At 47.2% G+C, this 57,671-nt stretch carries 57 protein-coding genes and 1 pseudogene (2 of these 58 only partly in view); 40 read left to right on the top strand and 18 right to left on the bottom strand.

Going from position 1 to position 57,671, the window contains the following annotated elements; genetic code table 11:
* Positions 1-1,046 carry the 3' portion of a TonB-dependent receptor gene (locus MK185_10465; protein MCH2041044.1) on the top strand. Its footprint begins 988 nt before the window's first position, so 1,046 of the gene's 2,034 nt are visible here — the last part of the coding sequence; its start codon lies off the left edge, out of view; its stop codon occupies positions 1,044-1,046.
* A 229-nt stretch (positions 1,047-1,275) separates the two neighbouring features.
* Positions 1,276-3,561, top strand: coding sequence for a TonB-dependent receptor (locus MK185_10460; GenBank protein ID MCH2041043.1), 2,286 nt, complete (start codon positions 1,276-1,278; stop codon positions 3,559-3,561).
* Positions 3,562-4,092: 531 nt separating this feature from the next.
* On the opposite strand, the gene MK185_10455 is transcribed toward MK185_10460, so the two are convergent.
* The 5 genes from MK185_10455 to MK185_10435 all read right to left on the bottom strand — a co-directional run bounded on the left by MK185_10455 (position 4,093) and on the right by MK185_10435 (position 10,394).
* Entirely contained in the window at positions 4,093-5,349 is a 1,257-nt protein-coding gene (locus tag MK185_10455) for a PepSY domain-containing protein (GenBank protein MCH2041042.1), read from the bottom strand.
* A 10-nt stretch (positions 5,350-5,359) separates the two neighbouring features.
* Positions 5,360-5,899, bottom strand: coding sequence for a hypothetical protein (locus MK185_10450; protein ID MCH2041041.1), 540 nt, complete (start codon positions 5,897-5,899; stop codon positions 5,360-5,362).
* A gap of 76 nt (positions 5,900-5,975) precedes the next feature.
* Complete coding sequence (locus MK185_10445; GenBank protein ID MCH2041040.1) at positions 5,976-7,253, bottom strand: DUF4374 domain-containing protein; 1,278 nt, start codon at positions 7,251-7,253, stop codon at positions 5,976-5,978.
* A 19-nt stretch (positions 7,254-7,272) separates the two neighbouring features.
* Entirely contained in the window at positions 7,273-9,390 is a 2,118-nt protein-coding gene (locus MK185_10440; protein ID MCH2041039.1) for a TonB-dependent receptor plug domain-containing protein, read from the bottom strand.
* Between the two features lie 149 nt (positions 9,391-9,539).
* Positions 9,540-10,394: an AraC family transcriptional regulator gene (locus tag MK185_10435; protein ID MCH2041038.1), complete on the bottom strand. Its 855-nt coding sequence runs from the start codon at positions 10,392-10,394 to the stop codon at positions 9,540-9,542.
* A 247-nt stretch (positions 10,395-10,641) separates the two neighbouring features.
* Here MK185_10435 and rpsF point away from each other — a divergent pair, with 247 nt between their 5' ends.
* The 10 genes from rpsF (at position 10,642) to MK185_10385 (ending at position 18,075) form a co-directional block, all read left to right on the top strand.
* Entirely contained in the window at positions 10,642-11,076 is a 435-nt protein-coding gene (gene rpsF / locus MK185_10430) for a 30S ribosomal protein S6 (protein ID MCH2041037.1), read from the top strand.
* A 14-nt stretch (positions 11,077-11,090) separates the two neighbouring features.
* Entirely contained in the window at positions 11,091-11,321 is a 231-nt protein-coding gene (gene rpsR, locus MK185_10425; protein MCH2041036.1) for a 30S ribosomal protein S18, read from the top strand.
* Positions 11,322-11,396: 75 nt separating this feature from the next.
* Complete coding sequence (locus MK185_10420) at positions 11,397-12,254, top strand: hypothetical protein (GenBank protein ID MCH2041035.1); 858 nt, start codon at positions 11,397-11,399, stop codon at positions 12,252-12,254.
* Positions 12,255-12,294: 40 nt separating this feature from the next.
* A complete protein-coding gene (gene rplI / locus MK185_10415; GenBank protein MCH2041034.1) occupies positions 12,295-12,741 on the top strand; it encodes a 50S ribosomal protein L9 in 447 nt (148 codons plus the stop codon).
* A gap of 189 nt (positions 12,742-12,930) precedes the next feature.
* Positions 12,931-14,343, top strand: coding sequence for a replicative DNA helicase (dnaB, locus tag MK185_10410; GenBank protein ID MCH2041033.1), 1,413 nt, complete (start codon positions 12,931-12,933; stop codon positions 14,341-14,343).
* A gap of 330 nt (positions 14,344-14,673) precedes the next feature.
* Complete coding sequence (locus MK185_10405) at positions 14,674-15,270, top strand: hypothetical protein (GenBank protein ID MCH2041032.1); 597 nt, start codon at positions 14,674-14,676, stop codon at positions 15,268-15,270.
* A complete protein-coding gene (locus tag MK185_10400; protein ID MCH2041031.1) occupies positions 15,267-15,803 on the top strand; it encodes a GNAT family N-acetyltransferase in 537 nt (178 codons plus the stop codon). The genes MK185_10405 and MK185_10400 overlap by 4 nt, the downstream gene beginning before the upstream one ends.
* Positions 15,804-15,844: 41 nt before the next feature.
* Positions 15,845-16,612, top strand: coding sequence for a hypothetical protein (locus tag MK185_10395; GenBank protein ID MCH2041030.1), 768 nt, complete (start codon positions 15,845-15,847; stop codon positions 16,610-16,612).
* A gap of 51 nt (positions 16,613-16,663) precedes the next feature.
* Complete coding sequence (locus MK185_10390; protein ID MCH2041029.1) at positions 16,664-17,605, top strand: paraslipin; 942 nt, start codon at positions 16,664-16,666, stop codon at positions 17,603-17,605.
* A gap of 14 nt (positions 17,606-17,619) precedes the next feature.
* Positions 17,620-18,075, top strand: coding sequence for an NfeD family protein (locus tag MK185_10385; protein ID MCH2041028.1), 456 nt, complete (start codon positions 17,620-17,622; stop codon positions 18,073-18,075).
* A gap of 164 nt (positions 18,076-18,239) precedes the next feature.
* Here the strand turns inward: MK185_10385 and MK185_10380 are convergent, their stop codons facing one another.
* On the bottom strand, positions 18,240-18,707 hold the full coding sequence (locus tag MK185_10380) for a nuclear transport factor 2 family protein (protein ID MCH2041027.1): 468 nt from the start codon (positions 18,705-18,707) through the stop codon (positions 18,240-18,242).
* A 137-nt stretch (positions 18,708-18,844) separates the two neighbouring features.
* Between MK185_10380 and MK185_10375 the strand changes: the two genes are divergently transcribed.
* Positions 18,845-19,807: a helix-turn-helix domain-containing protein gene (locus tag MK185_10375; protein ID MCH2041026.1), complete on the top strand. Its 963-nt coding sequence runs from the start codon at positions 18,845-18,847 to the stop codon at positions 19,805-19,807.
* A gap of 5 nt (positions 19,808-19,812) precedes the next feature.
* Here the strand turns inward: MK185_10375 and MK185_10370 are convergent, their stop codons facing one another.
* From MK185_10370 to MK185_10360, 3 genes are all read right to left on the bottom strand, one after another.
* The gene (locus MK185_10370; GenBank protein ID MCH2041025.1) at positions 19,813-20,118 is read right to left on the bottom strand and encodes a type II toxin-antitoxin system RelE/ParE family toxin; all 306 of its coding nucleotides are present in this window, start codon (positions 20,116-20,118) and stop codon (positions 19,813-19,815) included.
* A 20-nt stretch (positions 20,119-20,138) separates the two neighbouring features.
* Positions 20,139-20,396 (bottom strand): type II toxin-antitoxin system ParD family antitoxin, encoded by a 258-nt coding sequence (locus tag MK185_10365; GenBank protein ID MCH2041024.1) that lies wholly within the window; start codon positions 20,394-20,396, stop codon positions 20,139-20,141.
* A gap of 112 nt (positions 20,397-20,508) precedes the next feature.
* The gene (locus MK185_10360; protein ID MCH2041023.1) at positions 20,509-20,814 is read right to left on the bottom strand and encodes a helix-turn-helix transcriptional regulator; all 306 of its coding nucleotides are present in this window, start codon (positions 20,812-20,814) and stop codon (positions 20,509-20,511) included.
* Between MK185_10360 and MK185_10355 the strand changes: the two genes are divergently transcribed.
* From MK185_10355 to MK185_10345, 3 genes are all read left to right on the top strand, one after another.
* Positions 20,770-21,684, top strand: coding sequence for a hypothetical protein (locus MK185_10355; protein MCH2041022.1), 915 nt, complete (start codon positions 20,770-20,772; stop codon positions 21,682-21,684). The genes MK185_10360 and MK185_10355 overlap by 45 nt on opposite strands.
* On the top strand, positions 21,588-22,760 hold the full coding sequence (locus MK185_10350) for an HNH/endonuclease VII fold putative polymorphic toxin (protein ID MCH2041021.1): 1,173 nt from the start codon (positions 21,588-21,590) through the stop codon (positions 22,758-22,760). Before MK185_10355 ends, MK185_10350 begins: the two co-directional genes overlap by 97 nt.
* Before the next feature lie 775 nt (positions 22,761-23,535).
* Positions 23,536-24,444: an SDR family oxidoreductase gene (locus tag MK185_10345; protein MCH2041020.1), complete on the top strand. Its 909-nt coding sequence runs from the start codon at positions 23,536-23,538 to the stop codon at positions 24,442-24,444.
* Positions 24,445-24,487: 43 nt separating this feature from the next.
* On the opposite strand, the gene MK185_10340 is transcribed toward MK185_10345, so the two are convergent.
* From MK185_10340 to MK185_10330, 3 genes are all read right to left on the bottom strand, one after another.
* A complete protein-coding gene (locus MK185_10340) occupies positions 24,488-25,420 on the bottom strand; it encodes a patatin family protein (protein MCH2041019.1) in 933 nt (310 codons plus the stop codon).
* 76 nt (positions 25,421-25,496) lie between these two features.
* Entirely contained in the window at positions 25,497-26,702 is a 1,206-nt protein-coding gene (locus MK185_10335; GenBank protein ID MCH2041018.1) for a PatB family C-S lyase, read from the bottom strand.
* A gap of 321 nt (positions 26,703-27,023) precedes the next feature.
* Positions 27,024-27,494 carry a GNAT family N-acetyltransferase gene (locus tag MK185_10330; protein ID MCH2041017.1) on the bottom strand — a complete coding sequence of 157 codons (471 nt, stop codon included), beginning with the start codon at positions 27,492-27,494 and terminating at the stop codon, positions 27,024-27,026.
* A 210-nt stretch (positions 27,495-27,704) separates the two neighbouring features.
* Between MK185_10330 and MK185_10325 the strand changes: the two genes are divergently transcribed.
* Positions 27,705-28,793 (top strand): VCBS repeat-containing protein, encoded by a 1,089-nt coding sequence (locus MK185_10325; protein ID MCH2041016.1) that lies wholly within the window; start codon positions 27,705-27,707, stop codon positions 28,791-28,793.
* A gap of 120 nt (positions 28,794-28,913) precedes the next feature.
* Here the strand turns inward: MK185_10325 and MK185_10320 are convergent, their stop codons facing one another.
* Positions 28,914-29,573 carry a replication protein P gene (locus MK185_10320; GenBank protein ID MCH2041015.1) on the bottom strand — a complete coding sequence of 220 codons (660 nt, stop codon included), beginning with the start codon at positions 29,571-29,573 and terminating at the stop codon, positions 28,914-28,916.
* Positions 29,485-30,732 (bottom strand): DnaT-like ssDNA-binding domain-containing protein, encoded by a 1,248-nt coding sequence (locus MK185_10315; GenBank protein ID MCH2041014.1) that lies wholly within the window; start codon positions 30,730-30,732, stop codon positions 29,485-29,487. The genes MK185_10320 and MK185_10315 overlap by 89 nt, the downstream gene beginning before the upstream one ends.
* 141 nt (positions 30,733-30,873) lie before the next feature.
* On the opposite strand from MK185_10315, the gene alr reads away from it, so the two are divergent.
* The 10 genes from alr (at position 30,874) to MK185_10265 (ending at position 42,724) form a co-directional block, all read left to right on the top strand.
* Positions 30,874-31,956, top strand: a complete 1,083-nt coding sequence (gene alr / locus MK185_10310; protein ID MCH2041013.1) for an alanine racemase — start codon at positions 30,874-30,876, stop codon at positions 31,954-31,956.
* 156 nt (positions 31,957-32,112) lie between these two features.
* On the top strand, positions 32,113-32,523 hold the full coding sequence (locus MK185_10305) for an MmcQ/YjbR family DNA-binding protein (GenBank protein ID MCH2041012.1): 411 nt from the start codon (positions 32,113-32,115) through the stop codon (positions 32,521-32,523).
* Between the two features lie 102 nt (positions 32,524-32,625).
* A complete protein-coding gene (locus tag MK185_10300) occupies positions 32,626-40,176 on the top strand; it encodes a hypothetical protein (GenBank protein MCH2041011.1) in 7,551 nt (2,516 codons plus the stop codon).
* Positions 40,177-40,190: 14 nt separating this feature from the next.
* Positions 40,191-40,475, top strand: coding sequence for a hypothetical protein (locus MK185_10295; protein ID MCH2041010.1), 285 nt, complete (start codon positions 40,191-40,193; stop codon positions 40,473-40,475).
* A 72-nt stretch (positions 40,476-40,547) separates the two neighbouring features.
* The gene (locus MK185_10290) at positions 40,548-40,727 is read left to right on the top strand and encodes a hypothetical protein (protein ID MCH2041009.1); all 180 of its coding nucleotides are present in this window, start codon (positions 40,548-40,550) and stop codon (positions 40,725-40,727) included.
* 71 nt (positions 40,728-40,798) lie between these two features.
* Entirely contained in the window at positions 40,799-41,110 is a 312-nt protein-coding gene (locus MK185_10285) for a hypothetical protein (GenBank protein MCH2041008.1), read from the top strand.
* A 1-nt stretch (position 41,111) separates the two neighbouring features.
* Positions 41,112-41,651: a hypothetical protein gene (locus MK185_10280; GenBank protein MCH2041007.1), complete on the top strand. Its 540-nt coding sequence runs from the start codon at positions 41,112-41,114 to the stop codon at positions 41,649-41,651.
* Positions 41,651-41,992 (top strand): hypothetical protein, encoded by a 342-nt coding sequence (locus MK185_10275; GenBank protein ID MCH2041006.1) that lies wholly within the window; start codon positions 41,651-41,653, stop codon positions 41,990-41,992. Before MK185_10280 ends, MK185_10275 begins: the two co-directional genes overlap by 1 nt.
* 10 nt (positions 41,993-42,002) lie before the next feature.
* Positions 42,003-42,356, top strand: a complete 354-nt coding sequence (locus MK185_10270) for a hypothetical protein (GenBank protein ID MCH2041005.1) — start codon at positions 42,003-42,005, stop codon at positions 42,354-42,356.
* 32 nt (positions 42,357-42,388) lie between these two features.
* Positions 42,389-42,724: a hypothetical protein gene (locus tag MK185_10265; protein MCH2041004.1), complete on the top strand. Its 336-nt coding sequence runs from the start codon at positions 42,389-42,391 to the stop codon at positions 42,722-42,724.
* Between the two features lie 71 nt (positions 42,725-42,795).
* Here MK185_10265 and MK185_10260 read toward each other — a convergent pair whose 3' ends face one another.
* The 3 genes from MK185_10260 to MK185_10250 form a co-directional block, all read right to left on the bottom strand.
* Positions 42,796-43,359 carry a hypothetical protein gene (locus tag MK185_10260; protein MCH2041003.1) on the bottom strand — a complete coding sequence of 188 codons (564 nt, stop codon included), beginning with the start codon at positions 43,357-43,359 and terminating at the stop codon, positions 42,796-42,798.
* 28 nt (positions 43,360-43,387) lie between these two features.
* Complete coding sequence (locus MK185_10255) at positions 43,388-43,531, bottom strand: hypothetical protein (protein ID MCH2041002.1); 144 nt, start codon at positions 43,529-43,531, stop codon at positions 43,388-43,390.
* A 272-nt stretch (positions 43,532-43,803) separates the two neighbouring features.
* Positions 43,804-44,979, bottom strand: a complete 1,176-nt coding sequence (locus MK185_10250) for a hypothetical protein (protein MCH2041001.1) — start codon at positions 44,977-44,979, stop codon at positions 43,804-43,806.
* A gap of 177 nt (positions 44,980-45,156) precedes the next feature.
* Between MK185_10250 and MK185_10245 the strand changes: the two are divergent.
* Positions 45,157-45,399 (top strand): annotated as a pseudogene (locus MK185_10245) (VF530 family protein).
* Positions 45,400-45,531: 132 nt separating this feature from the next.
* On the opposite strand, the gene MK185_10240 reads toward MK185_10245, so the two are convergent.
* The gene (locus tag MK185_10240; GenBank protein ID MCH2041000.1) at positions 45,532-46,335 is read right to left on the bottom strand and encodes a transporter substrate-binding domain-containing protein; all 804 of its coding nucleotides are present in this window, start codon (positions 46,333-46,335) and stop codon (positions 45,532-45,534) included.
* A gap of 229 nt (positions 46,336-46,564) precedes the next feature.
* Between MK185_10240 and MK185_10235 the strand changes: the two genes are divergently transcribed.
* From MK185_10235 to rpoS, 12 genes are all read left to right on the top strand, one after another.
* Complete coding sequence (locus MK185_10235; protein MCH2040999.1) at positions 46,565-47,566, top strand: NAD(P)-dependent alcohol dehydrogenase; 1,002 nt, start codon at positions 46,565-46,567, stop codon at positions 47,564-47,566.
* Between the two features lie 226 nt (positions 47,567-47,792).
* Positions 47,793-49,415 carry a CTP synthase gene (locus tag MK185_10230; protein ID MCH2040998.1) on the top strand — a complete coding sequence of 541 codons (1,623 nt, stop codon included), beginning with the start codon at positions 47,793-47,795 and terminating at the stop codon, positions 49,413-49,415.
* Positions 49,416-49,602: 187 nt separating this feature from the next.
* Complete coding sequence (eno, locus tag MK185_10225) at positions 49,603-50,895, top strand: phosphopyruvate hydratase (protein ID MCH2040997.1); 1,293 nt, start codon at positions 49,603-49,605, stop codon at positions 50,893-50,895.
* 217 nt (positions 50,896-51,112) lie between these two features.
* Positions 51,113-51,400: a septum formation initiator family protein gene (locus MK185_10220; GenBank protein MCH2040996.1), complete on the top strand. Its 288-nt coding sequence runs from the start codon at positions 51,113-51,115 to the stop codon at positions 51,398-51,400.
* The gene (gene ispD, locus MK185_10215; protein MCH2040995.1) at positions 51,397-52,149 is read left to right on the top strand and encodes a 2-C-methyl-D-erythritol 4-phosphate cytidylyltransferase; all 753 of its coding nucleotides are present in this window, start codon (positions 51,397-51,399) and stop codon (positions 52,147-52,149) included. The genes MK185_10220 and ispD overlap by 4 nt, the downstream gene beginning before the upstream one ends.
* An 86-nt stretch (positions 52,150-52,235) precedes the next feature.
* Complete coding sequence (ispF, locus tag MK185_10210) at positions 52,236-52,715, top strand: 2-C-methyl-D-erythritol 2,4-cyclodiphosphate synthase (protein ID MCH2040994.1); 480 nt, start codon at positions 52,236-52,238, stop codon at positions 52,713-52,715.
* 16 nt (positions 52,716-52,731) lie between these two features.
* The gene (locus MK185_10205; protein ID MCH2040993.1) at positions 52,732-53,853 is read left to right on the top strand and encodes a tRNA pseudouridine(13) synthase TruD; all 1,122 of its coding nucleotides are present in this window, start codon (positions 52,732-52,734) and stop codon (positions 53,851-53,853) included.
* A 14-nt stretch (positions 53,854-53,867) separates the two neighbouring features.
* A complete protein-coding gene (gene surE, locus MK185_10200; GenBank protein ID MCH2040992.1) occupies positions 53,868-54,620 on the top strand; it encodes a 5'/3'-nucleotidase SurE in 753 nt (250 codons plus the stop codon).
* A 38-nt stretch (positions 54,621-54,658) separates the two neighbouring features.
* Positions 54,659-55,291 (top strand): protein-L-isoaspartate(D-aspartate) O-methyltransferase, encoded by a 633-nt coding sequence (locus MK185_10195; protein MCH2040991.1) that lies wholly within the window; start codon positions 54,659-54,661, stop codon positions 55,289-55,291.
* A gap of 50 nt (positions 55,292-55,341) precedes the next feature.
* Positions 55,342-56,244, top strand: a complete 903-nt coding sequence (locus MK185_10190) for a DUF368 domain-containing protein (GenBank protein MCH2040990.1) — start codon at positions 55,342-55,344, stop codon at positions 56,242-56,244.
* A gap of 371 nt (positions 56,245-56,615) precedes the next feature.
* Entirely contained in the window at positions 56,616-57,278 is a 663-nt protein-coding gene (locus MK185_10185; protein ID MCH2040989.1) for a peptidoglycan DD-metalloendopeptidase family protein, read from the top strand.
* 106 nt (positions 57,279-57,384) lie between these two features.
* Positions 57,385-57,671 carry the 5' portion of an RNA polymerase sigma factor RpoS gene (gene rpoS, locus MK185_10180; protein ID MCH2040988.1) on the top strand. The gene runs 685 nt beyond the window's last position, so the window shows 287 of its 972 coding nt (coding positions 1-287); its start codon is at positions 57,385-57,387; its stop codon lies beyond the right edge, outside the window.

Genomic DNA, 57,671 nt, shown 5'->3' with positions numbered 1-57,671 from the left:
AGATACTGGGTGGCTCCGCGTTACTGGATTTATACAACGGTGATCAGAGCCAATGGCAGGCAGGATTTGATGTGCGTCATGACCGCATTTCCGACGTGGGCCTGTCAGGTACCCAAAACCGTGTAATTTATGAGCGTCGTGTCCGTCACCGTGCGGAAGAGACCGGCCTGGGTCTATTCGTACAAAATAATTACCAGTGGAATGACGCATTACGTACTCAGATTGGTGCACGTTTTGACTACTTGTCGGCCATTGTTGATAACCGTTTAACAGGTAACAGCAGCGGTGAAAGTGATACCCGCGTCAGTCCGAAATTCAATTTAATCTATCAGCTGGCCGAGAACACCCATGTGTTTGCCAACTATGGTCAGGGCTTCCACTCGAACGATGCCCGTGGCTTTGCCGAAAAAGACGCAACACCGATGGTACAGAGTGAGGGCGCAGACTTAGGTTTGCAGACTCAGCTTAATAATGATCTGCAGCTGGCTGTGTCTCTGTGGTGGTTAACACTGGATTCTGAACTGATCTTTGTCGGTGACGATGGAACCACGGAAGCATCGGATAAATCGGAACGCCGTGGCCTGGAAGCCAGTGTGTTCTGGCAGGCTAATAACTGGCTGATTATCGATTCGGACTTAGCCTTCAGCCGCGCTCGCCTTAAGCCTGAAGGTGAAAAAGAACAGTACATTCCGGGGGCGGTCGAGCAGGTATTCAGCCTGGGCATGACCATTGACGGCCTTGGGCCATGGGATGCGGGTCTGCGCCTGCGTCATTTCGGGAAATTTGCCCTGAACGAAGACAACAGCAAAAAAGCCGACGCCGTAACCTTGCTGAATGCCCAGGCGAACTACCAGGTTAACCGGGCGCTGGAGCTGGGTCTGGAGCTGATTAATATCACGGATGAAGAAGGTAACGACATTACCTATCTGTATGAATCCCGTCTGCCGGGCGAAACCGTACCAGCGGGTGCAGAGGGTATCGAAGACGTGCATTTCCATCCGGTTGAACCACGTATGGTGCGCGCAAACCTGACGTATAAGTTCTGATACGCATGGGATAAACACCCCGATTAACTCCCGCCTTGAGTAAAGGCCTTTGCCGCAGTTGGGTCAGTAACCACTGCGGCTTTTTTGTATCCGTTACTAACGTCAGAGTGCTGCCAACCTATGAATCGGAATGCCAATGAAAATCGCTTGCAACTAATACTTTTGACTATATAGTGTGCGACTTATACACAATAGCCATTACTCTCATTAAAGATAAGGAGCACGTATCATGAAAAGAATGACGCTTTGTGCTTTAGCATTAGGTGTTATTGCCGCGAATGCTGCACACGCAGAAACAACGGATAGTCCGCGCAATAACCCGTCTGCCGGAGATGACGTTTTATTGAATCAGGTTATCGTTGTGGGTGATAACTTCGAAGGTCGTACTGCAAGTGTCGGCCGAATGGATGCTGAGATCTCTGAAACTCCGTACTCAGTTTCTGTTATTACAGAAGACTTTTTCACCGCAACCGGTGTAAAAACGCTTCAGGATGCGCTGCAATACTCCGCTGGTGTAAACGGTGCATCATTTGGTATCGATACTCGTACAGATTCCTCTACCATTCGCGGTGTTGCACCAATTTTGTATCTCGATGGTATGCGTAAATCTGTTGGTAGCTTCAACAACACCCGACAGAATCCATTCACACTGGAGCGTATTGAAGTTCTGAAAGGCCCGGCATCCGTTGGTTACGGACAATCAGGCACCGGCGGGATTGTTAATATGGTGAGCAAGCGCCCCCAGTCCGACTTTGGCGGCGAAGTTTGGGCGCAGTTAGGTACCTTTGATCGCAAACAGCTGGCTGTGGATGTCACCGGTTCAATCGATGATGATGGTGAATGGTTATACCGTGTTGTTGCTTTGGGTCGTGATGCTGAGTCGCAGACAGATATGGTGGACGACGACAGCACCATCTTTATGCCATCTCTGACCTGGAATCCATCTGCTCAGACTTCTTTGACATTTATGGTCAATCGTCAGGAAGACAAAACCGGTTCCTCTACTCAGTTTCTGCCTCATACGGGCACTATCCTGCCGAACCCCAACGGACGCATTGATCAAACCGTGTTTCTGAGTGAACCTGAGTTTGACCGTTTTGATACTGAGCAGACGGCTTACACGATGAGCTTCGATCACATCTTCAACGAAGTGTTCTCCTTATCTGCTAACTACCGCGACTCGCAAAGCGAAAGCGAGTACCGGACAATGTATCCTCTGCTGTTCCCTGCGCAGTTCCAGCCGCTTATCTATCCCGGGAGCCAAGTTGTTGGTTTCTCTAACGATGGCCGCACTTTGAACCGTTCTGCTCTGGCAAGTGATCGCTCTGCTGACGCCAAGACTCTGGACATTCGTTTGAACGCTGACTTCCGTACAGGTGCTGTTGAGCATCGGGTGGTATTCGGTTTGGATGCGCAGGACATCACAACCGATAACGATTCTGCAGATCTGAATAACACGACGACTCTGTATCGAACTGCATTTATACCTGCTCTTATTCAAGCTGGCGGTAACCCTCTTGATCCGTTTAATAGCCCGGTTGCGGCGCAGCAAGCCGGTGTTATTGCCTTGCAACAAGCATTGCTACCACTGACGATTGACGTTTATAACCCGCAATATGGCAAGTTATCTGCCGATGCGAGCAACGCGCTGAAAGCTCTGAAACCTGTCAACGGACCATCATCGACTCTGAAGCAACAAGGCATCTACCTGATGGATCAGATTCGTTATAAGGACCTGATCGTATCGACTGGCGTGCGCCACGATAGCGTTAAGAACAGTACCCAGGGTGGCGATTCAGATAAGGACAGCGAGACAACTTATCAGCTCGGTGCTTTGTATCAGCTGAGCAATGGTGTATCGCCATACGTGAGTTACGCTGAATCGTTTGAAGCAATTCCTGGTACCGATACAGTCACGAATAAGCGTTACAAGCCTGCATACGGTGAGCAAACTGAGGTTGGTGTTAAATATCAGCCAGAGGGTACTAAGTTATTAGTGACCGCGGCTTACTATCAGATTGAAGAACAGAATCGTCTGGTCACCAATCCTGCTAATCCATTGGGTCAGGTTCAGGCTGAATCTGAAATTAATGGTTATGAATTAGAAGCGCAGGGCAGTCTGGGTCAGTTTGACTTTATTGCCAGCTACACAAATCTCGATGCAACCCGTAAGCCTAAAGCAGGTGGCTCTAAGACCAAGCTAGAAGCGGTTCCGGAAGAACAGGCATCGGCGTGGGTGACCTATCGTTTAGCCAATGAACTTGCGGGCCTTCGTATTGGTTTAGGATCGCGTTATGTGGGTAAAACCTATGACGGTACTGACAACCCTAAGCTGGAAACGGAAGCTTATACTTTGTTTGATGCCATGATCGGGTATGAAATGAAGAACTGGTTCCTCAGCTTGAACGGTCGCAACATTACTGACAAGCGTCACCTAAACTCATGTCTATCCCGTGGCGATTGTTTTGCCGGTGAGGAGCGCACTGTATCTGCTGATGTACGTTATAAGTTCTGATTAACCTTTATTCAGAATAACCAGCCGCATCTGAACTGTTCAGATGCGGCTTTTTTATTCCAACAAAACAACGGCTGGTTAAAAAACAACCAATCTGTAGGGGCGCTAATGTAAACGCCTGTTTGGCACCGTTATAAGCAACTCGTTCACAGAATTATCCACAGAATCTGTGGAAATCACGGGCGAATTTTCCCCACGAATATGTCTGCGCTGTCATAATTTCTGCGCATCCAGCCTTGACTTTAGTCAACCGACATAAAACTGGCACTTTTGTATCAAATAGGCCGGGAGCCATTGATATATAAGGGTTTTCTAAATTTTTCCTAGCTGTGTAAAAAATAGACCGTTTGGCTATAAGCCCGCATTAATAGGCTTTATGACGGTTTTTCGCAGAATATTCACAAACTTACCCACAGAAACTGTGGGCAAGATAGATATTGACAGCCGATGTTTATGCACAACACTGCCTGAGTTGATAAAAGGCTGTTTTTTATCAGTATGGCACTTGACTTGTGCACAACTGCGCACTGGTTAGACGGTTGTCGCGATTTTTGTATTCCTGATCACACTAACCAGCATAATCACTGCCAGGCCAGACCAAAAACACAGAACCAGAGGCGCTTCCAACAGAGACAGGGGATAACACACAAGGATCATGGCGGGTATGCCCCAGATCCAGCCTTGCCATGCCGCTGCTATTGCACCACGCTCACCTCGGCGTGCAAACCAGATGTTGATACCAAAGACACACACCAGAGTGAGGCTCAGACCCATAACGCCGTATAGAATCTTCACGGGTAAACCAGCAAAGTGCCCAAAGTGAATACGATAAGTCGAGTAGGCCAACTGACGCCCGGCAGGTCCACTGGCGAGTCCTTGATTATTGATCAGCTGTCCGTCGGCATCGAAGCGGTACATCTCTGAGTAGGTAAAGCGGCCAGGCAAGCGCGCAGCAATCTCTAAAAGTTGTTGTGGTTGCCCTGCTTGATGAATGACCAGATAAATTGGTTCTGCTTCGGGTACCTGTTGTTTCAGGTTGGCAAAGGCTGCGACGTAATCCACGTCGCTGCTACTTGACGTGACTTCCGGATCACTGCCGTATACTGCTTCGATCGCTGCTTGTTGGTCACCGTCGTAATAGGCGGTGGCGGTAGCGCCAATAATGACAGAGCTGAGGCCAATAAAGGCGCCGGTAATAGCAATCATCAGGTGAAAGGGCAGTAACCAAACGGATAACCGATTATGCCAATCCGTTTGTTGCTGCCGGTATGACTTGTTTTTACGCAGCAGAAACGCGTCTCGGAAAATGGTTGGGTGAGCGACAACGCCCGAAAAGATCAGTGCAACAATAAACACACCTGAAAAGCCGACAATTGTCATACCAAGCAGATGAGGAAGGTGCAGATTGGTATGCAGTGTTTTGATCATCTCTGTCCAGGGAACATTCGGTTGTTGAGCAAAACGACCGTCCTGATTGAGGTACCACTCGTCAGCACCATCGGTGATGTGAGTACGAGGAAAATCTCTGGTGGGTAAAACAATATAAATGGACTCGGGAGTGCGTTGCAGACGTTGCTGATATTCCTGTATGGCGGCAGACGCAAGCTCCGGAGAAAATTCATGATACTCCTGAACATCGCTCTGCTCCCAGCGGTCCAGTTCTTCGAAAAAGACCGTGATTGTTCCCGACAAACATACCAGATACAGCAATGCCGCCGTTGCGACTCCAAACAACCGATGCGCATTCAGGTTATTGCGTATCATCGGCGCAGAAAAAAACGTTTTCATTATTAGTCCTTCAGGAAATCAGGGGTACTGCCGCGATCAGGGAGAGTAATAACAGGGTTACCGAGGGGGTAAAGCGTGAGTCCGAGGAAACCATCCATATCATAAGAATTGGCCAGACCAGCAGCATTAAAAAGATACTGCTGACGATTCGGTTGGCGTTCAGTTCTGTCATCAGTTGCGGTACGCTCATCAGCAATAAAAAACTGGTTACGCTGGGTAAAATAAGCGCAGCGGTAACCCACGCTATTTTGGTCATACGTCGTTTAATTTTGTCCGTATCCCGATGTTTATGTACCGGCATGGTTAATCGTACGGATTTGCGGTTTCGGCCTGCAACCGTGAGCATCACACCGCTTAAGGAAAAAGCGATCAGGAAATATGTGATACCAAACTCGATACCCGAAGTATGGAGCCATAAGGGCAGCGGCATCAGTAATACAGCCGATACGACTATGCGTGATCGTGGAAATTTACTGCTTTTCTTCCAGATTAAATAGCAAACTGTAACCGATAACAGCGATGCTGAAATGGCAATCAGTAATTCAAACATAGCTATGCCTGTTCAGAATAATAAAACAACAAAAGCCGCTCTGTGAGCGGCTTTTTCAAAAAACCATCAATAGCGATTAAAGGTTGTAAAAACCTTTGATGGTTTTACCAATAAATTCCGCACCTTGGGTGGCTGTATTGGTGGCAATATCGTATTCATAAATATGGCTACCTTCCGCTGTTTCTATGCTCAGGAACACTTTACCATCAATGATTTCCAGTGGTGATGTCCAACGCTTCTGGTGAATCGGAACACCGTCAACATCCGTCACAGTTTGTGCCTGTAAGTCGATCAATACCAGTTTCATTGTGTGGTAAGCTTTACCAAATGCCGACCATGCTGTTGTATCTGCTGTTTCATTAGGTATTTGGATACGTGCCAACACTTTATTATTGCCAATATCTGAGAACCAGAAGATCCGGCCACCATTGGTTTTCTCACTGATATTCAGGAAATAATCCGCATCAAAATCAGTTGTACCATTTTTGATTCTCAATATACCGGATGGCTTGTCAGAATTACTGGAGAAACCCGCGGCCATACCACCATTTGACATGGTATAGATATCACCATTTGCCAACTGGATCATGTTGCTCGGATTACCATTAACACCGATATGACTGGTTCTGGTATCTGATATCAGCTTTTCAGGGCTGGCATTTGCAGTGAGTGGGTAATTATATACCGCAACAAACGCAGTATTTTGTTCGGGCGTAGCGAAGTTAGAGCCACCTTCAGAATCATCCAGTTTGTGATATGCGATAAACATTTTATTATCCCGCACCTGAATGGCAGATGGCGCTGCGACCGTGCCCTGACCGCGAACACCGGTATCCGTATCGTCAATGGTGTATGGGATTTTTGCAGTAGCCCGACCATTAGCAGCATTCACCACGTACATTGTATTGGCAATATGTTCTCCGCTACGAGGTAAGTGAGTTGCCAGGAAGGTGTCATTATCAACCTGTCCAAATACTTCCAGTGGTTTGTCAAACAGGAAAGTATTTAACTCTTCCAAATCACCGTCTTCATTCTGGTGATAAGATGTGGTTTCCTGTTGGTTATAACCGGTAACAAACAGTGTGTCGCCAACACGGTAATAGAAATTCCAACCGATTTGCTCGTCACCAACTCCCTGAGACGATACTGTTTCAGTCTTCAGATCAGTCTCTTGAATGAGATACTCTGGTTCTCCCTGACCTGTGGTTTTCAACGAAAGCGTTATCGTTTCGACTGTATTATCACCGCCCTGGTCGGGTTTTGGATCGGTCTTTTCCGTACTGTTATTGTCGTCGCTACCACAACCAAGCAATGATGCAGCCGTAAGACTTATTAATAGAAACTTATTTGACATAATAAATGTTCTCCGAAGATCAGTATGAATATCTGAGTTTTAAGTAGAAAGCTCTTCCCGGCTTTTGAATTTTAAAGTTATCGAATGCTTTCGCATCAGAGATATTGTTAACGGATAACGTGACGCTCAGGTCTGGATTCGAAAATTCATATTCGAAGTCAAGGTCGTAAATCTCCTGGCGAGGAATTATGTGTTTTTTATCTTTATCGCCATCGCTTTCCCAATAAAGAAAATACTCTTCAACAAATGCAGCATTGAGATACACAGAGAATTTATCGAAGTTTCTGAAATGGTGACTCCAGCCGCTTCTGGCATTGGCAAACAGATATGGCATATTCGGCATTCTGTCGCCTCTGTGGGTGTTGATTACACCTCCGGTTGATGCTGTCTGGTCGGTAATTTCCTGTCGTGTTACGTTCAGTTTCAGGTGATAGCGATTATCGTAATCCAGTTTTAATGCAAACTCTCCGCCGACAATATCAACATCATCAATATTGAGGTATTTCCCCCTGATGACTTCTACCGGGAAGAACTTGATAAAGTCATTGGCTTTCCGATAAAACAGGTTTAATTCGGAATTGAGGTAAGTCGACCCTGAAAATTGTGTGAAAAGAAGGCCAAGATTATAGTTATCGCTTTTCTCGGCTGTGATGTCCGGGTTTGCCAGAAGGAATTTTCCATTGCCCAGTACTTCATCGGGCTCAGGTAAGCGATAGGCCTTCTCATAAGAAAGCTTCGACGTTAAAAACTCAGATATTTGATATCGTACGGCAAAACCGTAACCCGTCATATTCAGGTTTATATCAGAGGTTTTTAAATCGGTTGAGAAGTCTTTGTCGCGAACGCTGCTGACTGTCGAGTTAAAATCATAGTGTTTAATAAAGGTATTGGCATTCACCGTATCGGAGAATACGTCGTGTGAGTAATCCAGCGCATAGACCGTTTTGGTGACAGTGTTGGTATTTTTAAGCAGGGTTGATGTTGGCTGTAGTGTATCTTTACCAGAGCGATCAGTATCTGTATTGGTTATGCTGATACCAATACTGTTGTTCTTACCAGGGAAGTAGCGCGCCGAAATATTCGCTCTGAATATCCGATCAGAAACAGTCTGTTTGGACTTGTCAGAAATTTCTCCTAAGTTTTCGTTACCTGGAGTAAAGCTGCCATCCCAGTTGTAATTACGCGAACTGGTATCATTAAACCCTTCATCAATGTCACCGAAAAGCAGATAACTCTTTAGTGCAAAATCATCGTTATTAAGGCGGTGTGTCAGACTGGTCAGTAAGGTTTCGTTATCACTGTATAGCTGTCCGTACACATCGTTAATATTGATGTCTGGGTGCTGAATCTGATTTCGGTTGGATGCTTTGATGACATTAAACGATAGTTCATCAGCCCACGTTCGATTAGCCAGGCCGGCTTTCACATTCATCATGTGCGAGCTGTATTGGTCATTAAATCGTTTCTCAGTTTTTACACCGATTTCGTTACCAAGCTCGTCGGTATCCAGAATTTCGTCCATGTCATAATCATTATCCGAATGGTTGTAGAATCCGGTCAGACGAACAAAGTACCGATTTTCAGAGAAGGTTTTCTGGCTGTTAAAAGAGATCCGTTGGGTATTAAAGGAACCATAGCTGGCGGCAGATGAAAAAAAGTCCTGGTTAATATCCGGCGTTTTAATATTGATGGCGCCTCCCAACGCATCTGCGCTGAGAGAAATAGGAACAACACCTTTGTAGACATCAATGCCATTGACCACATTGATTGGAAAGTCGCTTAGCTGCAGAGACGTACCGAAGTTTTCCATCGGAATGCCATCAATAAAGTAGCGAATCTGATTGCCGGAAAGGCCATTAATCGACAGCTCTGAGTCAGCGCCAAGGCCACCATTGCGGCGTACATTAATACCAGGCACCGTGTTCAGAACTTGTTGCAGGTCTTTGCTGAAGTTTGCGAACTCAGCGACATCGATCTGTTCAACATGGAAACCACTGTTTTGCAGCTCGATGCTCTTCGCGGGATTGCTGTCGTCGCTGACGGTCACGGTATCGAGTTCGGTTTGATCTGCTTCTACGCAGTATGAAAAGCCAATGGCGGCGGGCAGCAGGAATAAACGTACAACAGCAGACTTCACAGGAACATCCGGGGCAACAAAGCGGGTGGCTTAATCAGTTCCCATCGCCCCACAATGGGGTAAATGAGACCTATTCTCGGTTGCGGATTATGTCGTTCTGCTTAATCGGAAACTTTGCAATTTGGTGCATGGTGCCGTTGCGGGTCGAATTATTGTTGATGTTTCTGTTGCCGTATGGGAATCCAGTAATCAACTTGTTGTCTTCCGGAGTTGTCGTCAGTGAAGTTCTGATACTCCTCAATATCAAAGCCTTCAAACGCCTCGTAAGGTGAGTGATTGAGCCAATGCAGAATAAACCAGTTGATGGTGTCTGGCAGCGTGGCTAGGTCGCCGATATGACTGACAACGGCATACAGCTGTCGCGGCACATGCAGGTGTTTCAGTGACGGGTTTGTCAGGGGATGATCCGTTGTTTTACCAACCCAGTAACGCAAACGTCCGTCAATCGGGTCACCAACATCAATCACAGCCAGCAGTGTGTCGAGTGGATCAAAGTGACCGTGCATGGCCTGCCAGTGTTGCGGGATTTTTTCAGCGAAATCCGCTTTTGGAGAGTAGAGTCCATAGGTTTCGCAGTAGTCGCCCTCCAGAGTAAACGCTTCACGCAGTTCCAAACGGATGGAGTGGTTGGATACTTGCTCAAGTGGAAAGCGAATGCCGGAGGGGATTTGGGCTTTGCGATACTGCCGGGGCGTGCACTGGAAGTGTTGGCGAAAGGCACGACTGAATGTGGCTTCTGATTCAAAGCCGGCGCTCAGGGCAATATCAAGGTGTCGTTTTTCGGTCGAAAGCAATTGAGTCGCTGACTGACTCATACGCAGTTGGCGTATGTACTGAGCCACCGAGAGTCCGGTATGCGCCTGAAACACACGTTGTAGCTGCCAGCGCGACCAACCGCTTACCTGAGAAATTTCGTCCAGGCTGAGGTCGCCGCCAAGATGGCAATCGATATGGTGTAGTACTTTATTCAGCCTCTGCGACTGAGCACTGAGTGTTCGATCCATAGGAATTCACAACGACTCTTGTTGCGAAAGAGTATCATTTGATTACCTGGCAGGATCAAGCTAAGGACAGCAACCTCTGTGTAAAGATTGAACTTTACCAGCTGTTTTGATAATCTCCGCGCTCCATTTTGTCCGTTGATTTGCCAGGGCTTTGTATCTGGTCAATCTCCTGCTCTTGTTGGCAGTGAGGACAAACTCCTTGCCTTACCGGATGGGCCGGAAGGCTAAAACCCATAGGGAGCTGACAATGCGTCACTACGAAATCGTTTTTCTGGTACACCCAGATCAGAGCGAACAAGTACCAGCAATGGTAGAGCGTTACACCAACACTATCGAAGCTGACGGTGGTCAAATTCACCGCTTCGAAGACTGGGGTCGTCGCCACCTGGCTTACCCAATCAACGACGTTCACAAAGCACACTACATTCTGATGAATGTTGAGTGTTCTCAGGAAGCCCTGGACGAACTGACTACCAACTTCCGTTACAACGACGCTGTTCTGCGTAACCTGGTAATCCGTCGTGATGAAGCTATTACTGAAATCTCTCCGATCAAAGCTGCTGAAAGCCGCGAAGATCGTCGTCGTTCTGAGTCTCGTCAGGAAAACACTGAAGAGAAAGCAGAAGCACCTGTAGCTGAAGAAGCTGCTGAAGAGACACAAGCTGAAGACAGCGCTGAGTAATAGGAGATTTAATCATGGCACGTTTTTTCCGTCGTCGTAAGTTCTGCCGTTTCACTGCTGAAGGCGTATCCGAAATCGATTACAAAGATATGGATACTCTGAAAGGCTACATCACTGAAACTGGCAAAATCGTACCAAGCCGTATCACTGGTACCCGTGCTAAGTATCAGCGTCAGCTGTCTACTGCAATCAAGCGCGCGCGCTACATTGCACTGCTGCCGTACACCGATCAGCACGACAACTAAGTTGATTGATCCAAGCTAGCTGCCTCGCTGACGCTTGGTTAACGCAGAACTGGATCTCAAATTAGGTTGAATGTGATGAAAAAATTGGCTCAATGGGCCATGTCCGGTCGCTGGCAGGCAACTGTCGCGGCCGGTGCTTGTTTGGCTGTACCGTTGTTGTTTTGGCTGGGTGCTGCAATTTTAGCGCTGGTCATTTTACGGTACGGCTGGCAGCAAGCCGGTCAGGTTGTGTTGTGGGCGTTATTGCCGGGGATTACCTGGTTGGCCATGGGCGATCCGACACCTTTGTTAACTGCTTTGGGCACCAGCGCCCTGGCGGTGATGCTGAGGGCAAGTATCCGTCTTGATTGGACGGTAATTCTGTCGTCAGTGTTGGGCATTGTGGTGTATTTTCTGTTGCCGTCGATGTTGCCTGAAGTATTACCTCAGGTAGTCGCCAACAGCGAAGAAGCCGTAATCAAAGCGTTGGGTGATCAGCCTGAAATGGCTGCTCAGATCAAACCTTTGGTTGGTCCGCTGATGAGTGGTGCGCTTGCCGCATTGCACTCGCTGGTATTTATGTTGTGTCTGTTACTGGGACGCTATTGGCAAAGTACCTTTTATAACCCGGGAGGGTTTGGTACCGAGTTCAAACAGCTTCGACTGCCGTTGGCTTTCACATTACCGGTGATTCTGGTGATGTTCAGCGCCAGTCAGTTGGATCCTGAGCTGGCAGGGTTGATGCCGGTATTTACCATACCGCTGATGCTCGCCGGACTGGCTCTGTTCCATGGCCTGGTCACGCAGACCAAAGCCAGCCCAACCTGGATGGTCGTTATTTATATCGGCTTATTCGTGTTAGGGCCTTACATGTACACATTACTAATTTTCGTAGCGTGTCTGGATAGTGCTTGGAACGTCCGCGCGCGACTACCAAAAGACACGGCAGACTGATTTTATAAGCGGTCTCAGCCCTGTAATGAGGAATTAAAAAATGCAAATTATTCTGTTAGAAAAAGTAGCAAACCTGGGTGAACTGGGCGAACAAGTAACCGTTAAGCCGGGTTATGCTCGTAACTTCCTGTTCCCACAGAACAAAGCAGTTCCTGCTACTAAAGCAAACGTTGAGCAATTCGAAGCTCGTCGTGCTGAGCTGGAAAAAGCAGCTACTGAGAAACTGGCTAGCGCTAACAGCCGTAAAGAGAAAATCGAAGGCATCGAACTGTCTGTTGCAGTACGCGCAGGCGACGAAGGTAAGCTGTTCGGTTCTCTGGGCAACCGCGATATTGCAGAACTGGCTACCGAAGCCGGCGTTGAACTGAGCAAGTCTGAAGTTCGTCTGCCGACCGGTCCTATCCGTTCTGTTGGTGAGTTCGACGTTGCGATCCACCTGCACGCAGAAGTAAACGCTGTTCTGAAACTGCACGTAGTAGCTGAATAAGCCGCTGGGTGAGAATCGCGAAAGCGTTGCTGAGTATTCAGCAACTCGCAGCGTTGTTTAATGACAGCGCTGCCAGAAAAAGGCACTATTAGATTCTTTCTGATAGTGCTTTTTTTATTGCCTCTTGTTTGTGTTCTATTCGAGGTTCTGAATAAGGCTTGTCTCTGGGTTTTCTGAAAACAGATCTGTATGTCTGACTTTATAAACGACGATTACATTCCGGAAGCCGATTCCGATAACGGCGCTGCTGGCGGTTCGCGTACTCCCCCGCATTCGGTGGAGGCTGAGCAGTCTGTGCTGGGGTCTCTGATGCTGGATGAGCGCGCCTGGGAGTCCGTTTCCGAATCGACCGTTGACACCGATTTCTATCGCCACGATCACCGTATGATCTTTCGCGCGATTACCCATCTGGTGAAGTCTGAGCAACCGATTGATGTAGTCACGGTTGCTGAAGAATTAGAAGAGCGCGCCCAGCTTGATAAAGTGGGCGGCGCGGCGTACCTGAGTCGCCTGGTGGACATGACGCCATCCATCGATAACTGTGCTGCCTACGCTGAAATCGTACGTGAGCGTTCGCAGCAGCGTCGTTTAATTGAAGCCGCCAGCGAGATGATGGACAAGGCCTACGAGCCCGACGGTGCCACTGCACTGGATCTGTTATCTGATGCTGAAAAGTCGATTGCCCAGATTGCTGAAGGTAACCGTCAGGATGGTGGCCCTCAGGTAGTAGCGCCGATTCTGAAGAATACCCTGGATCAGCTGGACGAAATGTTTAACCAGCCGGATGGTCTGTCGGGTTTGACCACAGGCTTCACCGAAATCGATAACCGCACTTCCGGTTGGCAGAAGGCCGATCTGGTGATTGTTGCTGCGCGTCCCTCCATGGGGAAAACCACTTATGCCATGAATCTGGTGGAAAATGCCTTAATGGGAACCAAGCGTCCGTGTTTGGTGTTCTCGATGGAGATGCCATCAGAATCGATTGTGATGCGGATGTTGTCTTCTATTGGAAAAATCGACCAGACCCGGATTCGTAGCGGTAAGTTAATCGACGAAGACTGGCCAAAGCTCTCCGCCGCAGTCAATCTGTTAAAAGACTTGCCACTTTATATCGACGATACCGCCGCATTAACGCCGCAGGAAATGCGTAACCGAGCGCGTAAGGTGTATCGCGAAAACAATAATGACCTGGCCATGATCATGGTCGATTACCTGCAGCTGATGCGGGTGTCAGGCCCATCGGAAGGTCGTACTCAGGAAATTTCTGAAATTTCGCGCTCGTTAAAAGCGATGGCGAAAGAATTTAACTGCCCGATGATTGCCCTGTCGCAGCTTAACCGCTCGTTGGAGCAACGTCCGAACAAACGCCCGGTAAACTCCGACTTGCGTGAATCCGGAGCGATCGAGCAGGACGCGGATATTATTCAGTTTATTTACCGCGACGAAGTGTATAACGAAGATACGCCGGATAAAGGCGTGGCAGAAATTATTACCGGTAAGCACCGGAACGGTCCGATTGGTTCTGACCGTTTAGCGTTTATTGGTAAATTTACCCGATTTGAAAACCTCGCCCACGGTTATGAGGGCGATGACGATTATTAATCTGAGCTGATTAAGAAATAACGAATCAGTATTTTTCGAGAGCAGCTACAGGATGTAGCGCTAGGATCAAGCGGCCATGGGTGGCCCACTGATCCGGCGGTAAGAAAAATGGTGGTTTGTTGTTTCGATAGGCGTTGGACAGTGCAGAGCAATAGTTATTTTTCAGCCGCCGCCCCGAAGGCACATCCATGTGCCTGCCGGGCGGACGCAACATCCTGTTGCTGCTTTTGAAAAACAACCATCACTCTCCACTTAATACATTTCAGCGGCCAATGCTTTGTAAAATCAGTTCGTTTTGTGCAACGCACAACCGAATATTTGGTTCTATTTATGAATTTTACTCCTGAGCTGCAATTTGAAGGTGCAGACTTCCGCGGCCGAGTTCGTTCTTTGAGCGACGACGATCAGGCCAACCTGTTGAATCTGTATCAACATCCGGAATTACCCGGTCAGCGTGCTTTAGATCCGCAATCCGATCAGGCTAAAGAACATATTGCCCGCATGATTGAACTCAGCGTACAAATGGCCGCCACCCAGCGCGGCATTATGTGGGCGCTGGAAATCAACGACGAATTTCAGGGGATGGTGAGTGTGTTCGATTGGCAGCCATCTCATTTGCGTGCCACCTTTCGTGTTGATGGCCTCGAGGCGTTAACCAATCAGCAGCGTGCCAGTGCGCTGGTTGTTTGTATGGACTTTATGGCTGAGAAATACCATTTGCGTAACTTCGCATACCAATGGATTCAGGGCCAGGATAAAGAGCTGTTAGCCATGTTGGAAAATATCGGTTTTGAGCGCAGCGCTACCCTGCGTGATGGCTGGAAGTTGGTGTCAGACAGCGGCGAAAAATCTTACGTCGATACAATTTGCCTGAATCGTATCCTTGGATCAGACGTGGCTGGCCGTAACGAGGGAGAAGCATCATGAACTGGAATTTTTCGACTGCCAATTTTTCATTACGTCTGCCAGATGCCAACCAGGATAACGATGCCCTATACGAGTTGCTGAGTCAGCCAGGTGTAATGGCTCATATCCCAAAAGCATCGATGTCGGTCTCCGCACAATCACTGGATGAGCTGCGCCGGGTGGCCATGCGTTTCGAAGTGCGGGAGAGTGCGTGTTGGCTGGTTGAAGGCAGTTTTGACAAGCAGCTGATTGCACGGGTTGGCGTTCAGAAAATTAACTGGATGACGGATAGCGCACAGTTTTGGTGGGAACTTAGTGATAGAATTGATTTTACTATTCTGGCTGAGGTTATCCCGGCCGTGATGAATTTCTGTTTTGATGAATTGAAACTCAATCGTCTGGAAATGCGTGTTGTTTCAGGTTCAATACTTCACGAAGAGTACCTGAAACAAATTGGTTTCCAGTATGAAGGTTGCTTGCCAGCTCAGCAGGAGTTCGAAGGTAAAACTATCGATCTGGCGCTTTACTCCTTTTTAGCAGGAGATCGCCGCTAACTCATTCTGGAGCATGGATGCTTATTATATCGGCGCTTTTAATGGTTTTAATCAGCTTACCTGCCAGTGCGGGTAAGCTCGATGATTTCGAAAAATCGGCCACCAAGCCGAAATCTGAGAAACGATCTTCTTCTTCATCCTCATCTTCTGACTCATCCGGTGGCTTTGCCAGTTCGCTGCTGGAAGCCCTGCTACGACCGGTTATTGAGGGTACCGCACGCATAGCCGTCGATCTGACGACCGCTGGTACTGCTGGCAGTATGCAGAAAACGAATAAACGTTTGGGCAAGGACGTTGAGATTCCGGATTTATCAGAAGACGCTGAATCTGAATTTGGCGTGCCTTTGTTGCAGCTGGATGTGGGTTACGGTTCCGGGTCTGAGATTCAATGGAGTGACCTCCGGGCTGAAACCGGCTTAGGGCCTTTTAGCCTGTTTATGAGAAAATCCCAATACGTCGAAACGAATGAAGAAGACGACTTGGAAATCACCAATTTTGGGTTTAATTACCGGCTGCTTTTTAGCAATCGTACTGAGATCAGTCTTGGAGTGGGTGATTATGAACTAGACGGTAATAAAACCTATAAAAGTGGTTCATTTCAGTTCAGCATTAACCATCAACTCAGAAAAAATCTCGGCTTTGAATATTCGCGTGTTTCTGTAAGTGGTAATAACCTGAACCTGGCTGATAGTGAATACTCTCTTTTGTATGGTAAAGATCATTGGTATGCGCGGTTTTTTTATCGCAGTATGGATACCACTGATACATCGCTGGATGGTATTGGCATGGGACTTTCTTTAATCTATTAAAGAAATCGTTAGACCGGCTGTTAGGCCAATTTTTTTATTAAGGAAATATAAATGGATTCTTTATTAAACATCATTTTCTCAGTTGAAGTCTTTGCGCTGATTCTGGTGATTATTCTGCTGAAAAGCAGCATCAAATTTGTACCACAAAACCGTGCCTGGCTGGTTGAGCGCTTTGGTAAGTACCAATCCACCAAAGAAGCCGGCCTGAATTTTATTCTGCCGTTTATTGACCAGATTGCCGCGGATCGCAGCTTAAAAGAGCAGGCGGTTGACGTACCCAGCCAGTCAGCCATTACCCGTGACAACATCACGTTATCGGTGGACGGTGTGTTGTATTTCCGTGTGTTAGACCCGTACAAAGCCACCTATGGTGTGGATGACTATGTATTTGCGGTGACCCAGTTAGCGCAAACCACCATGCGTTCTGAGCTGGGTAAAATGGAACTGGATAAAACCTTCGAAGAGCGTAGCCAGTTAAACGCCTCGATTGTAGAGTCCATTAACGAAGCATCCGAGCCCTGGGGTATTCAGGTACTGCGTTATGAAATTAAAGATATCGTGCCACCACGTTCTGTGATGGATGCGATGGAAGCTCAGATGAAAGCCGAGCGTGTTAAGCGTGCCCAGATTCTCGAATCCGAAGGTGATCGTCAGTCGGCCATTAACGTCGCGGAAGGTAAGAAGCAGGCCCAGGTTCTGGCGGCAGAAGCGGATAAGACCGAGCAAATTTTACAAGCCGAAGGTGAAGCTCGTGCCATTCTGGCGGTTGCCGAAGCTCAGGCAGACGCGTTACGTAAGGTTGGTGAAGCGGCAGATACTGTTCAGGGTCAGAAAGCGATTCAGCTGGATCTGGCAACCAAAGCCATTGCTGCGAAAGAAGCCATTGCCCGTGAATCGTCAGTGGTGCTGCTGCCAGAAGATAAAACCGACGCCAGCTCGCTGGTGGCGTCTTCTATGTCGATCATTAATTCTCTGAACAAACAGCAGAATTAAGAAAGGTATTTATTATGGAATTCTTCCGTTTAGAAAATATCGCTGAAATTCTGATGATTGTGGGAATCGCCGCTTTGATTATCGAAGTGGTGGTATTGGGGTTTTCTACGTTTGTTCTGTTTTTCCTCGGAATCTCATTACTACTGACGGGCGTTGCCATGAACCTGGGTTTTCTTGAAGCCACGTGGATCACAGCAATGTGGAGCAACACCTTACTCACCGGTGTATTGGCTGTTTCTTTATGGAAGCCGCTGAGCCGAATGCAGAATAAGGTGGGTAGTAAAGAAGTGGACAACGATTTCGCCGCCGATACTTTTGTTTTGGAAGGCGATGTGGATATGCAGGGTAAAACTACTCGCGCCTATTCTGGCGTAGAATGGAAGCTGAAAAGCCAGCAACCGATTGCCTCTGGTACCGTAGTTAAAGTGGTTAAAACGGAAGTGGGTGTGATGTGGGTTGAAGCGGTTTAAGGACTGTTCTTAACTTGCTCTTTACCACCTGGAAATCGCCAGGTGGTTCACCCATCACGCAGCAATAAACGGATTATGGCGTGACGCCCCCGGCTATGTGGTGTCGCTGCCTGAAGAGGCGTCAGCTTTGCCGAAGCCTCGGATTAATACGTTGGTAAATCCAATCAGGAGTAGTTTTTAGCCATAAAAACTCTCAGATTGTTCATTGCCATCTTACGTACTTTGTTACGCAGTAACGGCGTCCAGCCCAGCAATAAACCTGGCAAACCCAGTGCCTGGCGACTCCAGCGCCAGAAATCAAAATAGTCGATGTGTTCTATAATTTTGCCGTCTTTAAATTCAAACTCGGCATCAATGATGTTATGAACAAAACGACCGGTCTGACTGAACAGGTATTTGGGTTCCCAATGAGCGCTGACCTTACCGTCTTTTTCAGTCACAGAAAAATCCATCGTCATGCTTTGAGAGCGCTCACATAACATATGCCACATGGCGCCTGGCTCATTGCCATTCAGCTCAAACGCCTCATCACGAAAGTAAGCATCCGGGTGATAGCAGGCTTTCATGGTTTCATAATCTAAATTCTGAAACGCAGTATAAAAAGTTTCGATCAGCTCTTTGTTGGTGCTCATAAAGTTGCTCTCGTTCTATCAGAAGAGTGGTTAACAGGCATCCAGTGTAGCGAATGCAGGTTCGTGTGGGTTGGTGGCATTTATGACTACATAGGTAGATAATCGGGACAAATCTGCTTCGAACTTCTGAGGTATCTATGAAACGCTGCGTCATTCTTGCTTTGGATAACAGCCCGCTATCCTCGATTTCCGGGCCAATGGAAATTTTGCTGTTGGCTTGTCGCCTGGCGGAGGCAAAGGACTGGCGTATTGAGATTGTTGCCGAGAATCGACAGCAGGTGCCTGGTAGCGGCGGTGTCAGCCTGACGGCCCATCATTGTATTAATGACATAAAACAAGCTGATGTGCTGATTGTCGGAGCGATTGGCGACCCAAGAATGCGCCCGGAAGGTATTGCGACAAAGACGCTGCAGTGGATTCAGGCTTTGCAGCGGCAGGGTAGCCAGTTAGTGAGTATTTGCACGGGCGCTTATGTACTGGCCTGTGCCGGGGTGTTACGCGGTAAGCGCGTAACCAGCCATTGGGCGGTAATCGACTGGCTGGCGCAGCAGTTTCCGGATTGTGATTGGCAGCCGGGCGCAATGCTTACTCAGGACGGACAGGTGGCTTGCTCCGGCGGAGCGAGTGCTTACCAGGACATGAGCCTGTTGCTTGTGCGTCAGTACTTCGGCGAGGCGATTGCCCGGCAAGTGGCCAAAACAGCATTAATTGATCTGGATCGGCACAGCCAATTGCAGTACGCCAGCTTTGTGCCGCAACGCCAGCATCAGGACCACTTAATTCATCAGGTTCAGGATTGGCTGCAACACCATGGCTGCGAGCAATTCACCCAGCAGGATCTGGCGGAACTGATTCACCTCAGCGAACGTCAGTTTAAACGACGCTTTAAACAAGCAACGCAACAAACACCGCTGGCGTATATTCAGGCGTTGCGCATGGAAGTGGCGAAAAATGCGCTGGAGACCAGCTTAAAGCAAGTCGATGTGGTCGCCCGCGAATGCGGGTATGAAGATGTGCGCTTTTTCCGCGAACTGTTTAAGCGTAATACCGGTCTGGCGCCGAGTGAGTATCGGGGGAAGTTTTCAGGCCATCAGCCGTAATGCGATTATTCGATATGCCTGCTTGGATCCTGACGACCGTGAAGTATCCGAATGATCTCTACTTTATCCGGTGTCACACGGTAATAGAGAGTTTGGCTTTCGACAGGCAGGCTTTTATTACCAGAGAGAAGTTCGGGCCGATCAGTGCCCATCATCGGTTGTTCGGTTAATAACCAAAGCTGAGTTTTAAGCTTTTCCAGATAACGATCCGACTGAGCTTTTCCCCACTGGCGCAAACCATATTGATAGATGTCTTTCAGGTCAGCTTTGGCTGCATCAGAAATAACCAGCTGGTAATCAGGTTTTGGCATGTCAGTCAGATCCTTTGCTGTCAGCCTTTAATATCCTCAAACAGAGCATTGAGAGCCTGCTTTGATTCAATGGTGGTGCTTTCGCCACGATCGAGCTGATCAGAGCCAACCTTAAGTTGTTCCCGTAACTGAGCCAGCTTCAGCTCCTTAACCCAGTCTTCATGAGTCTCCATAAAGCGCAGGGCTTCACGAATAACCTCACTGGCGTTGTTGTACAGGCCTGTTTCTACTTTGGCCTTAACACGGGATTCCAGCTCAGATGTAAGTGATATATGCATGATGACCTCGAAAAGCAGGCATTTATGGAATCATGCTATGAAGGCTTACAAAGATTGTCAAACTTTGGGAGTTTGATTTTTGTACAGTTCAAGTGTCTTTGCTATTTCAGTGCTACACCGCACCTGCCCGATATTGCCCCGGCGTCTTCCCTGTCCAGTTTTTAAACGCCCGGTTAAAGGCACTGGGCTCAGAAAACCCCAGTCTTAACGCAATACTGTTAATCGGCATCTGAGTGCTGGTTAGCCAGAATAAGGCAGCGTTGCGGCGTAAGCGCTCTTTAATTTCGGCATAATAATTCCCTTCCTCTTTTAACCGCCGCCGCAAGGTGTCGGTGCTTATATTTAACCGCCCGGCGACTTCGGCTGTAAGCAGGTGTATTACCTGGATGGCAGTTACGAGCTGCGCGACAGCCAGCATGCAACCGGTATTCAGAAACATATTAAATTGGGCAATTTGCGTGTTGCCCGTATCGAACTGCCACAATTACAGGCACAAACCCAGTTAGCCAAACACACCTTATCGTTTAACCCGGGCTGGAACCCGGTCTTCCTGCAGGTTGGCCCGGAAGGCAATAATATTTACAGCCAGCTGGGCGATATTCTGCCCAAAGTGCAGGAAGTGATTGGCTTTAATGCCGAGCAGCAAAGTTATCAACGCTACCAGCGTGACCGCTCTGCCGCGGGTCAGTTAAACCAGTTATCTGGCCAGCAGGCCTATTGGTTTAAAGTTGATGCGCTGGAATTCTTTGACTGGTCAATTGAAAACCAGCAAAGCATTGATGCGCTGCAACAACCCCAGGTACTTAAACCCGGCTGGAACTGGCGCAAATTATCGCTCAGCAAAGCGGTAAGCGTCGCGGATTTTGTTAAAAAACATCCAACGGTTTCAGCGATCTGGTATTTAGACCCGAGCAAGTCTGCCACGCAAGAGCGCTGGCAACTGTGGCTGAAGGGTGAAGATACACTGAATACCCTGCAACAGCTTACACCGGATACCCTTTATTGGCTGGCTTCCAGTCAGGAACTGCCATTAACGGACCCGAACGATGGGATTCTGGGCAGCCAGTTTAATCTGCATAACGACCACTTAGGGTCGGTGACCCTGACACTGGATCATCAGAACCAGATTGTTCAGCACAGTCCCAGTGCGGTTTGCCCAAAGTTAGCCAGCCTTATGGCGATGCCGCCAACCTGCAACTTTCTGCTGTTCAGCCGTATGGCTTCAGCGGTAAAGAACGCGATGATTCCGGCTTATTGTATTTTGAAGCACGTTATTACGATCCGCTAAGCGGGCGCTTTATTTCACCAGATCCGCTGTTTGGCGAGCAGATGGATAAGTGCCTGAGCTCGGTGATTGAGTGTAATTTGTATCAATATACCGGGAATAATCCGGTGAATGCAGCTGACCATGATGGCCAAGCATTTAACTTTATAGCGAAGTTTGTCGTTGATGTTGGTGTTAACGTAGCCTTTAACTATGTGACTACTGGGAACCTGAATGTCGCGTCTGCATTAAAAGAATCAGCAGAGGGAATTCTTGATCCGTCTAAAACAGTTCGGAAAGTTGCTAAGCTAGCGAAGGCTTTAAAGAAGGGGCGAAATAAACCTTCAGATGCGAAGAAACCTGGAAGCTGTTGTTTTGTAGCTGGAACACAAGTTCTGACAAAGGATGGCTACAAAAATATTGAAGACGTTCAATTGGGTGAGAAGCTTTGGGCCAAAAATACTGATACTGGAGAACAAGACTGGAAGCCTGTTACTCGAATTTTTGTAGAACCAAATCGTGATATTTATGAAATTAATCTGATTAGTTCAGATGGTTTTGAGCAAAAAATCCAAGCAACTGATGATCATCCATTTTATGTTGTAGGCTATGGCTGGAAGACAACAATTGATTTAAAAGGTGGTGACCAGATAGAAACGGATGGCTACGATGCGATGAGCGTAGTGTCGGTTATCGATGAAAACCGTCAGGACCTTACCTATAACTTTACGGTTGCTGACTTCCATACCTACTATGTAACCAAGAGAAATTTATTAGTTCATAATTGTAATTTATCTGATCGACCATCTAGGAGAAGTGAGTTTAGGAAAGCAAAAGAAGCAGCTGGGATACCAAAATCTGCTCAGTATCATAAGCATAAATATGTATATGATACGGAGAATCGAACAGTTTACTCCTTTAAAGTAGATGGAAAAAATAAATATGTGATACTCCATGAAAATGATAAAGGATTTGATGGAAGTAAACCTCGTGGCAAACATTTTCATGCGGCGGATGATAAAAAAGGTGACCCAAATGAAAAAGGTAGGTATAACCAATACAAAGGTCATTATCTTGAAAATAAAGATGGTTTTAAGTAAATGAATCGCCGAGAGGATTTTCTAATACGGAAAAATATTAGGAAGGTAGCTTCTTATGTTGGTGTTAACAGTCCTGAGGTAATGTTCGATAATGTTATAGATTTTTATCGTTGCTTGTGCTCGCGAATAGAGAGTGTATATGAAGTTAATGGCTTAGCTTCTAGTGAGAATTTTGAAGACGTTCTACGTTCGACTCATATAGCCTCATTGCGTGGTAAGATTATATATTTATTTTTCGTTGGGGAAGAGCGGATTGAATGTATCAGACCTATAGAAAGTGAAGTTACATTAGAGGAAGTTTCAAGAGCTGCATCAATTAACGGATTCTATGATGATGTTGTTGTTATAGACGAAAAAGGTTTTTCGTATTGTCTTCTGAGGAATGAGTATGATTACAGTTTATATTGTAGGTAACAGCAGGGGGAACAGGAGGAATAACTAAGTAACCAGGACACCAACTCTAGCATCTCCCTCGTATTGACCGGCTAACGGCATAAGTCTTCTCCTGAAAAAAACATTTCAGGAGAAGACTTATGCCGAAGCCCGGAAAGCAGCAAGTTTCGCTGGAAACCACGCTTTATAGGGCCCCAGCCCGATATTGCCCCGGCGTCTTCCCTGTCCAGTTCTCACGGCTAAACCCTGCGTTTTGCGATCAAGCGCATTCATATTAGCGCATAACCAACTACCCATGTGGATAACCGCTTTGCGCAGGTTGCGGCTGTTCATTGTCGGCGGTAGGCTGTGCGCTGGTTAATAACAATAATTTGAGTTTTGTATGTCTTCTTATCAGTCAGTATTTGCCCCGGGTTTGTTTAAAGATCAGGTGATTGTGATTACCGGGGGTGGCACTGGTATTGGCCGGTGTACCGCCCATGAGCTGGCCAGCCTGGGGGCCACTGTGGTGCTGATGGGTCGCCGTGAGGAAAAGCTTCAGGAAGTGGTGGCGGAGATCGAAGCAGACAGTAAAGAATCCGGCTCAGGTGGCTCTTATTACGGTCGGGCCGATTACCGGGTTGCTGATATTCGTGATGAAGAGCGGGTGATCGAAGCGATTGCCGATATTGTGTCGCAGCATGGCCGTATTCACGCGCTGGTGAATAATGCCGGTGGTCAGTTCCCATCCAAAGTCGAAGACATCAGTAAAAACGGTTTTCAGACGGTGGTGGAAAACAACCTGGTTGGTGGTTTTGTCATGTCGCGTGAAGTGTACAAAGCAACCATGAAAGAACATGGCGGCAACGTGGTGAACATCACCGCCGACTGTAATAACGGTTTCCCGGGTATGGCTCACACCGGTGCGGCCCGCGCCGGGATGGAAAACTTCACCAAAACCGCGGCCTGGGAGTGGGGCCGTTACGGCGTGCGGGTGAACGCGGTTGCTCCGGGTATTGTCGCTTCCAGTGGCTTAACCACCTACGACCCAATGACCCGCAAAAAACTGTTAATGGCGGGCGAAATGATGCCAGCGCGTCGTTTATGCACCGAAGCGGAAGTGAGTGCTTCCATCGTATTTTTATTAACACCAGCCGCCGCCTTTATTAACGGTGAGACCTTACACGTCGATGGTGGTGCGCAGTTTGGTTCCAGCCATATGTATATGCCGTTACCACGACCCAAAGAAAATAATGTTGAGTTATACGATGGTTTCCATCGTTCTAATCTTGATGAGTTACTTGCAGAATAAATAACTTAAAATTGTCAATCAGGCGAGTGGCATACCGTTGTAATTACCCTTGGGCTTGTTGTAAATATGCCACGCCTGCCGCTAGACCCAGCTGATAGTCCTGCTTTAACGCCTGAGGCTGACTGCCGACTAAGGAACTGGCCAAAGGCTGTTGCGGAAATATCTGATGTATCGTTACATCGGCGGGTGGGTTGTTAATAAACGCCAGATTTTTTTGATAGCTGTCTTCGTGGTGGGTAATCAAATCGATCACCTTCGGGCAGTAATGCTGACTACAAATCATTGACTTAATCTTATGTAACCAGGGCGAGGTTAAGCTGGCTTCTTCGCTGACGGTTCTCAGTACGGTAATCTCCCGCGCGCCACGCTGGTACGCTTCTTCAACCGGTAACGGTGCCGATAACCCGCCATCCACATAAAAATGCTCACCAATTTTTACCCCGCCTTTGTACAGCATGGGTAAGGCACTGGACGCCTTTAGCATTGCCAGCCAGTTGTCTTTATCGGGGGAGAAGAATTCAGCCCGGCGGTTATCACTGCGGGTGGCCGAGAAATACAACTGACGTTGCTGTAAGCGCGAATGTCCGCGGCTAATATCCAGCTGGCTGGCGGCGCTATTTAACTGATCAAAGTACCAATCCAGATCCACCGCGTGTTTACCAATTAACGAACGTTGCCATTTAAAAAACTGCGGCTGTGATGACAATTCGGTAATGGCATTCAGACCAAAACCCGGTTGGCAGGTCATATAGCTGGAAAGATTTTGCGCGCCAGCCGATGTGCCAATCAGAATTTCGAACGGATTAAAACCCGCGTTTAACCAGGCATCGAGAATACCGGCGGTAAATACACCGCGCTGACCACCACCTTCCGCAACCAAAGCCGTTTTAGCCGTGGGCAGCTCAGGACCGCAGCTGGCACAGGGACTGTGCTGCTGGATTGAGGTTTTGCTTCGTTGTTTGGAAGTGCTGGTCATGGCTAAGTCACTCCTGAATGATGAGTGACTCTACTGTATGCACTAACCTGCGAGCTGGATAATTGGTTAAGTTAAATCAGTCTATAGCTTTTACTGATAACTGCTGTTTCAGCTGCAGAAAGCCTTGCTGAATCGGTGTCAGCGGCGCTGCGATATTCATACGGAAGTAGAAATCGTTGTCGCTCTGGAACCAGCCTCCGGGTGATAACCCCATGCCCGCTGCAACCAGTGCCTGCTTTACTTGTTCGGCACTGAAGCCGGAATGCTCGAAGTTCAGCCAGATCTGATAGGTGCCTTCAGGCTGTGATAACAGCACGCCAGGCAGTTCTTTTTCGATAAAGTCAGTGATCCAGCTGAGGCTGTTCTCCAGATAGGCCAGCATCTGATCGAGCCATGCATCGCCATGGGTAAAAGCGGCGATGGTGGCGTAACTGCTCAGGGCATTACCATGATTCAGGTACATAGATTCCAGCAGGTTATTAAAGCGCTTATGTAATGCCTGATCTTCAATATAAATAAACCCGGTGGCGATGCCCTGCATCCCAAAGGTTTTTGCCGGGGAGCCTAATAATGCAATGTGTTTGCCGGGCTTGTCTTGCTGTTGCAGCAGAGAAACCAGGCTGGTAAATCGATTATTGTGCAGTAGAATATCGGCATGAATTTCATCGCTGATAATGGTGACGTTGTATTTGTCCGCCAGTTCCAGCACCCGATTCAGTTCTTGCGCTTTCCACACCCGACCTACCGGATTGTGGGGGTTGCACAGAATCATCACTTTTACGCCGTCGGCAAACTTCTGCTCCAGATCGGCGAAATCCATGCGGTACCCATTTTTACCGTCAGGGCGCTCGTCATTTATTAACGCGTTAGTTATCAGCGTGCGATTGGCATTGTTGATCAGTTTGCGAAATTGGTGATACACCGGAATCTGGGTCAGCACCTTATCGCCTTCGTTGGTCAGCTCGCGCACAATCAGCGACATGGCGGATAACACCCCTGGCGCCATAATAAAGCGCTGCGGGTTTAACCCAAGCTGATGACGACGCTGGAACCAATTTGTAAGGGCATTAAATACCTCGTCACCGACCATCTCGTAGGCATAGCGGCCACGATCAACCAGACGTTGCAGCTCGGCGGTAACAGGCTCAGCCACCTGAAAATCCATATCGGCAATCCAGTAAGGCTCTACCTCAGTCGTGCCATAAATGGATTTCAGCATGGCGCTGTTCTGGCGAATAAACTGATGTTGGTAGGCGCGATTGGTATTGTCGAAATCTGGCACAGTGTTTCCTCTCTGGTCGATGACTATGGCGCAAGCGTCGGGCAAAAGGCGAATCGATTTTCTGCAACGCTTTAGTTCGATGAGTGCTTATCGTTTTTTAATGGTGTTTGCAGCGCCGGAATGTCGGCGAATAATGCCGTTTAAATAAATTTCCGTCTATATTCTTAATAGTATGATACTGATTCGAGGCCGCTGTTTCTGCGATTCCGGAACTTTTCGATGCACTTAACGCAGCGCGAGTGCAGACATCACAGTCAATAGACTTGTAAGATATTGCATCCATTCTTCAATCGGATACCTCCCTGCAAAATGACGTGGTAATCACGTGCTTTCTGTATGTTTTTCCGGGTAAATTTTCAGCGCCATTGGCTGATAAACCAAGCCGGCTGATTCGCTTACCGCACCCGTACACTCAAACCCATATGTCTCATAAGCGGCAACCGAAGGTAGCGATGAGTTGACGGTAATCGTTTCAGCCGTCGCATGATTCAGGGCGGAAAGAATGAGTTTTCTTCCTGTGCCATTCTTCTGGCGATCCGGTCGAATAAAAAGCATCGCGACGTGACGTCCTTCTTTTAACTCGATGATGCCTTCGATGTTACTGCCATTTTGAGCCGCCAACATTAAGTTATCACCTTGCATTCGGTCAAAGAATGCATCGTATGCTGCGATATTCGAAAAGGTCGTAATCCCTTCGTCAGATACTGTTTCTGCAACAGAGTGTAGAAAAGATTCCATACAAATTGTACTAACAGCGTTAAGGTCCTTTTCTTCAAGTTCCCTGATGATCATCCATGCATGTAAACAAGCTCATGGGCAAAGCACTGCTCTCTGGGCAGAATTGTCTCGGCTTTTTTTAACAATGAGATAGCGCCTAGCAATCCAGCCATGTGGTCAGCACGGGTTCCACGTTAATCACCCTCTGGGGTGATTAACGTGGTTCTTTTTTGTGTTTCAGTAAACGTCGGCGAATAACGCCGTATTCGAATCAAGGAGATGATGATGTTATCAAAGTACTTTCTTTCAGCACTGCTTATTACCAGCAGTGTATTTTCAGTAAGCGCCTCGGCTTATTGGACAACAACCCTGAAAAACAGCCAATCTGCCTCTCATTTTGACGATATGTATGTGTATTCACAGGTATTGGATCAATGGCAGATTGAACCGGGTGACCATTATGTTTTTGGTCGTTTTGCTCCCTGGTCAATCAATACTCCGCTGATGCTGGCAATAAAACCCGGAAAAAAGTTTATGATCACAAGCCTGGTGACCAACCACAGTCAATGGTGGTATCACGGCTCCGGAACGTCGCTGAATGGCTGGCATACGCGGGCTGACGACTTTTATGTCAGTGGTGATTTTACCGGTAATGGCTACGACGAATTATTACTGGCCAATCCGGACGGGCGTTATCAAACGCTGCAGGGAGACGGTTCGGTAGGCGGCAATGGGCCATGGGTGTGGACCTCTCTGCAGTATGCTTCGAACGGCGATATTGATGCTGACGACCGTTTGCTGGCTGGTGATTTTGATGGCGACGGTATTGATGAATTATTACTGATAAAACAAAACGGCTGGAACCACACCATCAAATTTAATACCCAGACGTCTAACTGGGATATTATTTCGTCTGCTTCTAACGGACACTTACATTGGTGGCGGGTAGGTGCGGACGATACCTATGCCGTAGGAGACTATGATGGCGATGGTCGCGATGAATTACTGGCAGTCAATCCGAACGGTTGGGAACACACAATGGAGTTTGTTAACAATCAGTGGCGTTTTCAGTCGGGTAATAGTGGTCAGGGACGTGTGGCCTGGTGGAATATTGGTCAGACAGATATCTACACGACGGTTAAACCGCAGTTTCTGACGAATGAGCAAGTCATTGTCACCAATCCTGTGAACGGTTGGTCGCACACAATGAAGTATGAGAATAATCAATGGAAGTTTGAAGCGGGTAACGGTGGTGATGGAAAAATCGGCCAATGGCGAATGTCAGCAGACGACCATTATGTTACCCGCCAGCAGGGTTCCCGAACGTTTCTGATGATGTTTAGCACCTCAGGGCAGTGGAACGTGTTGCAATAGTTGTTGCTTTGGCCCGGTCACTTCAGCAATCCATTAATGGTAAAACCCGGTTGTGATTGCTGATGCATTCCGGGTTATGTGGCCTGGCCAAACAACACTGAGCGAACTGATGCTACACCGCTATAACGACTCGATCAGAGCCGCCAAGCGCTGTTTTTGCTCCTTATGATCGAGCGGCCGTTCAATGGTTTGTGGAATGGCTTTGGCAATCTCCATTTCCAGCTCCTCGCCGTTCTGAATGCGTTTTAACAGAATTTCATAGTTGCGTTTAAAAACCGGGAAGGCTCTCTCTTCGGCTGTATTGGCAATGAAATACCAGTCGCTGGCCCGTCCGGCAAAGTACACTGCCGGGTGGCTCCAGCGATAATCTTTTTTCGGTGATGGCGCCCGGCAGGCTTCAATGTATGCGGCATAGGCATTGGGCAAACCGAGGATTTCAGCGCTGTCGCAACGCTCCAGTACTTCATGAACGCTGGGCAGAAAACGGCTTTCTTTTACCGCTTTTTCTGCGGCGCGCATGATGACTTCACCGCTGTATTCCACCAGTAAACGCGACCATAGGCGCTTGGCCATGATCATGGTGTCGTAGTCGGGAAACGCCTTTAAAAACTGGTTGTGGTAGTTGAAGCGGAATAACTCAAAAATCTGATTAATGGCTTCTTTCTGTTCAACCGTTGCGTCCGGCTGGCTATCACCAGCTGGTGTCTTTGAGTCGCTGGACGCTTGCTTCAGCTGTTGTGTAACCCGGTTGATTACCTGCATGCTGGGTGTTTTGTCCATGTTGATCTCCCGCCGGGTTGTTGGTTGGGTGGTTGCTGGTTTGTGCCAAACGCTTGGCCCATTGTTGTTTCACATATTGCAGGAAGCGGCTGTTCCAGCTGGTATGTACCTGATTGGAATCGCGCCAGTAGAGGACGAATTCCGGCACCAGGCTGTGGGCAAACTGATGATCGATATGGCCCATCGACAGGATATCAAAGCAATCCGGATCGGGTTGCCAGTTTTCCGCGATACGGGTTGGTACGGTTGAGTGTTCTACCGACGCACTGTAGCGCGCCCATTGCTGACGCACGTGCTGAATAAATTTGCTGTTCCAGGTTTTAAACGCATCGCCACGCTCGGCCCAGTAGAGAACAAATTCCGGTACGGCATCATTAATAAATTGTGGATCAATACCGGCACGTTGCAGAATCTGGCAGGCGTCCTGGCTGGGGTGCCAGTTGTTTTCGATCGCTTTGGCTTCATCCGCCTGAACGTTAAACGCACTGCGATCACGCGAGGGTTGGCCCGCCTGTGACTGAAAAGCTGCCGGGTTGGCGTGCTTTCCGAACTTCTGTTGCTGAATTTGCTGCTGTTGGCGCGCGGCATCGTTCTGGGCATACACCCACTGACTTTTTACGTGCTGGAAGAAGCGGTGGTTCCAGTCGCTGCGATTGGCCCCTTGTTCCTGACCGCGCAGAATAAAGCCATCCAGTAACGACATGGCAAATGCACTGTTGATGCCGTGTTGCTCCAGGCGCTTCAGCGTGTCTGAACTGGGTTGCCATTGATTATTCAGCGGTTGATGAGGTGTCGGGACTTGTCCCGGGTTGTGGTGTGTTGCTGCAGCAGATTGAAATGTTGTCTGGGCTGAAGGCTGCGATTGCTGCAGCTGACCAAAGTGATACACCAGCCCTTCGCCATCCGGGAAAATGTCGCCCTGAACCTGAATCAGACCTTTATCGATCAGACTGCGTAACACCCGCCGAATCGAGACATCGTCCCAGAATGGCAGCTGATTACGTAACGCTTGGTTATGCAGCTGTGCCCGGCTTTGCCCCTGTATGCTGGCGGCATCGTTGAGTACTGTTAATAACACCGCTTCTTCCAGCCCAATAGTGGCCGCCAGTGTGGCAGACAAGGGGATGGTTTTATCGGTAAACAGCGGGTGGCTGGGCATGCAGTTTGATTCCAACAACAGGGGTTATTTGTATCTGCTCAGAGTTGCCTGATAACACACTAAGTTACAAGCCACTGAGTCATTCTGCTATTGTACCTGTTTTGCCGCTGGCGACTACTTTTACCACAAGCGACTATTGATATGACACGACCGACCCATGCGTTAATTAACTGGTCAAATTTTCGACAGAATTATCAGTTGGCCAAGAGTAAGGCGCCAGGCAGTGCGTACGCTGTTATTAAAGCCGACGGCTATGGTCATGGCATGGTTCGTTGCGCCCGGGCACTGGGTGATGCCGATGGGTTTGCTGTGGCCTGTGTGGATGAGGGATTACTACTGCGTCAGGCCGGCATCAAACGCCCGGTATTGGTGTTGCAGGGGGCTTACGATGCCGACGAATGGCAAATCGCCAGCGCCCATAATCTGCAGCTGGTTGTTCATCATGCACAGCAGCTGGTTGAACGTGAACTGGCGACTCTGGAAAACCCTGTCGATGTTTGGCTCAAGATCAATTCGGGTATGAATCGCTTGGGTATTCGCGCAACCGAAGCCGAACCTCTGATGGCGCTGATCAATGACGATGACAAGCTTGAGCTAACGCATGTGATGACTCACTTTGCGGATGCTGATTTGGCTCAGCCGGAGGCGTTTTCCGCCGCAATAGAGATCATGAAAGCCCAGGACTGGTCGCTGCCTCTGAGTGTTTCCAACAGCGCTGCGACTATGACCCAATTGGCCGCCGAACTTGAGGGCGATGGCTCGGTAAGCCGCCCCGGCATTATGTTGTACGGCTCGTCACCGCTGGCGACACAATCGGCTGCCGACCTGGGCCTGAAATGCGTTATGACGCTGAAGTCGCAGGTGATTCACGTACACGACGTAAAAGCCGGCGAAAAAGTGGGTTACGGTGGTGATTGGACTGCCGAAAAAGACAGCCGCATTGCCGTGGTCGCGATAGGTTATGGTGACGGTTACCCGCGCCAGGCACCTTCCGGTACGCCAATTCTGGTCGAAGGTCACCGTTGTTCGCTGGTGGGCCGGGTATCGATGGATATGATTACTGTCGATATTTCTGAATATGCAGATATTCAGGTCGGCAGTGAAGTGGAATTGTGGGGTGAAAACATCGATGTCGATGAAATCGCTCGTTTGTGTAACACCATTGCCTATGAATTATTTTGCCAGCTGACACCGAGAGTGAAGCGTGTTGCCGCCGAGGGGTAGGTCGTTACTTTTTTGTATCAAAGAATTAAGTAAGTGTATTCATTTTCAAAGCAGCAACAGGATGTTGCGGTAGGATCTAAGGCCATGGATGGCCTACAGATCCGGCGGCTGAAAAAGAATGCACTTGGTTAATTCCAACGCATGGAATTAATTGAAATGGATCATTTAAAAGTCCGCGAATACTTATTATCCAAACCCGAAGCCTGGGAAGACTTTCCGTTTTATCCGGACGTTGCGGTGATGAAAGTCAAAAACAAAATGTTTGCGACGTTATCGCCTGCTAATGCCAAAGAAATCGAAGAGCACGGAAATCACTACCGAATGAACGTAAAATGTGATCCGGATGAAGCGATTCAGTTACGTGATGTATTTGAATCCGTAACTGCTGCTTACCATATGAATAAAAAACACTGGAACACCGTTATTCTTAACGGCGAAGTACCGATGGGCGAGCTGGAGCGCATGATCGACAATTCCTATGCGCTGGTGGTGAAAGGTATGACAAAAGCAGAGAGAAGGTCGCTTGAGACGGCGTATTCAGAAGGGGAGTTGTATGGGGGAGAGTAATGGTTATTCAAATTGACTAAAAAATCACCAGAAAAACTTTAATTGATAAGGCTGTTATAGTACGATTCGCGCTCTTTGTTCCCACTACTGCATGGAAGCGCGATGAAACAGCTTTCCCTTTTATTACTGATGGTAATCTCTTCTCAACTGGCATTGGCGTCAGTTAGTCTGAGAGAGGATTCGTTCGAATTATATGCAAAGTATTCGTCTGAAAGCGGGTTTCAATATTACTTCGCTCCAAAAGAACATCTTTTGCTTATTACGGCTGATGTAAGTATTCCCGTGCCGTATGAAGATCACTCGAACACTATTACTCCTTCCTCTGTAAATTACTTTCAGGATTATCTGTCTCTTACTGATCTCAGTGGGGGGGATATACCGAGTAATGCTGTAAATATTGATGACAGTTATGAGAAGTATCCGGGTGATTTTAATGGTGATGGGTATGGCGATATTTTATATCTTTACAAGAACAATGGGCTAGGAATTTCACCGAGTATTATTGCTTTTGGTCACTCCGAAAGCTCAAGAAATATAAAGCGTGTTGATTTTTATCAGAAGCTTGGTGGTGCCAAGGCAGATTCTGCAAGTATCGATATTGTTGTATCCGACGTAAATCAAGATGGTGCTGATGATATTACTGTTAGTCGGTCAGGTTATAGTGATCAGGTACTTTATTCAGGTGCGAGAGGTCTCCTTAATGTGAATGGTTCGGGAGTGTTGGACTACTCTCATCTACCCAAAGCAAAGAAGCCGAATGGCGGTACCATTATCGCTGGCTCTGATGGTGGTAGCTTTCGTGTGAGCGAATCAGGTACAGCGACTTATGCTATACCCATTGATGTACCGGTTGGGCCCGGCGGAGTTCGCCCTGATGTCAGTGTTTCTTATAATAGCAATTCTGGTAATGGCCTAATGGGAATGGGTTGGAGTCTAAATGCTGTCAGTACTATATCGCACTGTTCCATCGGCTTTGAAATTTCCGGTTCAGATACCGAAAGAAATAAGCCTGCCCTGTGTTTGGATGGAGCGCCCCTCAAGTCGTTCAAATTTGATTCCTTTAATTCTATAGAATACAGAACAGAGATAGACTCAATTAGTAAAATTACAAGAGAATTAAGTGGTGGTTATGGCAGAGTTGCGGATATCTTTAAAGTCCAGAAAAAGGATGGCACGTTGTGGCGCTATTCGTGGAAGGGTATACGCTATAGAGGTCTTATGTTTGGCTCAGACGGGGAGACAAGTGGGGCCTGGTATTTAGACAGCATTACTGATAACAAGGGTAATGAAATTAACTATACTTATGATTTCGCGACAATCAACGAATCTCCAGATGATGAATCTCTCTCAGATAAATATGTAATTTATGGCGGAATATCCCCTAGGCTGGATTCAATATCATATATCGGTGCTGTGATATCGTTTGACTATGAAAGCCGTGAGGATAAATCGGACCATTATGTATCTGGTATAGCCACCGAGTTAAATAGCAGACTAAAATCTATTTCAGTAACGAGTGACGATTTGGAGGTAGCTTCATACTCCTTTGATTATGGTTACGATGAAGCTAGTGGGCAATCACTTTTACGCTTTTATCAGCAGTGTCATGGATCACTTTGCTATGAGCCAGTTGAATTCGAATGGGAGGCGGCCGAACATAGCGGAGCTTACGAAAGGCTAACGTTGTTCAACAACGAATGGGGAGGAATGGGCCTACCATTAAAGCCAGAGTCGGTTAGTTTTGCAGATTTTACTGGCGATGGAATGCTTGATTTCTTGTCATACAGTCCAGATATGTACTCAGGTAATAAAGGATACATAGATGTCAATTACCCTATTAGAAAACTGGCGGACCAGCTAAACATATCAACGTCCGTTCGAAGTCGAGGAATGTTGACACCTAAAAAAGAATGCCACCAAGCCGCGTATGTCGATGATCTAGAGGATGGCGATACAGACATCTTATGTCGCAACGGAAATAAACTCTATCTTTTCTCTAATACAGGTGTAAAGCTTAAAAATATTTATCTTGGAACACTTCCAAGTGGTTTTTCAGGTGGGATGAAAATAACGGACTTTAACGCGGATGGCATTCAGGATCTTGTATATAAAAAATATGACGAAAACGCTGCTGATCCTGTTAAGTACAAGCACTATTATATAAAAGGTACGGGCTCTATTGCATCTTCTCTTTCCTCCGCCCTGTCCGGAAATGGAGCGCAGCATGAACTTATCTACAGCAGTTCACAACCAGATGATATTGTTCTAAATGTAGACGATCCAAACCTACCGCAAGGTTTCTTTTTCCAGCAAACTGCTACTCGAATGGGTTACAGACAACACCACTCGCATCGTGCTACTTATTACGTAGATGAGAAGATGAGCGAAACGCTCCTTCTTGATATAAACGGTGATGGCTATTCTGATGTCGTTAAGCCTGGGAAAATATATATTAACACCGGAAGAAAATTTAATCCTCCTATCACTATTGCGAGTGAATGGAGTCTCGAAACTGCAAAAATTGTTGACTATAATTTAGATGGTTATCCAGATATTTTGTATCCGGATGCAGCAGGTAAATGGAAGCTTCTTATTTCAAATGGACATACTTTGGTGCGTGCAGAAGCTCCGGACTTTTTACCAGACTATGTACAAGGGGATATTTGGCGAGTAATTGACTTACATTCAGATGGTATTTCTGATTTCGTGCGGATACACAAAGATGGTAAGAAAATCGAAGCTTATGTACATCGTGTATCAGATCTGAATCAGGTCTTGGCGGGTACGATTACACCTTCTTCTCGTATCAAAAAAGTAATCGATTCATCCGGCAATACAACAGTTAGCTACAAATCAATCAATGCGATAGTCGATACTGTATACAGGCCTGATACTGGATCCCGATATTTATCAGGATGGGGGTATGGTTCTACTATTATTGATATCAATACTTCGATGAAGGTAGTTAGTCACGTAAGTAGTAAAGCCCGTATTTATGCGAAAGCAGATGGGCAGGGTGGCTCGCTTGCAGATAAGCACATTAATGTATCTTACAGATACCAAGGACTAAAAGCCCAATTAGGGGGGCGTGGTAGTCTTGGTTTCCGTATATTGTCAACGTTGGATATGAACTCCGGCGTCAGAACTACAACCGAATATGCGCAGAAATTCCCTTATATAGGAATGCCAATAGCGACTGCACAAATCAAATTAGCAAATATAGCTGCAGACGATGCTGGATTTGCTGAAATAATCAACACAATTAAGGATAATGAACAACCATCAGGAGCAATGCTGAGAGCATTTTCTGTCTCCGCAGGCCCTGAGTTGTTAACAAAAGCAACGGACTATCTAGAGACGCAAAGTGGAGATTGGTGGAAGCCAGCGATTTGTGGCAGTTATTTTCCAGTATCTGAAGTTAATGGTTCAGTAACGTCAAGGTTACCAAATGAACCAACTGAAGATACTTTGCTGTCATGCTCTGTTTCTAAATTAAATAAGAAAATAATTAAGCAAGGTATATATTTCCCTTATGTCGAAGGCTCATCAGAGCATTTCTTCAGGGATGACGGTAAGGCAACATATGCGAAGGTTGTGGAAAGTCGCTATCAGGATGTTTCATCGGGAGATGTGCCTCTGTTTTCTGGCGACACAGTATCTGTCGAAAGTAAGACTTATGATCTGAGTAAATCAGGTTTGACGAGCGATGTGTTGAAAGGCAAAAGTTATTCTTCTACGGCCTTAGTACCTAGTTTCAGCACTTTGACACAGAATAAATTTGAGCAAAACGATTATGAGAAATGGCATTTAGGGCGATTAACAGAAGCAAAAGTTACTCATAAACGCGCGGGTAAGAAAGACGAAGAGCGTCTGACACAATTTACATATCGTTCCAGTGATGGACTGTTGGCAACAACGACTTCAGACCCTGACAAAACCGAATTGTCAGTCTTGACTGTTTATGACTATGATTCCTTCGGCAACAAAAAATCGACTGAGGTGAAGTCTGCTCCAGGTGTTGATAGTAAGTTAGCCTTTTGGAGAAAGAGTGAGGTTGAGTACGACAATAACGGGCGCTATCCAGTTAAAGAGTATGTTTATACGGCCAATAATACTTCCTCCAAGCGCTTAGTAAAACATATTACATCCAGGAATAATTTAGGCCTTGTTGTTCGTGCAGACAGTTATATTGACGCATCCAACAAATTAAGTATTGATACCGATTATGATAGTGCGGGCCGAATAAAAAACGTTACTAACTACTTTGCTGATGGTAGTTCGAAGCAAGTGCAAAGTAAGAATTACTATTTGTGCCGAGATTCATCAGTATGTCCTATTGCTGCATATAACTATTTGCAGACGAATTATGCAGCAGCGCCAAATACGCGTGAATTCTACGATGTTTATGGGCAGCAAGTTCGAACTTCGAAGATCGATTTCAGTGGAGAATGGGTTCACACAGACCGTGCGTTTGATGCGCAGGGAAGGGTTGTAGCTGTATCGAACCCGCATAAAGGGAATTCGTACTTTTCTAACGGGGTAATTGCTACAAAAACTCAATATGACTGGTTCGGTCGTCCGTATAAGATCACTCACCATGACGGAAGCCGAAGTGAATTTAACTATCGTGAAGATGATGTATTCTCAGTTACTGTTAATAACTTCGGGAAAAACTCAAAAGGGCTTGAGGAGCAGCAGAGCGTAACTACAACTAAGAATGCTGTTGGCGAAACCCTTCGTGTTGTTCGTAACGGAAATGATAAGCATGTAAGCACTTTCGAATATGATGTACAGGGTAATATGACTAATTTAATTACCGGTACGGACTCAAATACACATCAGATAGAAAACAAATTCAACAAAATTGGTCAAAAGGTTCAAACTATTGATTCTGATAAGGGAACCTGGACTTACGCCTATAATGCGAATGGGCAGTTATTGCGCCAGGCGAATGCTCTTGGCAATCTGAGCGTATATTCTTACGATAATCTCGGGCGGAAGACGAATGAGGTTGTGTACAAATCGTATACGGTTTCTGGTAGTGATCTGATGTCTGCCACTCCAGATGCCTCGAAGATTGAATCGAATGTTACTACTGTTTATGACACTCAGCCCTATGGTTGGAATAAACCGACATCTGTTACCGATAGTATTTCTGGGTATTCGAAAACCTATACCTATGAGCCTAAATTTGGCAAGACAGACCTGATTACGACGACATTTAAAAATGATTCAGGTTTCGCTGGGCAGAATACTTATTACTCCCGTTCGACTTATGATAATTATGGTCGAGTTCAGGAGCAGTTCGATGCTTCGGGTTTAAGTGCATCCAACCATCATAATGTGTCGCATCTGTTAACGAACGCAGCAGGTATTAAGAATATTTATGACGAGCAGACTGGGTATTTAAAGCAGGTAGTTGATGCAACCAATGTTCAATACAAATATTACGAAGTAAAACAAACAGACGTTTTTGGTAATATTGTTCGTTATACGTATGGAAATGGTATTACTACTACCAGAAAGTTTAGTGACCTATCTGGTCGATTGGAATCTGTTCAGGCAGGTAAAAGCTCTGCAAATGAAATTACTAATCTGGGTTATAAATTTGATGACTTTGGCAATTTGGCAAGCCGTGATGATTTGATTGGTGGTTTCAAAGAGACATTTGAATATACAGCTTTGAACCAGCTTGCTAAGGCTAAGACAGATGGAGCCTCGGTTAATTTCAATTGCACAAACTGTGAAGAATTTAAACGCAGTTATAACTTTACGCAAACCTATGATGTTAATAAACCGTGGCAGATCGCAACCAGTACACGTGCTACAGAAGGCCGTAATGATGTAGGCACGTATAAGCATTTGGCAGGCAAAAACCAGCTTGAGAGAATTACCTATGTCTCTGGTTCAGACTATATTCGTTATGTTTATGATTCTCAGGGTAATCGTACTCATCAATGGCGCAAGTCAGGCAGTGCTGCTGAACAGTTAATTCGCCAAGTTAGTTTTAGCTCTTTTGATAAACCGTTATCAATTACCAAAGGTGAATATCGTACAGATTTTGTATATGGACCTTCTCAGAAACGTGTTGTTCGCGAGGATTTCAAAAATGGCGTACTAACCAAGACAACTCGTTACGTTGGTGCAGTCGAGCATATTAAGGCAGGCTCAGAGCTCTATTTCCGTCGTAATATTGCCGGTGTAGCAGTTAAAGTAACTTCGGGGAGTAAGGCCGGTTTAACCTATCTGCATAAAGACCATGCAGGTAGTATAACTGCTGTTACCGATCAGAGCGGTGTGCTGAAAGATCGCTTTAGTTACGATGCTTATGGTAAGCGCCGTCAGGTTATTACAAACGGTATTGTCGGAAACCTGACATTACACGATTTTCTGAACAAAACGTCGGCTTCCACTAACCGGGGATATACCGGCCACGAGATGTTAGATGAAGTTGGCCTGATTCATATGAACGGCCGGGTATATGATCCACTTGCAGGGGTGTTCTTAAGTGCCGATCCTTTCGTTCAGGCTCCTGGTGAAATCCTTAATATTAACCGCTACAGCTATGTAAAAAATAACCCGCTGAGCTATACCGATCCAAGTGGGTTTTTCTATAAAAAAATACGACGTGCAGCAAAGAAAGCCTGGAAGAAAACCTGGAAGGTCGCAAAGAAAGCCGGAAAACTTTCCCTCAAGGTAGGTGGGGCGCTTGTAGCAGGGAAAGCAGGCTGGAAGGCAGGTGAGCGCCTTGGAAACTGGGCTGATGAAAATCAGAAAATGCTGCTTACTGTTGCGGTTACTATTGCTATGCCAGGTGGTTGTGTATATATGGCAATGTTGTCTGGTGCAGTGACTGGTTATATTCAAACAGGAACCTTAAAGGGAGCTGTTATAGGAGCCGCTTTTGCTGCAGCCAGCGCAGGCATAGGTAGATATGTTCCGACAACTGCGGGTAAGGCGCTTGCGCATGGTGTCTCCAGTGGATTGCGTTCTCGAGTTAGTGGTGGAAAATTCAGTGATGGATTCAAGAGTGCTTTAATTTCGAAAGCATTTTCCCCGGTTACAAACGGTATGTGGGATAACACGGCCGCTTATGATGGCCATCGAATTATAACTTCCGCGATTGTTGGTGGTACCGTTTCTAAACTCAACGGAGGTAAGTTTGAGAATGGTGCTGTTAGCTCCGCTATGATTCAGGCTTTTAATACAAACCCAGAAATGGCGAGAGAAAGGGCAAGAAGTGCAATAAATCTTTTCAAGGAAGGAGCAATTCATGATGATTGGATAAAGAGTAGACCTGAACTTGATAGTGAGTATGAGTTTGAAGTTTTTGCCCATGGAGATGAAAATAATGTGTTTGATGATCGTCTCGGCCTTAAAACCCCAATGACAGCACAAGAGCTGGCTAATATGATTCGAAATGACTCTGGTTATAGTGAAGGAATGCCTGTGCGGCTTTGTTCATGTAATACAGGTGCAAATAGTAACGGTTTTGCTCAGGATTTAGCTAACGAACTACAGGTAGATGTGACTGCTCCGAATCGCTATTGGCATCCAGGTATATTTGGAGGTCTAGATAACCAAGTTCGTGGACGATTTGGTTTCCCAAAAGGCGAATGGGTTAAATTTAATCCAAATATGTCTCCCAATTGATAAGAGGTAATTGTATGTTAAAAGCCTTCGGATTTCTTACTGCTTCTCTTATTTCAGTATTTACATTTTTGTTTGCTGAAATTATTACCCCAGGGATGTTTCTGATCTCTATTGATAGTGTAGCGGCTAAGTTGTATCAAATTTCCGTTGTTGTAATGGTTCTAAAAACGTCTTCACTTATTTGGTTGATTACTGGGTTCCTTTTTATATTTTTTGAAAATAGAGTGATTTTCTTTCTGGTTTTAGTACATCAGTTAAGCTTAGTTATCTTCTTGCTTTTAATTTTTTTTGTTGTGTGATTTTTTGCGGTTTTATGGGGGAATGTTGATGTTTTTAGGCTTAAATTAACTAGAAAGAAGCATGTTGCTTGTATGGTGCTGATTTACTTATTGTCAGGCTTTTCCGTATTTGATCATAAAAGCAGCCAAAATATGGTTTACATCGAAAATACCGCCGCTATTAAATACAGCGGCAAAGGCGCCGGTGCCAGCTTTGCTTTAATGGGTGCTATGGGACCAATGGGAGCTAATTCTGGTTTTTATCGTCGATGATGGGGGTGTTGGGAAAATTGATATTTAGTATGTCCATGGTTTTTTGTAAAGTTCGAATTTAGGATGTCATAATGAAAAAATTAGCAGTGTTACTCCTGTCCTTCGCCGCCAGTCTGTATGCCAATGCAGAAGTGGTTAAAATAAAGAATATTGGCTGTGATACCAGCAGCGGAACATGTTTTATTCTGCTGGAAGAGCCTTATAAGTCTCTGGATTGCCAGCACAATAATTCCCAAATCCGATTTAATCATACGAGTGCAGGCTTTAAGAACCAATGGCCAATTGTTATCGCAGCCTTTTTGGCTGAAAAACCTCTGCATATTTTTGCGACCAGTTGCTATGAAACTCAACCAACTCCTGCATACCTGTATATGAGCAAATAAATTGAAAAAGATATCACTACTGAGCCTGTTAGTACTACTCTCAAGCTGTTCCGTTCTTGGCTATAAAAACAGCCAGAACACGATTTATATCGAAAACACCGCCACCATCAAATACAGTGGCAAAGGCGCCGGTGCCAGCTTTGCTTTGATGGGCGCTATGGGGCCAATGGGGGCAGCTATCGGTGTCGCCATTGATGAAGGTATCTCCAAAGATATCCGGAAAAATATCGAAGCATCCGGCTTTGATCTTGTTGCTCACCTGTGTGAGCAATATAGAGAGAAAGAAGTCTATTGCGTTTCTGATTCTGATGGGGCTCGTCAGACCCTTGTTATTCAGAGTATTGATCTGACCAGTAAAGGGTCAGATGATTTAATGCAGCTTAAAGTAGAGGCTGTAAGCATAAGCTCGAAACTTGTTGAAACCCCGTTGGAGTATATGTCTGGTGAGACAACTATTACATTAGAGCAGGCTAAATCAGATAAAAACTCTGTTAGGCGTTTGTTTGAGGGAATCAACTTAACCAAAGAAGGAACTATGTAATGAAAAATCTGCTTTTAATACTGGTCTTTTATTCTGGTATTGTCCATTCAGCGGATATAGGACTTGGTAGAGTTTATGCTATCAAAAACTATGACTTTTCATCATATAAAGCGATAAAAGTGTATCTTGAAACGGATGCGACTAGAGTGACCGAGGCCTGTAAGGATGAATCAGGCTTCATTGAAGCTGTGTTGACACTTTCGAAACACTCTAAGGAATTTGTTGATCGTACGCTGAGTATTGCACTGTCGGCTTATCATTCTGGCAAAAAAACCCGGTTGTACTCTACCGGATCTGCTTGCGAAATTGATTTTATTGCAATTGAAGAGACCTACTTATAAGGAGATTTTTATGAAGAAATTATTAGCCATCTTCGTTCTAATGTTAACTATGTCCGACCTTGTCACGGCTGCTGAGTATTATCGTGGCCGCACTATTGTTGGTGCTGGTATATACGCATCTGGCGAAAAAAGCATCTTACTTTTCAAGATTGATGGCAGTTTATCAGAGATGGAGGAGTGCGCTAACACCAGGCGATTTAGTATCAATAGTGATGCTCCACACTACCAAGAACTCGTTAGTATTGTGATGACAGCTTATGCATCAGGCCAAAATAATGTTGATGTCTATGCAGATGAATCATGTGATTATTGGGGCAATGCTCAGGATGTTCTTGGAGTTAAAATGGGTGTGATGCCATGGTGATGGATTCTTTCAACTAAAATGGATGATATGAAATGAAAATTCTTAAATATGCAGCGTTATTAGTCGCATTGTTGTCAGTACCGGTGTCAGCAGGCACTACAGTGGCGAAAATCTCACAAATACTTTTATTTGATGGTGGCAACCTGGTGTATATCTACCCTGTTGGTGGCGTTAAAGAAGCGCCCGGATGCCATGGAAGTAATGGGGACTACATCTCATTCAGTATGGCCCGGCCAATGGCTAAAGAATACTTAAGCTTATTGATGATGGCTTTTGCTTCAGATAAAATGGTCGTTTTTTCAAATAAAGATGGTTGTTTTGATCAGAGCAATTCAGTCACATTAAACTATTTTATTGTGCAGTCTTAACTAAAAATAAGCCCCGGAATTTTATTAATTCCAGGGCTTATTTTTATCCAAATTTAACTATCAATCTTTAATTAATATAAAGACGTCCAGTCAATTTTCAGCATACCTTCACGTACACGTTGCGGGTGGTTGCCCACATCAATACGTTTCACTTCTTCACCGGTTTCATAGCTGATCACCGAAACCTGATCGGTTGCACTCCAGGAAATCAGGCAGTTTTTACCAGAGCGGTCTGTCACGGCCCAGTAAGGTTTTTTACCTAAGTCTTCGAGGATTTTGTATTCAAAGGTTTCACGATCAACGATGGCTGCGTAGTCACTCATTGTACCGGCAACACACAGCTTCTTATCGTTTTTGCTCATAGCCAGACCATGGTGAGCCGAGTCGTTTACGTAGCTGATTTTTTGCGTGTGAGGAACCAGGTTTGGCAGTTTGGCCAGGCGGGTTACTTTTTCAGTTTGCATATCAAATTCGATCAGGCCATGCAGGAACGACAGCTGGAAGTAGAAAAAGCGGAAGTCGCTGGTGTGAGCCATAGGACGAATAGCCGGACTCAGGTGACCTAAGCCTGCTTCATCCAGTTTGGCTTTGATGTCGAAGTCTTTGATGATTTCATCCGCTTCGGTGTCGTACACAAGGAACTTACGCTGACCACGGGTAGACTCACGTAACCGGTTGCACAACCGGTGGTGGTACTTTAAATAACCAGCGCAGCCAATCGATAAAACCAGCAGTGGTGGGTGCGCTGCTAAAAGTTAAAACGCTGAACAGGAGCAGCCCTGACGCTTTATTGCGCAGTGGGTTCATACATTATCCTTTTTCTGTTTTTTATAATTCGAGAGCTTTCATCTCGGAAACCGTACACTAGCTGAGCCATATTTAAGAGACAATGCAATTCCTTTAATGACAGAAATTGCAGTATTTATGGCGTAAATTGGGGCGGTTAAATGGGAAAGGTTTGATGATCTGGCGTAAGCACGCGAGTGAAGGGTCAAACTGTGCGAATGCAGCAGTGCCGCAGAATAATAGTGCAAGCTGAAGCCGACGCAGGCTCGCTAAAAGCCTGCGCACGGTGGTGACTATTCTTCAGAGAAGGTGTACTCAGAAACGATGGGGTAGTGATCGGATGGCCACACCAGTTCGCCATTGGCAAAGTTCAGGTATTTGTCTTTATCAATGCTGGAGCTGACTCGGCGGAACTCAGTTCCCTGTGCATCTTTGCCGCCGCTGTAGGTCCAGTCGACCGGGTAAACCGGTTGGCCAAATTTCCCTTCAATTTCACCGAAGTTGTGGAAGGTTTCTGAGTCATCCGGCAGAGTGCCCAGTGCCCACCAACGAGCATTTAAACGGAAGAAATCATCATTGATCGCCTGGCCATTTTTCAGCGCCGATAATGCAATCGACATGGGCAGGTTGAGGTAGTTGTCACCAAAGTTACCCATCAAGATCACCGGCTGCAGTTCACCGTCGACCATGGCTTTTTCAAAGATAAATTCACGCAGCTGGTTAATAGCAAAGGTACGCGCTGCGGTGATAATCAGGCTGTGGCCGGCGTCGTCCGGCTTTTTGTTTTCATACATCTGGGTGTTGAACAGCCATAACTCGCGGTTGGTGCCTTTGTCGCGAACCTTGGCATAAGTGAACATTCGGTTTTCAAACTCACCAAAATCAATGGCGATGTTCTTTAATACCGGCACCGCCTGGGTGCCAATGTTAATGGCAATTTCAGCGATGCCCTTTTCGGCAGCAGCAGCCAGGGCATTATTTTTGAGTTCTTTAAAGCTGTACCAAAGGTTGCCTTGTTCGAGCACCTCGAAACGTACTTTGTTGTAATAAATGGCGTTAAATTTACCAATGGTCAGGCCGTCGTCACCCTGACCGATGCGCTCATAGGTGTCTGATAATTTGCTGTTGGTGTTATTCCACAGTTCAATAATTGAAACGCCAATCTTGCCGCCAGCGTGGTGGAAGCCGGTGTCCAGTGATGCCAGCTGAGAGTTATAGCCTTCCTGGGTGCCAACAAAATCCGGGTTATGGTGTTCAATTCCTCGAATCACTGCGCCGAAGCGATTCTTCCAGATTTGATTACCTTCATCGGTTTCCGGTTCTTTATCGCGCAGATTAAAAGTCATGGCTTTGTAGTCATCCGATACCGGAACCGGTACCTCGCTCATGGCCAGTATTTGAGAGCTGAGAATTGACGCCAAAGTACCCAGCAGGCAGCGTTTCAGTAGGGGTGAGAAAGTAGCTTTCATACAATAGGTCCCTTTTGTTATTGGTGTGGGAGATGATTGGAAGCAGATCCGATCAGACTGTTAATGGTACGATCGTTTTGTTGCGAAGGGAGTTTAGGCGTGTTGCAAGCGGCTGAACAGGGCAATTGGCGACCAACTACCTGTGGCTGGATAATTGGCTCAGGATGATCAATAAAGATGCTAGAATCCGGATTCTTTTTTCTGAATGAGTGGCCAACCGTGACTGCAAACAAAACGGATCATCTTCATGGGGTTACCCTGGAAGCGCTGTTGAATGAGCTGGTGAATCAGTATGGTTGGAAAACGCTATCGGGTTGGGTACGCATTAACTGTTTTCGTTCTGATCCGAGTATCAAATCCAGCCTCAAGTTTCTGCGCCGAACGCCTTGGGCACGCGCTCAGGTGGAGGCGGTGTTTGTTGCTTATAAAGAAGGAAAAGATAACCAGCAAATCAGTGCCATTGTAAAAGATATGGCCGGATTTTCCGCCAAGCAGAAATCGCCCGTTGCGGCTAAGCCGGGCGGGAAGGTGAATCCGTGGGGAAACTCCTGATTAAGAACCAGAGATTTTGTGATCGGTAGTCTTGGCGCATGCGTTTTTAACCTCTGAAGTATCGATAATTCCGAATCGATCCATAATGTTCTGAAAGGTGCCGTCTGCTTTTATTTCTGCCATGCCACGATTGAAATCAGCAACGATCTGACGAAACTCTGGTGCCTTTCTGGAGACGGCCAGATACAGGTGGTTGCGCTCCAGTGGCGGCTCTATCCAATCGATCTCATCACAGTGGTTGTTAAACTGGGTGCGAATAATGTCGATGCCTTGTTTCATGTCCATCACTGCCAGGTCAACCCGGCCGCTGATGAGCCGTTGCATATTCACGGAATTATCTTTAGCGGCCTCTTTATGGAGGTAATCGGCTCTGGCAAAGGCGGGAGGATAGGCGTAAGCGATCACCGTACCGATGGTGTAAGGCTGCAAGCTTTGAACATCGGTATAACTGATGGACCGCTCTTTGCGTTTGAAAAACACCACATCGTTAGCAGGCAATGGGTCTGAATAGAGCGCGAACTTCTCCCTTTCTTTACGGTGCCAGACGGTAAAAAGCCCGGTGATCTCCCCCTCTCGGGTGTAGACCAGTGCTCTGGCAAACGGGAGTGACTGCACCTGGATATTTCGACCACTGCGTTTGAAGGCTTCAACAACGGCCTGGTGTATATAACCGCCACCTTCGATGTCTTTGGAGTGATAGGGTGGATAATGGTCAGTCGCAAAAATCAGCGGTTGATCATTATTCTGAGCATGGCTGTGAATGCCAAATAATATAAGGCTTAGTAGTAATAGAACGCGTGTCATAATCACCACCTGAACGTGCGGACTCTCAAAGGCTGTTTCTTCCAGTATAGAGCGCAGCTCCGAAGCTGTTAATTTTCTTAAGCTGTCAGTCTGTACGGCCGCAATATGTTACCGAACGGGTTGCAACAGTCCGTTGCTTTAACTCAGCGCCATTCCCTTCTATTGTTGCATCATTCACTGCTGTATTCTGCTTGTGGACAGCAGTGCGTAAACACATTGGAGATTAACCATGATTAAAGCTTACGCAGCCACTGAGCCGGGTGGTGAGTTAAAACCGTTTGAATACGATCCGGGTCCGCTTGGCGATCACGATGTTGAGATAGATGTCGAATATTGTGGTATCTGCCACAGTGATTTGAGCATGCTGAATAACGAGTGGGGTATTACTCAATTTCCGTTTGTGCCCGGTCACGAAGTCGCGGGTAAAGTGTCTGCGGTTGGTAAGCATGTTGCTAAGTTGAACATCGGTGATCGCGTTGGTCTGGGCTGGCACGCGGGCTACTGCAATGAATGTCAGACGTGTATGGAGGGCGATCATAATCTGTGCAGTTCTGCCCAGGGTACTATTGTTGGGCGCCATGGTGGTTTTGCCGACAAGGTTCGCGCTCAGGCATCCAGCGTTGTGGCCTTACCGCAAGGTCTAGATAGCGAGAAAGCGGGTCCGCTGTTCTGCGGTGGCATCACAGTTTATAACCCGATGGTTCAGTTTGATGTGAAGCCGACGGCTCGTGTTGGTGTCGTTGGAATCGGTGGTTTGGGCCACATGGCGTTGCAATTTCTCAATGCCTGGGGGTGTGAAGTCACCGCGTTTACGTCCTCCGAGTCAAAGCGTCAGGAAGCGCTGGAGCTGGGGGCTCATCATACGCTGGACTCTCGTGACAAAGAGGCATTGAAAACGGCGGCTAACAGCTTCGATCTGATTCTTTCGACCGTGAATGTCTCGCTTGATTGGAACAGTTACATCAATACGTTAAAGCCGCGTGGCCGGTTACACCTGGTCGGTGCGGTGCTGGAACCCGTAGCCGTGAGTGTGTTCGCTTTGATGGGCGCGCAGCGCAGTGTCTCTTCATCGCCAGTGGGTAGCCCGGCTGTGATTGCTGAGATGTTAGATTTTGCTGAGCGTCATAATATCGAACCTAAGGTCGAAGTTTTTGATATGGCCGACGTCAATAAGGCCGTCGAGCGGTTGGAGAACGGCAACCCACGGTATCGGGTGGTGCTAAAGAAATAGCGCACCGAAAGCCCGATTTCAGCCAGGATGTGGCGGGGGGATTCTGTCCCTCTGCACACCGCATTGAGCACAGGAAAAAACACGCAAAGAAATTTACCCGCAGGGGCTCTTCTGGTATCCTGCCCTCCCATCTTGAGTGAAGCATTGGCAACTCTGACCGACAAAGGTTGGTGACCCTGCTGAGTCTTCCGTTTTTATATTTATCTTCTCGTTCTGCGGACCTTCTATGACACGATTTATTTTCGTTACGGGTGGTGTTGTTTCTTCTTTAGGGAAAGGCATCGCTTCAGCATCTCTGGCTGCTATTCTGGAGGCGCGTGGCCTCAAGGTCACCATGCTTAAGCTCGACCCATACATCAACGTGGACCCGGGTACGATGAGCCCATTTCAGCACGGCGAGGTGTTCGTAACGGAAGACGGTGCAGAAACGGATCTGGATTTAGGTCACTATGAGCGTTTCATCCGCACCAAGATGTCTCGCCGCAATAACTTCACCACCGGGCGTATTTACACCGACGTGCTGGCCAAAGAACGTCGTGGCGATTACCTGGGTGGCACGGTTCAGGTGATTCCTCATATCACTGACGAAATCAAACGCCGTGTGCTGGAAGGGGCAGAGGGTGCCGATGTGGCGCTGGTTGAAATCGGTGGCACCGTCGGTGACATAGAATCCCAGCCATTCCTGGAAGCGGTTCGCCAAATGAAGGTAGAGCTGGGCTCCAAACGCGCACTGTCGATGCACCTGACACTGGTTCCTTACATCGCCACTGCCGGTGAAACCAAGACCAAGCCAACTCAGCACTCCGTGAAGGAGATGCGTACTATTGGTCTGCAGCCTGATATTCTGATTTGTCGTTCTGATCACACCATCGATGCTTCATCACTGCGCAAGATTGCTCTGTTCACTAACGTTGAGGAGCGTGCCGTCATCCCGCTGGAGGACGCCGACACTATTTATAAAATCCCGACAATGCTGAATAAGGCGGGTCTGGATGAGTACATCGTGGAAAAATTCGACCTCAGCTGCAATGAAGCGGATCTGTCCGAGTGGGCGGAAGTGGCAGATGCCAAGCTGAACCCGGAGCGTGAAGTTCATATCGCCATGGTTGGTAAATACATGGAGTTGTTGGATGCCTATAAATCGTTGATCGAGGCTGTTGATCATGCCGGTATTCACCACAAGGTGAAGGTCAAAATCGACTTTATCGATGCTGAAGACATTGAACGTAAAGGCACTGACATCCTCAAGGATAAAGCCGCGATTCTGGTTCCGGGTGGTTTTGGTAACCGCGGTGTGGAAGGCAAAATCCAGACGGTTCAGTACGCGCGTGAAAACAAGATTCCATTCCTGGGTATCTGTTTAGGTATGCAGAGCGCGGTCATCGAATTCGCTCGCAACGTAGTTGGCTTGACCGACGCGCATTCTTCTGAATTCAGCAATGACACTCAGCACCCGGTTGTTGGTTTAATTACTGAATGGACGGACGCTTCTGGTAATACGGAAACTCGCACAGAAAACTCGGATCTGGGTGGCACCATGCGTTTGGGTGGTCAGGAGTGTCGTCTGACTGAAGGCTCCAATACGGCGCTGGCGTACGGTTCCGACGTGATTGTCGAGCGTCATCGTCACCGTTACGAAGTGAACGCCAATATGATTGCGCAGCTCGAAGAAGCTGGTTTACGCATTGCGGGTCGCTCCATTGATGGCGACCTGGTTGAGGTTGTTGAAGTGATTGATCACCCTTGGTTTGTGGGTTGTCAGTTCCACCCTGAGTTTACGTCTACACCACGTGATGGACACGGACTGTTTAAAGCATTTATCGCTGCTGCCTTAAAGCAAGATCAATAAGCAGTCAGTGAATTAACCGGATAACAAGCTTTCAAAGGAGCGTTTCCTGAGCCGCTAATACAAAACATAAACAGATTACGACGTGCAGTTATTGTTATAAATGAGCGTTCAGAGTCTGTTTTTGAACGCAGTAGAAGCGAGGCAGGAAACTCCCGAACAGAATTTTTTTACGGAGATTAAAGAAGTTATGGCCAACATTATCGACATCAAAGCACGCGAAGTTCTGGACTCACGCGGTAATCCAACCATCGAAGCAGACGTTACTCTGGAAGGTGGTTTTTTTGGGACTGCTTGTGCGCCAAGTGGTGCCTCTACCGGTACTCGTGAAGCGCTGGAACTGCGTGATGGCGATAAGAGCCGCTACCTGGGCAAAGGTGTCCTGAAAGCGGTTGAAAACGTAAACACCGTTATTAAGTCTTCCCTGCTGGGCATGGACGGTACTGATCAGCGTGCTCTGGATCATAAAATGCTGGAGCTGGACGGTACTGACAATAAAGCCAACCTGGGTGCGAACGCTATTCTGGCGGTATCTCTGGCGGCAGCGAAAGCCGCTGCGACGGCTAAAGGTGTTGAGCTGTACGAACACATCGCCGACATCAATGGCACTGCGGGTCAGTACTCTATGCCTGTACCTATGATGAACATCATCAACGGTGGCGAGCATGCAGACAATAACGTAGACATTCAGGAATTTATGGTACAGCCGGTTGGCGCTCCGACTTTCGCTGAAGCGCTGCGTGCGGGTGCTGAAATCTTCCATAGCCTGAAAAAAGTTCTGTCTTCTCAGGGCCTGAACACGGCAGTTGGTGATGAAGGTGGTTTTGCTCCGAACCTGGCATCTAACGCTGACGCGCTGGCGGCGATTAAAGAAGCGGTTGCGAATGCGGGTTACGAGTTGGGTAAAGATACGACTCTGGCTCTCGACTGTGCTTCCTCCGAATTCTATGTTGATGGCAAATACGACCTCAAAGGCGAAGGCAAAGTATTCTCGGCTGAAGAATTCTCTGACTACCTGGCAGAGCTGTGTGATCAGTACCCAATCGTTTCTATTGAAGACGGTCAGGATGAATCCGATTGGGATGGCTGGAAGTATCAGACTGAAAAACTGGGCGCTAAAGTGCAGCTGGTGGGCGACGATCTGTTCGTAACCAACACCAAGATTCTGAAAGAAGGTATCGAAAAAGACATCGCTAACTCTATCCTGATTAAGTTCAACCAGATCGGTTCACTGACCGAAACTCTGGAAGCGATCAAGATGGCGAAAGACGCGGGTTATACGGCTGTGATTTCTCACCGTTCCGGCGAAACGGAAGACACCACTATTGCTGATCTGGCAGTTGGTACTTGTGCTGGTCAGATTAAGACCGGTTCTCTGTGTCGTTCTGACCGTGTTGCTAAGTACAACCGTCTGCTGCGCATTGAAGAGCAGCTGGGCGCGAAAGCTCCATATAATGGCCTGAAAGAAATTAAAGGTCAGTAATCTGAGCGAGCTGCGTTGTTGTCGTGGCGGTAAAAAAGATCTCAAAATGCTCACTGACTTGCCAAAACGAACTTTGCTTTGGCCCCAGGGGGAGCAACGCGGATACTTATGTTAATAAGTGCCGCGTCTGAGATTTTTTTGCAAAGCGACAACGGCCTTGCTGACGTTTGGATATTCAAACTGAGGTGTCAGCGAAAAATAACAAAAAGGAGGGCTTATGCGTTGGTTGATTTACACACTGATCCCGGCAGCTTTATTGCTGATCCTTTTATATCGTTTATGGTTTGATGATACGGGCCTGATTGCCAGTGAAACATTGCAGCAGGAAATTGAACGGCTGCAACAAGACAACGACGTCCAGCAAGATCAGAATGATTCGTTATTAGCTGAAGTGAAAGACCTGAAAAGTGGTAACGAAATTCTCGAAGAAAAAGCGCGCGAAGATTTGGGTTTGGTGCGCGAGGGTGAGACCTTTATTCTATTTGTTGATCCTGCGAAAAAATGACCTCCAGTACCTCCCTACCACACACTGACTCTCCAAAGTTCTGGCCTATTTTACCGGCCGCGGGTGTTGGCAGCCGCATGCAGGCCGATCGTCCTAAACAATATCTGTCGTTGCACGGTCAGTTCTTAATGGACCATACGCTGCAGGTGATGCTGAGTTATCCGAAGTTTGAGCAATTGGTGCTGGTGTTATCGCCAGGTGACCCATACTGGCCGGAAAGCACTTTCGCCAGTGACTCTCGGATTATTCAGGCAGACGGGGGCAGCGAGCGATGTTACTCCGTATTAAACGGCTTAAAAGCGCTGGAAGGCATTGCTGCTTCGGATGACTGGGTAGCGGTGCATGATGTTGCCCGACCTTGTTTACGTCATTCTGATTTAGATGCACTGTTTATGGCGCTGGAAAATTCATCAGCGGACAATAACGCTGTGTGTGGTGCCATCTTAGCGTCACCGACCCGCGATACCATGAAGCGTGGTATCAAACAGCAGGATGGTACGGTTACGATTGATCATACGGTTGAACGTGAGCAATTATGGCATGCGTTAACACCACAGGTATTTCGTTATGCCGAATTAAAACAGGCATTGGAATACTGTTTACAGAATAAACGGGAAGTAACTGATGAAGCGTCCGCGCTGGAGCAGATACAACAATTACCGTTATTGGTTGAAGGCCGGGCTGACAATATTAAAGTGACCCGTCCGGAAGATCTGGCGCTAGCCGAGTTGTTTTTATCCCGGCGTTAGTTTTATCCAGACGTGAGTTTTATCCAGACGTGAGTTTTGTGTTGGGTGGCGCTTACCGTTTTACATTAATTAAACACTGAGATCAGATTATGCGTATTGGCCACGGCTTTGATGTTCACAAATTTGGCGAAGGTGAGTTTGTTACCCTCGGTGGTGTTCAGATTCCTTATGAGAAAGGCCTGCTCGCACATTCTGATGGTGACGTAGCACTGCACGCACTGTCCGATGCGTTGCTGGGGGCTGCAGCATTGGGCGATATCGGTAAGCACTTCCCGGATACTGACGATGCTTACGCTGGAGCCGACAGCCGGGTGTTACTGCGCCATGTTGTCGGCTTGATTCGTGATAAGGGTTACCGTATTTCAAACGTCGATATTACCATTGTTGCTCAAGCACCGAAGATGGCACCGCACATACAGGCGATGCGAGAGAACATCGCCGCTGACCTGAATGTGCGCCTTGATGATGTCAACGTAAAAGCGACCACCACTGAAAAGTTGGGTTTTGAAGGTCGCAAAGAAGGCATCTCAACCCATGCGATTGCGCTGCTATTAGCGGCAGAATAAACAAAGAATTGATTGAATGACTGAATCTGCATTACCCGCTTGGCCAAGGTTATACCCACAAACTGGTGCAACCGGTTGGCTGAAATGCCATAACCAGGATTTTTGTGTGGTCGAGATTCCGCAGGTGCTGCCTTGTGGCGAGGGTGAACACATCTGGCTTGAAATTGAAAAAAACGGTGTCAACACGGGCTGGATTGCCAAGCAACTTGCCGAGTTGGTTGGCGTAAAAGAAATGGATATCGGTTATGCCGGATTGAAAGACCGCCATGCGATTACCCGTCAATGGTTCAGCATTTATTTACCCTTGGTGCGCTTGCCCAATGGCGAACCGGATTTTTCTGCTGTTGAAAAGAACCAGGACGGCGAACAAATCAAAGTCCTGCAGGTGCGTCGTCATTCGAAAAAGTTACGGCGTGGAGAGTTGCTCGGTAACCGTTTTGAAATCCGGCTGCGCGATATCGGTTACCAGGAGGGTGGCGATAAAGCGGCGCTGGAACGAAATCTGGAATTTGTTAAACAAAGCGGCGTCCCCAACTACTTTGGAGAGCAGCGCTTCGGTCATAACGGCGGCAATATCGAGGCGTCACGTCAGATGTTGAGCGGTGAGATACAGGTTAAAAACCGCAGTAAGAAAAGTATTTATCTGTCAGCGGCGCGTTCGCTGATTTTTAATGAAGTGGTTGCTGCCCGCATTAACCGGCAGACTCAATCGCTGATGTTGGAAGGCGACATTGCCGCGGATCAACAGCTGAATGGTCAGCCAATTGCCACTGCGCCACTGTGGGGGCGAGGCCGGTTGCAGACCAGTGGCGAGGTACTGTCGCTGGAAACGGAAGTGGCCAGCCTGTATGCCGATATCTGTGAAGGGTTGGAGCACAGAGGTTTGAATCAGGAACGTCGTGCCCTGATTGCAGGGGTGGATAACCTGGCCTGGCAATGGTCTGATTCCGATCCACAGATGGCTGCCAGCGATGACCCGGCCTGGCAGGGCAGCAGCGGCGAAGATTTAACGCTCTGTTTTTCTTTGCCAAGTGGGTATTATGCCACTTCTGTCATTCGTGAGTTGTTATCTCCACGGGAGCGAACACCGGTTTGGCAAACTGACGCTGCGTCGCAAACCAACAATCAATCGCTTTAGACCCGGAATTGACCATGAAACTGATGCTCTCCAATGATGATGGTGTACACGCCCCAGGCCTGCAAACGCTGGCCCAGGCACTGGTTGAGCAGGGTCATCAGATTAGTGTGGTTGCACCTGACCGTGATCGCAGTGGCGCCAGTAATTCATTAACGCTGGATCGTCCATTACATCCGATTGATCTCGACAATGGTTTTATCAGCGTTAACGGCACGCCAGCAGATTGTGTTCATCTGGGAGTGAATGCATTTTTTGATGGCGAATGCGAACGTGTGATCTCCGGCATTAATGCCGGTGCTAACCTGGGAGACGACGTTCTATACTCGGGCACCGTGGCGGCCGCGATGGAAGGTCGCTTTCTCGACAAAACACCCATTGCCGTTTCCCTGGTGGGGAAACAGCACTTTGCTACGGCAGCCCAGGTTGTAATCGACTTACTTCCACGTATTGAAAAACTGAATCTACCGGCCAATTCGGTGATCAATATCAACGTGCCTGACCGTCCGTTTGCGCAGCTTAATGGTTACGCTATTACCCGCTTGGGTCATCGTCAGCGATCAGCAAACCCGGTGCTCACCACCAATCCGCGCGGCAAGGAATGTTACTGGATTTCAGCCGCTGGTGATGTTGCTGATGCTACAGAAGGGACCGATTTTTATGCGATTGAACAAGGTAAAGTGTCTGTCAGCATCATTCATATGGACATGACACTGCACGCTGTTCAGTCTGACGTTGAACCATATTTCCAGGATCTGATCCGCGAGTGAGATAGGCAGTGAACGAGCAATATTTCGCCGGTATTGGCATGACATCGCAACGTACCCGCAACCGTTTGGTTGAGCGTTTGCGTCAGTCGGGAATTAAAAATGATGCCGTGCTGGACGTCATAGCCCGAACCCCACGACACTTTTTTGTGGATGAGGCACTGGCTCATCGTGCTTATGAGGACACTGCCTTGCCGATTGGCAACGGTCAAACCATCTCACAGCCTTATACCGTTGCCCGCATGACAGAGGTTTTGCTGGCAGCTGGCTCCTTAGGCAAGGTACTGGAGATTGGTACCGGCTCGGGTTACCAGACGGCGGTACTGAGCCCTCTGGTCGAGCGTCTGTTCAGTGTGGAGCGCATCGAAGTATTGCACAATAAAGCCTGCCAGCGTATCGAGGCGTTACAAATGAGTAATGTTACGCTGGCACTCTCGGACGGTACCTGGGGCTGGCCGCAGCATGGTCCCTATGATGCCATTCTGGCAGCCGCGGCTCCGGAAGAAGTGCCGCAATCACTGCTCGATCAGTTGGCGGATGGTGGCCGTATGGTGCTACCTGTCGGCAGCGAAGAACAAAAACTGGTGCTGATTACCCGTCGTGGCGATCATTTTTCCCGAAAGGTACTGGAGCCTGCGCGCTTTGTTCCGTTTTTATCCGGCGTACAGCGCTAATCCTCAGTGGCCAACCAAACAATTTATTACTTCTCAATAAAGGAAACGCTATGAAACACCTTTGGTTGTTTCTTAAGGGCATTGCCATGGGGGCAGCGGATGTTGTTCCTGGTGTGTCTGGTGGAACCATCGCATTTATTACCGGCATTTACACAGAACTGTTGGACTCAATTAAAAGTATTAATCTGGAAGCTGTTCGCACGCTGTTTAAGGAAGGGCCCGCAGCAGCCTGGCATTCGATCAATGGTACTTTTTTACTTGTGCTCGGGAGTGGTATTTTGTTGGCCTTGCTCTCTCTGGCGAAGGTATTGCACCACTTATTGCTGACTCAGCCAGAGCTGCTGTGGTCATTTTTCTTTGGTCTTATCCTGGCTTCAAGCTGGCATATAGGTAAAGAGATACAAGGCTGGAATATTGCTAAAGTTGCAACGCTGCTGCTCGGTATAATGATCGCTGCGGGCATCAGCCTGGCATCGCCGTCATCGGTTACTCCCACTGCTCTGATTATCTTTGGCGCCGGTAGCATCGCTATTTGTGCGATGATTCTGCCCGGGATTTCAGGTAGCTTCATTCTGTTGCTGATGGGCCTGTATGAACCGGTTCTGGGGGCTGTCAAAGCGCTGGATCTTGGGATTATGTCGGTATTTGCGGCGGGTGCGGGTGTTGGTCTGCTGGTGTTTTCACGCTTTCTTAGCTGGTGTCTGCATCATTACAAAGACCTTATGTTTGCACTTCTGACCGGCTTTATGCTGGGATCGTTAGTGAAAGTCTGGCCCTGGAAAGAGACAATCAGTACCCGTATGAACTCAAAAGGGCAGCAGGTTCCTTTTATTCAGGACAATATTTTGCCGCTCGGGCAGCAATCTGACATGCTTATCGGCGCTGTTTTTTTGATGATAACCGGGGCTGTCATGGTCTTGCTTATGGAAAAAGTGGCCAGCCGTGGTAAATAATGGAGTAGCACTTGTTGGTTAAATACACAAACGAGTGTTCAGTAAATATTGAAAGCGGCAAGTGACAATTGCCGCTTTTTTGTATCTGAGCGTATGAATAGCGTGTTCAAGCGATAACAGCGTAAAAAAAATCGTTTTTCTTAGATAGCTTTGGAATATAAAAATTGGTTTTAGATTCAAAAGGTTAAAAGGAAGCGTTAATACTCAGCTACTCAAAAAGCTGTCATTTTTGAGTGTCAAAAAACAACCATCTGTAGGCAATGATGAAAATAACGGCCCCTGTCATATTAGTCATGTTAGTTACACTCGTAACAGGGTGTATCTCCAGCCGAGATTTTGTATCAGTTGAAGGAAAGTTCAGTAAAGAACGAATGCCGTCAGGTTTCCATCGTGTAAGTAAAGGGGAAACCCTGTTTTCTATAGCCTGGCGCTACGGACTAGATGTCCGACAGTTAGCAAACGCTAACTCGATTTCTAAGCCTTATACCATCTATCCAGGTCAGAAAATTGACATTGATTTCGAGCCTAAGCCAGTTGCCCTAGCCAAAAGGCCGACTGTCGGAAAAACGTCAAAACAACCCGTTACAAACAAAGTTCGTCCTAAGGTAAAACCTAAAAACGGTCATAAGTCGCCAACAAAGGCAGTGGTAACGACCTCTGCTGACTGGAAATGGCCTGTGAACGGTCGTTTAATTGGTCGTTTTTCGACCAGAAAGCCCGTCAACAAGGGGATTGATATCGCCGGGTCTTTGGGAGAATCTGTTTTGGCAGCAGCGGCTGGCACCGTGGTTTACGCGGGTCGGGGCTTACGCGGTTACGGTAACTTAGTCATCGTTAAACATAACGACACGTACCTGAGCGCTTACGCCCACACCAGTCGCATTGTGGTCAGTGAACAAGACGTTGTTAAAGCTGGCCAGAAGATTGCCGAAATAGGATCTACTGGTACCGACAAAGTGAAACTTCACTTTGAGATCCGAAAAAATGGCAAGCCGGTTGATCCGCTCAACCATTTACCCAAACACCCTGGGTAATACGTCCGATAACCGGACCAGAGCGGATAAAAAATAATTAATCGTTCTGGTACGAAACCTGTTTCGGTTCAGGTTCAGGACGATCACTAACAAGGCGGGTAATGACATGGCAGCACAACAACGTGAATTGCGTGAACAAGACGTTTTCGAAGATGTAGACGCTCTGGCACTGGTAGAGGCAAACTCAGAAGATTCCAATGACAAATCGGACGAACGATTTGCTGCGGACACATCGTACAAAGCGCTGGACGCAACACAGCTGTATTTGAACGAGATCGGATTCTCGCCATTGCTGTCAGCAGAAGAAGAGGTGCACTACGCACGTCTGGCCCGTAAAGGCGATGAAATGGGTCGCCGCCGCATGATTGAAAGTAACTTGCGACTGGTGGTTAA

The organism is Saccharospirillaceae bacterium (genome assembly GCA_022448365.1).
GTDB lineage: Bacteria > Pseudomonadota > Gammaproteobacteria > Pseudomonadales > Oceanobacteraceae > Bacterioplanoides.
Note: the sequence above shows the minus strand (reverse complement) of the source record. Positions and strands in the feature narration are given on the sequence as shown.

What these genes read in the sequence shown, in the direction of transcription:
- MK185_10235 (MCH2040999.1), top strand. Translation starts at nt 46,565, where the DNA reads ATGATTAAAGCTTACGCAGCCACTGAGCCGGGTGGTGAGTTAAAACCG.
- MK185_10455 (MCH2041042.1), bottom strand. Translation starts at nt 5,349, where the DNA reads ATGAAAACGTTTTTTTCTGCGCCGATGATACGCAATAACCTGAATGCG.
- MK185_10275 (MCH2041006.1), top strand. Translation starts at nt 41,651, where the DNA reads ATGAAAAATCTGCTTTTAATACTGGTCTTTTATTCTGGTATTGTCCAT.
- rpsR (MCH2041036.1), top strand. Translation starts at nt 11,091, where the DNA reads ATGGCACGTTTTTTCCGTCGTCGTAAGTTCTGCCGTTTCACTGCTGAA.
- MK185_10300 (MCH2041011.1), top strand. Translation starts at nt 32,626, where the DNA reads ATGAAACAGCTTTCCCTTTTATTACTGATGGTAATCTCTTCTCAACTG.
- MK185_10345 (MCH2041020.1), top strand. Translation starts at nt 23,536, where the DNA reads ATGTCTTCTTATCAGTCAGTATTTGCCCCGGGTTTGTTTAAAGATCAG.
- MK185_10290 (MCH2041009.1), top strand. Translation starts at nt 40,548, where the DNA reads ATGGTGCTGATTTACTTATTGTCAGGCTTTTCCGTATTTGATCATAAA.
- MK185_10400 (MCH2041031.1), top strand. Translation starts at nt 15,267, where the DNA reads ATGAACTGGAATTTTTCGACTGCCAATTTTTCATTACGTCTGCCAGAT.
- MK185_10445 (MCH2041040.1), bottom strand. Translation starts at nt 7,253, where the DNA reads ATGTCAAATAAGTTTCTATTAATAAGTCTTACGGCTGCATCATTGCTT.
- MK185_10380 (MCH2041027.1), bottom strand. Translation starts at nt 18,707, where the DNA reads ATGAGCACCAACAAAGAGCTGATCGAAACTTTTTATACTGCGTTTCAG.
- dnaB (MCH2041033.1), top strand. Translation starts at nt 12,931, where the DNA reads ATGTCTGACTTTATAAACGACGATTACATTCCGGAAGCCGATTCCGAT.
- MK185_10325 (MCH2041016.1), top strand. Translation starts at nt 27,705, where the DNA reads ATGTTATCAAAGTACTTTCTTTCAGCACTGCTTATTACCAGCAGTGTA.
- MK185_10450 (MCH2041041.1), bottom strand. Translation starts at nt 5,899, where the DNA reads ATGTTTGAATTACTGATTGCCATTTCAGCATCGCTGTTATCGGTTACA.
- MK185_10330 (MCH2041017.1), bottom strand. Translation starts at nt 27,494, where the DNA reads ATGATCATCAGGGAACTTGAAGAAAAGGACCTTAACGCTGTTAGTACA.
- MK185_10405 (MCH2041032.1), top strand. Translation starts at nt 14,674, where the DNA reads ATGAATTTTACTCCTGAGCTGCAATTTGAAGGTGCAGACTTCCGCGGC.
- MK185_10195 (MCH2040991.1), top strand. Translation starts at nt 54,659, where the DNA reads ATGACATCGCAACGTACCCGCAACCGTTTGGTTGAGCGTTTGCGTCAG.
- MK185_10250 (MCH2041001.1), bottom strand. Translation starts at nt 44,979, where the DNA reads ATGAAAGCTACTTTCTCACCCCTACTGAAACGCTGCCTGCTGGGTACT.
- MK185_10205 (MCH2040993.1), top strand. Translation starts at nt 52,732, where the DNA reads ATGACTGAATCTGCATTACCCGCTTGGCCAAGGTTATACCCACAAACT.
- MK185_10370 (MCH2041025.1), bottom strand. Translation starts at nt 20,118, where the DNA reads ATGCCAAAACCTGATTACCAGCTGGTTATTTCTGATGCAGCCAAAGCT.
- MK185_10360 (MCH2041023.1), bottom strand. Translation starts at nt 20,814, where the DNA reads ATGCTGGCTGTCGCGCAGCTCGTAACTGCCATCCAGGTAATACACCTG.
- rpsF (MCH2041037.1), top strand. Translation starts at nt 10,642, where the DNA reads ATGCGTCACTACGAAATCGTTTTTCTGGTACACCCAGATCAGAGCGAA.
- MK185_10285 (MCH2041008.1), top strand. Translation starts at nt 40,799, where the DNA reads ATGAAAAAATTAGCAGTGTTACTCCTGTCCTTCGCCGCCAGTCTGTAT.
- MK185_10365 (MCH2041024.1), bottom strand. Translation starts at nt 20,396, where the DNA reads ATGCATATATCACTTACATCTGAGCTGGAATCCCGTGTTAAGGCCAAA.
- MK185_10315 (MCH2041014.1), bottom strand. Translation starts at nt 30,732, where the DNA reads ATGCCCAGCCACCCGCTGTTTACCGATAAAACCATCCCCTTGTCTGCC.
- eno (MCH2040997.1), top strand. Translation starts at nt 49,603, where the DNA reads ATGGCCAACATTATCGACATCAAAGCACGCGAAGTTCTGGACTCACGC.
- MK185_10395 (MCH2041030.1), top strand. Translation starts at nt 15,845, where the DNA reads ATGGTTTTAATCAGCTTACCTGCCAGTGCGGGTAAGCTCGATGATTTC.
- MK185_10185 (MCH2040989.1), top strand. Translation starts at nt 56,616, where the DNA reads ATGCCGTCAGGTTTCCATCGTGTAAGTAAAGGGGAAACCCTGTTTTCT.
- MK185_10375 (MCH2041026.1), top strand. Translation starts at nt 18,845, where the DNA reads ATGAAACGCTGCGTCATTCTTGCTTTGGATAACAGCCCGCTATCCTCG.
- MK185_10435 (MCH2041038.1), bottom strand. Translation starts at nt 10,394, where the DNA reads ATGGATCGAACACTCAGTGCTCAGTCGCAGAGGCTGAATAAAGTACTA.
- rplI (MCH2041034.1), top strand. Translation starts at nt 12,295, where the DNA reads ATGCAAATTATTCTGTTAGAAAAAGTAGCAAACCTGGGTGAACTGGGC.
- MK185_10385 (MCH2041028.1), top strand. Translation starts at nt 17,620, where the DNA reads ATGGAATTCTTCCGTTTAGAAAATATCGCTGAAATTCTGATGATTGTG.
- MK185_10420 (MCH2041035.1), top strand. Translation starts at nt 11,397, where the DNA reads ATGAAAAAATTGGCTCAATGGGCCATGTCCGGTCGCTGGCAGGCAACT.
- MK185_10340 (MCH2041019.1), bottom strand. Translation starts at nt 25,420, where the DNA reads ATGACCAGCACTTCCAAACAACGAAGCAAAACCTCAATCCAGCAGCAC.
- MK185_10220 (MCH2040996.1), top strand. Translation starts at nt 51,113, where the DNA reads ATGCGTTGGTTGATTTACACACTGATCCCGGCAGCTTTATTGCTGATC.
- MK185_10190 (MCH2040990.1), top strand. Translation starts at nt 55,342, where the DNA reads ATGAAACACCTTTGGTTGTTTCTTAAGGGCATTGCCATGGGGGCAGCG.
- MK185_10270 (MCH2041005.1), top strand. Translation starts at nt 42,003, where the DNA reads ATGAAGAAATTATTAGCCATCTTCGTTCTAATGTTAACTATGTCCGAC.
- MK185_10295 (MCH2041010.1), top strand. Translation starts at nt 40,191, where the DNA reads ATGTTAAAAGCCTTCGGATTTCTTACTGCTTCTCTTATTTCAGTATTT.
- MK185_10230 (MCH2040998.1), top strand. Translation starts at nt 47,793, where the DNA reads ATGACACGATTTATTTTCGTTACGGGTGGTGTTGTTTCTTCTTTAGGG.
- MK185_10305 (MCH2041012.1), top strand. Translation starts at nt 32,113, where the DNA reads ATGGATCATTTAAAAGTCCGCGAATACTTATTATCCAAACCCGAAGCC.
- MK185_10255 (MCH2041002.1), bottom strand. Translation starts at nt 43,531, where the DNA reads ATGAACCCACTGCGCAATAAAGCGTCAGGGCTGCTCCTGTTCAGCGTT.
- MK185_10265 (MCH2041004.1), top strand. Translation starts at nt 42,389, where the DNA reads ATGAAAATTCTTAAATATGCAGCGTTATTAGTCGCATTGTTGTCAGTA.
- MK185_10460 (MCH2041043.1), top strand. Translation starts at nt 1,276, where the DNA reads ATGAAAAGAATGACGCTTTGTGCTTTAGCATTAGGTGTTATTGCCGCG.
- MK185_10240 (MCH2041000.1), bottom strand. Translation starts at nt 46,335, where the DNA reads ATGACACGCGTTCTATTACTACTAAGCCTTATATTATTTGGCATTCAC.
- ispD (MCH2040995.1), top strand. Translation starts at nt 51,397, where the DNA reads ATGACCTCCAGTACCTCCCTACCACACACTGACTCTCCAAAGTTCTGG.
- MK185_10390 (MCH2041029.1), top strand. Translation starts at nt 16,664, where the DNA reads ATGGATTCTTTATTAAACATCATTTTCTCAGTTGAAGTCTTTGCGCTG.
- alr (MCH2041013.1), top strand. Translation starts at nt 30,874, where the DNA reads ATGACACGACCGACCCATGCGTTAATTAACTGGTCAAATTTTCGACAG.
- surE (MCH2040992.1), top strand. Translation starts at nt 53,868, where the DNA reads ATGAAACTGATGCTCTCCAATGATGATGGTGTACACGCCCCAGGCCTG.
- MK185_10320 (MCH2041015.1), bottom strand. Translation starts at nt 29,573, where the DNA reads ATGGACAAAACACCCAGCATGCAGGTAATCAACCGGGTTACACAACAG.